Genomic DNA, 55,481 nt, shown 5'->3' on the forward strand with positions numbered 1-55,481 from the left:
CGCCGCTAACATCAGGGAGCAAGCTCCCATCTGTCCGCTCGACTTGCATGTATTAGGCACGCCGCCAGCGTTCGTCCTGAGCCAGGATCAAACTCTCCGATAAAGTAGTTTGACTGACTACGCACATTGCTGCGCGATTTATTTAAAACTTGAATTAACAGGTACGTTTTGTCTTGTTTAGTTTTCAAAGATCATCATGCTTCTTAACGAAGTAGCTTTATTACTATAACATTCAGCTTCTTTTAAGTCAACACCTTTTTTAAAAGGTTAATGAAGCTTTTATTTGTTGTCAGCTGTTCATCAGCGACGAATAATAATATAACATGGTTACTATTAAAAGGTCAATAACTAAATTAATCTGGTTTTAAAGAGACTTTTAACAGTTATATTCATTTGGCCAGGCACATAAGATGTAACACAAGAATGATGGACAAGATAAGGAGGCATCATCAGTGAATCACTTCTATGTGTGGCACATAAAACGCGTTAAACAATTGATTATTATACTTATCGCCGCATTTGCTGCAGCCAGCTTTTTTTATATTCAAAGAGCTGTGCCGCTCCCTGTGTTTTCGACTGACAGCGGACCGAAAGCCATTTATAAAGGAGAAACAGATTCAAAAGACATTGCTCTTACCTTTGATATCAGCTGGGGCGATAAAAAAGCCGAGCCTATTCTTAATACCCTGAAAGCCAACGGCATCAAAAACGCGACTTTTTTTCTTTCCGCTTCTTGGGCCGAACGCCACCCGGACACGGTGGCTCGCATTGTAAAGGACGGCCATCAAATAGGGAGTATGGGTTATGCTTATAAAAACTATGCAAATCTAGAGGATAGTGAAATAAAAAAGGACATTAATCGAGCGCAGACCGCCTTTGAAAAACTAGGAATTAAAGACATACGGCTATTAAGACCTCCTACCGGTCAGTTCAATAAAAATGTCCTATCAATCGCAAAGCAGTATAACTATACAGTCGTTCACTATAGTGTGAATTCCCATGACTGGACGAATCCAGGTGTTGAAAAAATCGTCGATAATGTAAACCGTCAAGTTTCAGGAGGAGACATTATTCTTTTACACGCCTCAGACTCCGCTAAACAAACAGAAGAAGCCCTGCCTGAGATTATCCATCATATAAGAGAAAAAGGCTTAAAAAATGTCAACGTGGGAGATCTCATAGCAAACACAGATGCTAAATCCGCCGAGGTAAAATAAATCATTTCGCTGCAAACTTCGGCAGCATCAGTAATTGAAAAGCATTACACGCCATTAACGGAAAGAGCATTAAGTAAAGCCAGTCCTCATCATTTACTCTGAGCGCAGGAAACCATTCCAATGCAGTAATCACAACCATTAAAAATAAAGATGACACAAACGTTTTCTTTGAGGACTGCTTTTGTTTTATATACGCGGTAAGCAAACCGAAGATCATTAAAAATAACGGCAGCCAAGCATAGCCAGCCATTGATTCTCCGCTATCTCCAAAAAATAAAAACCGCACGTACATTAAATCAAAAGCGACAAACAGGATCAAAAACAGCTGCAGTAAATTCCATAAAGATGAAGATCTTAATATTTCGAGAGCAAACCGGTGGACTGTTAAAAATACGAAAAAGCCCATTTGACTGATGACACTAAAAATCATGCCGACACCGATAAACCAAAATAAAACAGAGAAAATCTGGCCCGCTTCAAAATTCAGAAACAGCTCCTTATACTCCCCCCATTTTAAAGCAAAACCCACAATACTCGTGATAACCGCTCCGACAGCTAAAATAGAAAAGAAAAAACGAACTAAGCCACGGCTTTTCATTTCTTTATTCAACCCCTCAAAAATCGCAGATCGCGATATTTTGTTATGTATAATTCCAACCGGATGAATCATATTAAAAGTAAGATAAGTATGTGAAAGGAGCTTAAGCATGTCAAAAGCCAAAACGCTATTGATGGGCTGTTTTTTGATATTATCTGTAACAGCTTGCGCTCCAAAAGACCAAGCAGCGGATATGGATTATGATCAGACCAAAAAAATGGTTGTTGATATATTAAAAACAGATGATGGAAAGAAAGCAATTAAGGAATTATTAAACGATGATGCGATGAATGAAGCACTGGTGATTGATCAGGATGCCATTAAAGGAACAATAGAAAAAACACTCACCTCTAAAAAAGGTGCGGATTTTTGGAAAAACATCTTTGAAGACACTGAATTTGCGGAAAGCTTTGCTAAAACCCTTCAAACAGAGCATGAAAAAGTAATTAAAAAGCTGATGAAGGATCCGGATTATCAGAAAATGCTGATGAGTGTTATGCAGGACCCTGGAATGAATAAAAAATACAGCGAACTGGCAAAAAGCCAAGAATTCCGCAGTTATTTAGAACAAGTAATTACCGAAACACTTTCTAGTCCGCTTTACAAAAAACAGTTCGAAGATGAACTGAAAAAAGCAGCAGCTGAAACAGCTAAAGAAGGTGAGTAAAGGGGGGCCGGGATCAAAAAATCCCGGTTAGCCTTTTTTATATTTGCACTTCCATTTTTTCAACGACTTTTTTTGCAATGTCATGATATATTTCACCGATTGGATGGCTTGCGTCATAAACAGACGGAGCAAATTGGTCTTTATCCCAATCAGGCTGCTTTAACGGTATTCTGCCGAGCAAAGGCACTTTAAGCTCCTCAGCAAGTTTATCTCCGCCGCCTTTGCCAAAGACATATTCTCTTTCCCCAGTCTTTGCACTTTCATAATAAGCCATGTTCTCTATGACGCCAACGACCTCATGATCTGTTTTAATAGCCATAGATCCCGCTCTGGCCGCAACAAAGGCTGCAGTCGGATGCGGCGTTGACACGATAATTTCTTTACTGCTCGGAAGCATCGTATGTACATCAAGTGCGACGTCCCCTGTTCCAGGCGGAAGATCGAGAACGATATAGTCTACTTCTCCCCATTCTACTTCGTGGAAAAAGTTGTTGAGCATCTTGCCCAGCATCGGGCCTCTCCAGACGACAGGAGCATTTTCTTCAACGAAAAAGCCCATCGACATGACTTTTACCCCGAAGCGTTCAACAGGGAGCAGTTTGTCTCCTTCAATTGTTGGACGCACTGTAATGCCCATCATATCCGGCACACTAAAGCCATAGATATCCGCGTCAATTAAACCGACCTTTTTCCCAAGCCGAGCCAGAGAAATAGCAAGGTTCACTGACACAGTTGATTTGCCTACTCCACCTTTTCCGCTTGCTACAGCAAGGAAGACCGGCGGGTTATCCATAGTTAACAATGTTTTTTTCTCAGTTGACGGCGCCCGAAATTTCGCAACTGTTTCTTCAGGCAGCTCTTCAAATCGAAGGCCTACCGTCTCAGCGCCTGCCCCTTTTAAGACATTTACGATTTCTTGCTGAACCTGCATTTGTTCTGCTGTCCCGGTTTTTGCAAGAGCCACTTTCACACTGACATGCCGTTTTTCAGGCTTTATTTTTACTTCCTTAACGGCATCCAATTCTCCCAGAGGTCTTTGAAGAAAAGGTTCGCGCATTTCACCGACTAGTTTTCTTACTTCATCTTCTCTTATCATCGAACCTCACCCTTTTGTGTATTCGTTTACAAACAGTATTATATCATACATAAACAGCGGGTGTCTTATGCTTAGAACCATGAGAAAACCCTCCTTTACTCCGGAGGGTCACCTTTTTCTGTAAAGTATCTCAATATTCCTTTATATATGGAAGATGCCACTTTGTCCTGATATTTTGGTTTTCCCAGCATCTTAGCTTCGCCAGGATTGGATAAAAAACCGACTTCTACAAGCGCACCTGGTTTTGTGACGTTTTGCATTAAGTAAATTCCATGGATTCGCTTTGCTTTTCGGGTTGTATTCTCTAGGTTTGTTCTCAACTCATCCTGAATGTATTTTGCAATTTTCTCGTTTTCCTCGTATTTTCCGTAATAAAAGCTTTGGGCTCCGCTCCATTTTTGTGACGGGATTGCATTAAGATGAATGCTAAGGTAGAGCTCAGCCTCTGAGTTGTTAATTAATTTCACTCGCTGTCTTAAGTCTTCCCCTTTTCGCTTACTATAGCCTCTTGTCCCTTCAGGAGCTAGATCGGTGTCACTTTCTCTAGTCATCACCACTAGGGCCCCTTGTTCCTGAAGATAATCCCTGACTCTGAAGGCCACCTCCAGAGTTATATCCTTCTCTAACAGCTTGCCGCCTACTGCTCCTCCGTCCGGCCCGCCATGACCTGGATCAAGGTAAATAATTTTCCCGCTCAAAGGCAGACTCCACGGATTCCAAGAATCGCTATTGTTGAATTGATACTTGAATAGAAACAGTAATACGATAAAGCCTAGCATAAAACTGAGCCATTTAAGCTTTTTCCTCATCCCTTCCCCTCCCGCTTGTCGTTATTACATAAGTATGGGACAGGGGTGGGAAATATGATTAACGCATACGAAGCTTACATTGTTTTTCTCTTTGGACAAACCCTTCTGTCCACCAATCTTTGATGAATTTTCGCGCTGCTTCATATATTGTGTTTTTATCAAATGTTGAGTATTGCTCATGTGTCCAATGATAAAGGTATTCAAAAAACTCCATACGAAGCTCTTCTTCTTCCCTTGCAGAGCGGGCACTAACACTTTGCATAGATTCTCCATAATACCCGAAAACCCCAAAACGCCCGCCTAACAAATAGGCTTCTATCGCAAAATCAATACAGCCTTCAGTTATAACGTCCCTTTCATCCTGCAAAAATGGAAATAACGGAGTAAGACAGGCCTTTACAGACTGAATGATTTGTCTAAGTGAGAGTTCTTTAAGCAAGTTTTTTTCTAATTCAAAATCCTTTTGCCGTTTCACATCCATAAAAGACAGTACCTCTGCCATACAAATTCACTCTCCTTTTACCGGTTATTTTGAGGTTTGGGAGGTGAAACCATGCCCGAATACGGTTGGAAATTCGCCCAAATGAAGGTGTTGATAACTTGAACATCTAAAAAAAGCAGCTTTCTGCGGAGGAAGGAACGTGAGTTCGCTTGTAAGTGCAGAGGCAACACAATAATAAAAAGCAGCTCCCTCTAATAGGTCGCTGCCTTCATACTTTAATGCTTCTTGTTGCAGAATATGTATTAATGTATTGATCCAGCACAAAACCGCCTTTATCTTCATAAAAACCAGTGACGATAAAACCGGCGTCGAGCTGTCCCTTAATTTGGTCTTCTAAGGAATGCCCGAATTCCAGCGCTTCATTATTTTCAATCAGCTTTTTCACCTTATGTTTTGGAAGATCTTCTGAGTCGGCGTATGGAATGGAGTGCTTTACTTTTAAAACGCCCTGCTCTTCTAATTCAATGTCAAACAGAAAAACAACTGGATTAACAAACCCCGAGATTAAAGTGCCATTTCTTTTCAGCACGCGGTGCGCTTCTTTCCAGACCGGCAGGATATTTTCAACAAAAACATTGGCAACTGGGTGTACGATGAAATCAAATGATTCATTTTCAAATTGACTGAGATCATCCATACTTCCTTTAACGGTACGTATGGTCAAGCCGTCGCGATCAGCAACCATTCTGTCCTGCTCCAGCTGCTGTTCTGAGTTATCTAAGACTGTGACATCCGCTCCGGCTGCCGCCAAAACCGGGGCCTGCTGTCCACCTCCTGAGGCCAAACAAAGCACCTTCAAGCCTTTTACAGGAGGAAACCATTCCTTTGGCACATTTTTAATAGGGGTTAACCTGATATCCCAATTCCCTCTTTTTGCTTGTTCAATGACATGCCGTTCTACAGCAACAGTCCATTCATTGCCTGTTTCTACTTTTTGATCCCAGGCTTTGCTATTATGATCTACTAACGCATTCATGAATCGTTCTCCTTACTTTAATGTTTAGAGTATAACAAATATTTCTATATTCATACCGCTTTCCCTTTGCATATCCAGAAAAAAATTCATAAAACCGCAATAAATTCACAAAGGAGATGTGTGATTTTATGGCTAGTGAATATAATATCACTTTTTCAAATCAAATTAATGGTAGAGCACTTGATGCCGGCATTACGTTTTGCATTGCCTATGGCATTTGACACTTTTGTAAGAATACCTATGATGTAATAGGCCCTTTGTTAAACAAGGGTCTGTATTTCCAACAACGAAGGAACGTTTTGATTACAAGCAATAAATGCGTATACCATTTGCAAAGGACTTTTGGATATATAGAATTCATCGTTCGTTTACAAGCGCTCAAGATAGATCATTAAGCATTGAATTGAAAAAGTGATACATTTTGTGCTGGGAACTGTTAAAAGCATACACGATTGCGTAACCTTGCGAGAAAGACCAGCAATGAAAAAAGGGTCATTTTAATAGCCAAAAACAGATGCCTGTTTCATCACTTCTGCTTTTATTCTGAAAAGAAAATAAAAAAAAGCCCCCAACCCATAGTTGAGAGCTTTGAAACGTAAAATTAACGTTTTGAGAACTGAGGTGCACGACGAGCGCCTTTAAGACCGTATTTTTTACGTTCTTTCATACGAGCGTCACGAGTCAGAAGACCTGCACGTTTAAGTGTTGCACGGTATTCTGGATCTGCTTCAAGCAAAGCACGAGCGATACCATGACGGATTGCTCCAGCTTGACCAGATAAGCCGCCTCCATGTACGTTTACTAAAACATCATAAGTGCCAGCTGTTTCAGTCAAAGTTAATGGTTGTTTGATATCTTCGATTAGAGCTGGAGATGGGATGTGCTCGCTGATTTCACGATTATTAACGACGATACGACCTTCTCCTGGAACTAAGCGCACACGCGCTACAGAACTTTTACGACGGCCAGTACCGTAATATTGAACCTGTGCCAAATTGGTAACCTCCTTTTTAATTAACCGCGAAGTTCGTAAACTTCAGGTTTTTGTGCTTCATGTGGATGCTCAGAACCACGGTATACGTTCAATTTTTTGAACATTTGACGACCTAGAGAACCTTTTGGAAGCATGCCTTTGATAGCAAGCTCAAGCATTTTCTCAGGGTAGTTTGTACGCATTTCAAGAGCAGTTCTTGATTTTAATCCGCCTGGATGTTGAGTGTGACGGTAGTAGATTTTGTCAGTTAACTTTTTACCAGTTAACTCGATTTTTTCAGCGTTGATGATGATCACATGATCTCCAGTATCAACGTGTGGTGTGTAAGTTGGTTTGTGTTTTCCGCGAAGGATAGCTGCAACTTCTGAAGAAAGACGGCCTAAAGTCTTGCCAGCAGCATCAACAACTAACCACTTGCGTTCAATAGTACTTGCGTTAGCCATAGGTGTTGTACGCATTGAATTTCCCTCCTAAATGATCTGTCATTTTCAATAAACTTCGATTACGTTCTATTTCACAACACAATAAGTTCCGGGGCTTATCGTGGGGTTGAAATACATACCATATGATATCTTATAACTTTATGCAGACTCTGTCAAGAAAATATTATACACCTGGTTTAGTTGTCATAGTAAACGTTCCATAAATATAGCCCATGCCCCGGTGCTGTACGCCCTGCTGCTTCGCGATCCTTCGCTTCCAGCATGGATTTCACATCATCGGGAGAAATTTTTCCAATACCTGCATCCAGCAAAGTACCCGCAATAATTCTGACCATATTATATAGGAAACCGCTGCCTGTGATCCGCATTTGCAGGCCGTCATCAGTCTCAGTCCAATCGAGTTCATAAATCGTTCTCACTTTGTCCTGCACTTCCGTTTTAGCCGCACAAAAGCTTGTAAAATCATGTGTTCCTAAAAGATGCTTTGCCGCTTCTCTCATGTTCTGCACATTGAGGCGATATGAAAAATGGTAAGCGTAATGCCGTTTAAATACGTCCGGGTGTTTCTCCGTGTATACAAAGTAGCGATATTCCTTTTTAACTGCGCTAAATCGTGCATGGAACCCATCATCCGCAATTTCTGCCGTTTTGACTGCAATATCATCCGGAAGCAGTGCATTTAAAGCATACGGCCATCTCTCAGCCGGAATAGAGAGCGGTGTATCAAAATGAATCACCTGTCCAGCCGCGTGAACCCCTCTGTCCGTCCGTCCAGAGGAAACGACAGGGATTCTGTCTTTTGACTTATGCAGCACAGCCAGCGCCTTCTCAAGCTCATCCTGAACCGTCCTTTTCCCCGGCTGTACTTGGTATCCATTAAACAAATGTCCGTCATAAGAAATCGTGCATTTCAGTCTCATAAAGCACCTCTAAGCCCTTAAGAAAAATAACAGAGCAGCCAATATGAACAAGCTGACGATGACAGAAGTATCCTTTGCTGTCCATACAAGCTTTCTGTATTTAGTGCGTCCCTCTCCGCCTTGATAGCCTCTTGCCTCCATTGCAACCGCAAGCTCTTCAGCACGCTTAAACGCACTGACAAAGAGAGGGACTAGCAGCGGCACAATTGCCTTCACTCTGTCTTTAAGCGGTCCGCTTGTAAAATCAACGCCTCGCGCCATCTGAGCCTTCATAATCTTATCTGTCTCCTCCATCAAGGTTGGGATAAACCGCAAAGAGATCGACATCATAAGAGCCAGCTCGTGAACAGGAAGCTTTAATTTTTTAAATGGGTTGAGCAGCCGTTCCATACCATCGGTAATCTCAATAGGTGTTGTTGTCAGCGTTAATAGAGTGGTCATTAAAATCAGATAGACGAACCTAAGGGAAATGAAAATCCCTTGTACCAAACCGCCCTCATAGATCTTGAAAAAGCCAAGTTCAAAAATAACCGGCCCTTCATGTGTCATGAAAATATGGAGCAGGAACGTAAAAAGAATAATCCAGATGATAGGCCTTAGCCCTTTCATCAAAAAGGAAAAAGGAACCCTTGTTAAGGAAACAACGCCTGCTGTAAATAAACCAAGCAGCGCATAGGTCTGCACATTATTGGCTAGGAAAACGATACAGACAAACAAAAAGATCGTAACCAGTTTTGTTCGTGGATCAAGCCGGTGCACAAGTGAAGAACCCGGCACATACTTGCCGATAATCATGCTGTCCATCATAAGGTCTTTTCCCCCTGAAAAAGAGCACGGATTTCAGCAGCTGCATCTTCTATTGTGAGCAGAGGCTCTTTAAATCTGACACCAAGTGCGGCTTCCAGCTGCCTTTGGAATTTAATCGTTTCCGGAAGATCCAGCCCCCAGCCGGCCATCTCTTCCCCTTTTGAGAACAAGTCTCGCGGACTGCCTGATGCCTGGATAGTTCCTTTATGCATCACGATCATTTCATCAGCATAGGCAGCCGCATCCTCCATGCTGTGGGTGACAAGAATTGTCGTCAGGTTTCCCCGTTGGTGGAGCTCATAAAACATGTCCATGATCTCTTTTCGCCCTCTTGGATCCAGTCCTGCTGTCGGTTCATCAAGAACAAGCACTTCAGGATCCATTGCAAGCACCCCGGCAATTGCAACCCTGCGCATTTGCCCTCCGCTTAATTCAAAAGGTGATCTATCCAGGAGCTCTTCAGATAAACCTACAAGCTTCAGCATCTCTCTCGCTTTTTGTTCAGCGTCTTCCTTTTTTACACCAAAGTTCATCGGTCCAAATGAAATATCTTTGAGAACTGTTTCTTCGAATAATTGATGTTCGGGGAATTGGAAAACGATTCCGACTTTTTTTCGGAGGGCTTTAAGGTCTTTATTCTTTTTTCCTGCCTGTATAACAGTACTGCCTAATGAAATATGCCCCTTTGTAGGCTTCAGGAGACCATTCAGGTGCTGAAGAAAAGTGGATTTACCGGAGCCTGTATGCCCTATTACGGCCACATAGCTGCCTTCCTTAATCGATGCATTGATATCATACAGGGCAAGGCGCTCAAACGGCGTCTTTATCTGATAGCGATGCTCTACATCTTTGATTGTAATGTCCATAGCTCGTTCACCAGCCCTTCCTGAGTCAAATGATTTTCTTCCAAAGCCAGTCCATTTTCTCTTAAGAGCTGGCTGAGCTGGAATGAGAAGGGTAAATCAAGCCCGATTCGAACAAGTTCCTTATTCAATTTGAAAATTTCTTCAGGCGTACCCTCGGCATATTTCTTACCGCCATTCATGACAATGATTCTGTCAGCTTTTGCAGCCTCATTCAGATCATGTGTAATCGAGATGACAGTTGCCATACCTTGCTCTTTTAAATGTCTTACTGTTTCAAGCACTTCTTCTCGCCCGATCGGGTCAAGCATGGATGTTGCTTCATCTAAGATAATAATATCAGGACGTGCGGCAATAATCCCTGCTATCGCAACTCTCTGCTTTTGGCCTCCGGAGAGATGGTGCGGCTCTTGATCAAGAAAATCCTGCATGTTGACCTGTTTGACAGCCCAATCTACTCTCTCAATCATTTCTTCCCGCGGTACACCATTGTTTTCTAAACCAAAAGCCACATCATCGCGAACTGTCGTTCCGACAAATTGGTTATCCGGATTTTGAAAGACCATACCAATCTTCTTACGCACTTCCCACACTGACTCCTCTGTCAGTTGAATCCCAGCAACCTTTATGTCGCCTGATTCAGGAAGGATTAAACCATTCAATGCCCGGGCCAGTGTTGATTTCCCTGAACCGTTATGACCTACAATTGCAAGCCATTCACCCTCATACACCTGCAGGGAGACGCTATCTAGTGCTCGTCTTTCTGCGTCTTTCCGATATCGAAAAACGATATCCTCTACCGATATCAACTGATTTTGATTCACGGACAACCGGCCTCCTCTCAGCTCATACTCTGCTTGTCTCTCTATTGAAAAAGTTGAAGTATCTAAAAAAAGGGCATAGATCCAGTTAGAAACTGTCCCGCCCTTCTTTAGATACACAAAAATATGTGATTAAACCAATTCGATAATTGCCATTGGTGCTCCGTCACCACGGCGAGGACCAAGCTTCATAATACGTGTGTATCCACCTTGGCGCTCCTCGTAACGAGTTGCAATGTCAGAGAATAATTTTTGAAGTGCATCTTGGTTATTTTCTTCGTTAGCAACCTCGTTGCGGATGTATGCAGCAGCTTGACGGCGAGCGTGAAGATCACCGCGTTTGCCAAGCGTGATCATTTTTTCAACTACAGAGCGAAGTTCTTTCGCACGTGTTTCAGTTGTTTCGATTCTTTCATTGATGATCAAATCAGTTGTAAGATCACGAAGCATAGCCTTACGCTGTGCACTCGTACGTCCTAGTTTTCTGTATGACATATGATGTCCCCTCCTTTATTGGAATGCTTTTTCTGAATTATAAACACACGAAAATCCTAGTTCACAAGGGAAACTAGTCAATCGTCTTTGCGAAGTCCGAGTCCAAGTTCTTCTAGTTTCGCTTTCACTTCTTCAAGTGATTTGCGTCCTAGATTACGAACTTTCATCATATCTTCTTCCGTCTTGTTCGCAAGCTCTTGAACCGTGTTGATACCCGCACGCTTTAAGCAGTTGTAAGAACGAACAGAAAGATCTAGTTCTTCAATCGTCATTTCAAGAACTTTCTCTTTTTGATCTTCTTCTTTTTCAACCATGATTTCAGCATGCTGAGCTTCGTCAGTTAAACCAACGAATATATTAAGGTGTTCAGTTAAAATCTTTGAACCAAGCGCAATTGCTTCTTTTGGTCCAGTGCTTCCATCAGTCCAAACATCAAGTGTAAGTTTGTCATAGTTTGCAACCTGGCCTACACGAGTGTTCTCTACTTGATAAGATACACGAGAAACTGGCGTATAGATTGAATCGATCGGAATCACGCCGATAGGCTGATCGTCTCTTTTGTTTGCGTCGGCAGGCGTATACCCACGTCCTCTTTGAGCAGTAAGGCGAACTCGGAAACTCGCATTCTCACCAAGAGTCGCGATATGAAGATCAGGATTTAAGATCTCTACATCACTATCGTGTGTAATATCAGCTGCTGTTACAGTTCCATCACCCTGTACATCAATTTCTAGCGTCTTCTCTTCATCAGAGTAGATTTTCAATGCAAGCTTTTTAATGTTTAAGATAATCGTTGTAACATCTTCCACAACGCCTTCAATTGTCGAGAATTCGTGCAGTACACCATCTATCTGGATTGATGTTACAGCGGCACCAGGGAGTGAGGATAAGAGGATACGACGTAAGGAGTTACCCAGAGTTGTACCATATCCACGCTCAAGTGGCTCTACGACAAACTTACCAAATTTGGCATCGTCGCTGATTTCAACCGTTTCGATTTTTGGTTTTTCAATCTCGATCATTACTTAAAACCCTCCTTCAAAACGTCGAAACCTCGAATAGAATCATATGAGATTCCATCCGAAATTCCCCATTGTTTAGTCCCGTATGTGCTCAGGCAACGAGTCGGTGCATTCGTTTAATAAATAACTGTATCATAACCCATTATTGACAGGGACACAAAATCTATACAAACAAATTACACGCGGCGACGTTTTGGTGGACGGCATCCGTTATGAGGAACAGGAGTTACGTCTCTGATAGCAGTGACTTCTAATCCAGCAGCTTGAAGCGCACGGATAGCAGCTTCACGACCTGAACCAGGGCCTTTAACAGTAACCTCAAGAGTTTTAAGTCCATGTTCGATTGAACCTTTAGCAGCTGTTTCTGCAGCCATTTGCGCAGCAAAAGGAGTAGATTTACGAGAACCTCTGAATCCTAGAGCTCCGGCACTAGACCAAGAAAGAGCATTACCATGAGTGTCAGTGATCGTAACGATCGTGTTATTGAAAGTTGAACGAATATGAGCAATTCCAGACTCAATATTCTTTTTCACGCGACGTTTACGCGTGTTAGATTTACGAGCAGCAGCCATTGTTTAGGTACCTCCCTTACTTATTTTTTCTTGTTAGCTACAGTACGACGCGGACCTTTACGAGTACGCGCATTGTTTTTAGAGTTTTGTCCGCGAACAGGCAAACCTCTGCGATGGCGGATTCCGCGGTAGCTTCCGATTTCGATCAGACGCTTAATGTTAAGAGAAACTTCACGGCGAAGGTCACCTTCTACTTTCAGTTTGTCAATAACATCACGGATTTTACCAAGTTCTTCTTCAGTAAGATCACGCACACGGGTATCTTCTGAAACACCAGCCTCTTTCAAGACTTGCTGAGCCGTTGTGCGGCCAATTCCGAAGACATATGTTAAAGAAATAACAACACGTTTGTCACGTGGGATATCTACACCAGCAATACGAGCCATTCTCTGGGCACCTCCTTATAAATTATCCTTGTTTTTGTTTATGCTTTGGATTTTCACAGATCACCATTACTTTTCCTTTTCTGCGAATAACTTTACATTTTTCGCAGATTGGTTTAACTGATGGTCTCACTTTCATGTGTTTCCAACCTCCTTCAGTTTCCGGAGTGCTTATTTGTAACGGTACGTAATCCTGCCACGAGTTAAGTCATATGGAGATAATTCTACCGTAACTTTGTCTCCAGGTAAAATGCGAATGAAGTGCATGCGGATTTTACCAGATACGTGAGCCAAAACAGTGTGTCCATTCTCGAGTTCAACTTTGAACATCGCGTTTGGCAATGTTTCAACTATCGTACCTTCCACTTCAATTACATCGTCTTTCGCCATTCAAGTGTTCTCCCTTCTTCAAATCAGTAACTTGCTTTCTGACAAATTTCAAAAGAGAAAATCTCAGTTTTCTGTTTGTCACACGCCCTGTTTCGTTTATACTGTTCTGAACTTCCGGAGATACGCAATCATAAAGGGTAAAATGATTGATATTCTTTTTCTTAGGAGAATGAAATGTACGCTTTTCTCCGTCTGCTATTAGTACATGATGATCAACAATTCCACCGAAAACGGCAAGATGAATTCGTTCCTGCCAATGTTAAACCGAACCTTCTGCCCTATCAAGCCGGAAAAACATCTGCTTTCGGAATGATGTTATCATCTAGACTTTTGTCAGTATATCAAAACCCGTTTCCGTAATCGCAATTGTATGTTCAAAATGAGCACACTTTTTCCCATCTACCGTTACAACCGTCCAGTTATCAGCCAAAGTTTTCACATAGCGGCTGCCAGCGTTCACCATAGGTTCAATAGCGAGAACCATGCCAGGTTTGAGCCGTGGTCCTTTGTTGGGCGGACCGTAATGAGGGATTTGCGGGTCCTCATGCAAGTCTTGACCAACACCATGTCCGACATACTCCCTAACAACTGAAAACTGCTCATTTTCGACATACGTTTGTATTGCGTGGGAAATATTCGACAAACGTTCACCTGGTTTTGCTTCCTGCAAGCCTTTATATAAAGATTCCTCTGTCACTTCCAGAAGTTTTTTATCATCATCGCTGATGGTTCCTACCGGATATGTCCATGCAGAGTCACCATGATAACCATTTAATTTAGCACCGATATCAATACTGATGATGTCACCGTCACGCAGCACCCTGCTGCCAGGAATGCCGTGAACGAGTTCTTCATTCACTGATACGCAAATGCTCCCGCGAAACCCATTATACCCCTTAAAAGATGGGATTGCACCCTGCTTCTTAATAAAACGTTCGGCAATTTGATCCAATTCTTTTGTCGAGATTCCTGGTTTAATGTGCTTTTTTAACTCTTCATGAGTCAAAGCCACGATTCGCCCTGCTTCCCGCATGATACCAAGTTCACGAGGGGTTTTACAGATAATCATTTTTTTAATCCTCCAAGAAGATCCTTCACATCTGCATAAACATCTTGAATGTCCTGCTGGCCATTCACGTTTACAAGATAACCTTTCTCAGAATAGAAATCGAGTAAAGGCTGAGTCTGCTTCATGTTTACCTCAAGCCGTTTAGAGACTGTTTCCTCATTATCATCTGCCCGTTGATAGAGTTCGCCTCCGTCTTTATCACAAACACCCGGCGTTTTCGGCGGATTAAATACTAAATGATAGGTTGTGCCGCAAACACTGCAAATTCTGCGTCCAGTCAGACGTTCCATTAAAGAATCTTTATCAACTTTAATGTTAATGACATAATCAATCGGCTTGCCATATTCTTCAAGAATTTCTTCAAGAGCTTCGGCTTGAGCGACTGTTCGCGGAAATCCGTCCAGAAGAAAACCTCTTTCACAATCATCTTTGCCAAGTCTTTCTTTGACAATTCCAATTGTGACTTCGTCAGGTACGAGCTCTCCCTTATCAATATAAGATTTTGCTTCGAGTCCGAGTGATGTTTCCTCTTTCATAGCAGCACGGAACATATCTCCTGTTGAGATGTGAGGTATTCCATAATCCTCAACAATTCGTTCGCCCTGTGTACCTTTACCGGCACCAGGAAGCCCCATTAAGACTAAGTTCATTCGGATTTCCCCCGTCCTCTCTTAATTAAGAGGGAATGGATAAATCCATTTCCTCTAGTTTTTCATAAATCCACGGTAGTTTCGTTTCACCAACTGGCTTTCTAGTTGTTTCATTGTCTCCAAGGCTACCCCGACAACAATTAACAAAGATGTTCCGCCAATTTGTGCACTTTGAGGCAATCCAGCGAATTGAATGAAAAAGATAGGAAGAATGGAAATCACGGCTAAGAATAAAGCACCCACAAACGTAAGTCGATACAAAATGCTCGTAATTCTATCTTGAGTCATTTTCCCTGGACGAACCCCCGGGATATAGCCACCCTGTTTTTTAAGGTTATCAGCCATTTGTTCAGGATTAACCTGGACAAAAGCATAAAAGTACGTAAAGGCAATAATTAACGCAACATATATAGTCATACCCACCGGATGTGTATTGTCAAAGTTGGCTTGAATCCACTTTGTCACATCGTTTGTTCCAAAGAATGACGCGATCGTACGCGGCGTTATTAAAAACGCAACCGCAAAGATTACAGGAATAACCCCGGCAGGATTCACTTTCAATGGAAGGTGTGTAGACTGACCTCCGCCAGCAGGTGAACGACCTGTGCCTTTAGCATATTGAATCGCAATTTTCCGTACGGCTTGCTGAATGAAAATAACTCCAACAATAACTGCTAAAATCGCAATCACAAGAAGAGCGACTTTCACAATATGAATAAACAGCTGATCGTCGCTGCCGACAAATTGAGTCTCATATATTTGTCCAACCGTTTTCGGAATACTAGATACAATCCCCGCGAAGATAATGATCGATATTCCGTTGCCTACTCCATGAGATGTGATTTGTTCCCCAAGCCACATTAAAAAGGCAGTTCCGCCAGTGAGTACTAAAGCGATGATCAGATATGTGGATACGCCGGATTTTTCAATTAGCAATCCGTTAGCTAAATTGTTAAATCCGTATGACATACCCAGCGCTTGGATAAATCCAAGGACAATCGTAAAGTATCTTGTGAACTGAGCCAATTTACGGCGGCCAACTTCACCTTGCTTAGACCACTCTGTAAACTTCGGCACAACATCCATCTGAAGCAGCTGGATGATGATTGAAGCTGTGATATAAGGAGTAATCCCCATTGCGAAAATAGAGAATTGGTAAAGCGCACCGCCGCCAAATGTATTAAGAAGATCAAATACACCCATTTGAGACTGTGCCTGTAACACATCAGCGTTAACATACGGCACAGGAATAAACGCACCTATGCGAAAGACGATAAGCATGAGTAAAGTGAATATGATTTTATTCCGGATATCACTCACACGCATAAAGTTGGAGATTGTTTTAAACAAGTTAGATCACCTCAGCTGTACCGCCAGCAGCTTCAACAGCTTCTTTCGCAGAAGCAGAGAATTTATTGGCTTTTACAGTTAATTTTTTCTCTAATTTACCGTTGCCAAGAATCTTTACTCCTGCATTAAGTTTGCTTATAACACCAGTCTCAAGAAGAAGTTCAGGAGTGACTTCCGTTCCTTCTGCAAAACCGTTCAATTTGTCTAGGTTGACTACAGCGTATTCCTTACGGTTAATGTTAGTAAAACCGCGTTTAGGAAGACGTTGGAATAAAGGCATTTGTCCCCCCTCGAACCCTGGGCGTACACCGCCGCCAGAACGAGCGTTTTGACCTTTGTGACCTTTACCAGCTGTTTTACCGTTGCCAGAACCAATACCACGACCTACGCGATTACGCGTTTTGCGTGAACCTTCTGAAGGTTTTAATTCATGAAGTTTCATTAGGACACCTCCTTATCCGATCAATTATTTTTATTGTTCTTTAACAGAAACTAAATGAGATACTTTATTAATCATACCACGAATCGCAGCGTTGTCTTCATGAACAACAGTTTGGTTTGTTTTCTTTAAACCAAGTGTTCTCACAGTAACGCGTTGATCTTCCGGGCGACCGATTACACTTCGTTTGAGGGTAATTTCTAATTTAGCCATTAATATTCCCTCCTTATCCTAACAGTTCTTCTACAGATTTTCCACGAAGCTTCGCAACCTCTTCAGCACGCTTAAGTTCACTTAAGCCTTGAAGTGTTGCACGAATCATGTTGATCGGTGTGTTAGAACCTAGAGACTTAGAAAGGATGTCAGCTACGCCAGCAAGCTCAAGTACCGCACGTACAGGGCCTCCAGCGATAACTCCAGTACCTTCAGAAGCAGGTTTTAACAAGATGTTACCTGCACCGAAACGTCCGATGATTTCATGTGGAATTGTAGTTCCAACCATTGGTACTTCAATTAAATTCTTTTTCGCATCTTCAACAGCTTTGCGGATTGCTTCTGGTACTTCTTGCGCTTTACCAGTACCGAATCCTACGTGTCCGTTTTTGTCACCGACAACGACTAGAGCTGCGAAGCGGAAACGACGACCACCTTTAACAACTTTCGCTACGCGGTTAACCGTAACTAAGCGTTCTTCTAACTCTAATTTGCTTGGGTCAATACGACGCATAATCATGTGTCCCTCCTTCTTTTATTAAAATTTAAGTCCAGCTTCACGAGCGGCATCAGCCAAAGCTTTTACACGTCCATGGTATAAGTATCCGCCACGGTCAAATACTACGTCAGAAATGCCTTTTTCAGCAGCGCGTTTTGCAACTAATTCTCCAACTTTAGCAGCAGCTGAAGTATCTCCAGTGCTTTCAACGTTCAAGTCTTTATCGAGAGTAGATGCACTAGCAAGTGTTACACCATTTACATCATCGATGATTTGAGCGTAAATGTGCTTGTTTGAACGGAAAACGTTCAGACGCGGTCTTTCAGCAGTACCAGAAAGTTTAGCGCGAACACGAGCGTGTCTTTTAAGACGAGCAGCATTTTTGCTAGTTTTCGTAATCATCTAGGTCACTCCTTTCTTCACTTTAAGCGATCTTACTTAGCAGATTTACCTTCTTTACGGCGAACAACTTCACCTTCGTAGCGGATTCCTTTACCTTTGTAAGGCTCTGGAGAACGGACAGCGCGAATGTTAGCAGCAATAGCTCCTACGCGTTCTTTGTCTGTACCTTTAACGACTACTTTCGTTTGAGAAGGAACTTCGATATCGATGCCTTCCTCAGGGACGATCTCAACAGGGTGAGAGTATCCAACGTTTAAAACAAGTTTATTTCCGGATTTAGACGCACGGTAACCGACACCGACTAATTCCAAACCTCTTTCAAATCCTTTAGATACGCCCTCCACCATGTTGCCAAGCAGACTGCGAGTTGTACCATGCAGGGCACGGTGCTCTTTTTGATCAGAAGGACGAGCGACTGTAAGCACATTGTCCTCTATTTTAATCTCCATATCAGGGTGAAACGTACGAGTTAATTCTCCTTTTGGTCCTTTCACAGCTACAGTATTGTTATCATTTAACGTTACTGTAACATCAGAAGGAATCTCAAGTAGCTTCTTACCTACACGAGACATACCAAACACCTCCATTCATGTTAAACTTTTTTACCAAACGTATGCTAATACTTCTCCACCAGCTTGTTTTGCACGGGCTTCTTTGTCCGTTAAAACGCCATGTGATGTAGAAAGAATTGCGATTCCAAGACCGTTAAGTACACGAGGTACTTCATTAGATTTAGCATAAACACGCAAACCAGGTTTGCTGATTCTTTTAAGACCAGTGATTACGCGCTCGTTGTTTTGTCCGTATTTCAAGAAAACGCGGATGATACCTTGTTTGCTGTCTTCTACGAACTCAACGTCACGAATGAAACCTTCACGCTTTAAAATTTCAGCAATTTCTCTTTTCAATTTAGAAGCAGGAATTTCAAGCTTCTCATGACGTACCATGTTTGCATTACGAATACGAGTCAGCATATCTGCAATTGGATCTGTCATAACCATTATATAATTACCTCCTTCCCTTTCTTGGGGATTACCAGCTGGCTTTTTTCACGCCAGGAATTTGTCCTTTATATGCAAGCTCACGGAAACAAATACGGCAAAGTTTAAATTTACGAATGACTGAATGCGGACGTCCGCAGCGTTCACAGCGAGTGTACTCTTGTACTTTAAACTTTGGTGTACGTTGTTGTTTCGCAATCATTGACTTCTTAGCCACGATTTCGCCTCCCTTTCATTGATTATTTCTGGAACGGCATACCTACTTGAGTTAATAGCTCACGAGCCTCTTCATCAGAATTAGCAGTCGTTACAATAACGATGTCCATTCCGCGAACCTTTGTTACTTTATCGTAGTCAATTTCAGGGAAGATTAACTGTTCTTTAATACCAAGTGTGTAGTTACCGCGACCGTCGAAAGATTTTTTAGAAACCCCACGGAAGTCACGCACACGCGGTAAAGATACAGAAATAAGTTTATCAAGGAAATCATACATGCGCTCTCCGCGAAGAGTTACTTTCGCACCGATAGGCATTCCTTCACGAAGACGGAATCCAGCAATTGATTTCTTCGCACGAGTAACGACAGGTTTTTGACCTGCGATAAACGTTAATTCTTCAACAGCACTGTCGATTGCTTTTGCGTTTTGAACAGCATCACCAACACCCATGTTGATTACGATTTTTTCAATTTTAGGCACTTGCATAACTGAGTCATAGCTGAACTTAGTCATTAAAGCAGGTGCAATTTCTTTATTGTACTTTTCTTTAAGGCGGTTCATGAGATAGACCTCCCTTCCTTTAATACTATTTATCTAGAACTTGCCCAGATTTTTTTGCCACACGAACTTTTTTGCCATCTTCCACTTTGTATCCTACGCGAGTCACTTCACCTGTTTTAGGATCGAGCGGCATAACGTTTGATACATGAATTGGCGCCTCTTGATTAGAAATACCGCCTTGAGGGTTAGCTTGAGTTGGTTTAGAGTGTTTCTTTACCATGTTAACACCTTCAACTAAAACGCGGTCCTTTTTAGGGAAAGCAGCAAGGATTGTTCCTTGTTTACCTTTATCTTTACCAGAGATAACCATAACTTTATCGCCTTTTTTTACATGCATCCTGATCGCACCTCCTTGAGTAAGGCATTTATTTCATTAGATAACTTCTGGAGCTAGAGAAACAATTTTCATAAAGTTGTTTTCACGCAATTCACGAGCAACTGGTCCGAAGATACGAGTTCCACGCGGGCTCTTGTCGTCACGGATGATAACACATGCATTCTCATCGAAGCTGATGTATGAACCGTCACTTCTGCGCGCTCCACTTTTAGTGCGAACGATAACAGCTTTTACGACTTCACCTTTTTTGACAACGCCTCCTGGTGTTGCTTGTTTAACCGTGCAAACAATTACATCACCAATATTAGCTGTTTTACGACCAGAACCACCAAGAACTTTAATAGTAAGTACTTCACGTGCGCCAGAGTTGTCAGCTACTTTTAAACGAGTCTCTTGTTGAATCATTTTTTGTTACCTCCCTTCGGAAAGAAGAATTCCGAACTTTATTAGATAATAACAGCTTCTTCGACAACTTCAACTAGACGGAAACGTTTAGTTGCAGACAATGGACGAGTTTCCATGATCTTTACGATGTCACCGATTTTCGCTTGATTATTTTCATCATGTGCTTTGAATTTCTTTGAGTATTTTACGCGTTTACCGTAAAGTGAATGTTTCTTGTATGTTTCAACAACAACAGTGATGGTTTTATCCATTTTGTCAGAAACAACACGGCCTTGGTAAACTTTGCGTTGGTTACGTTCGCTCATGCTCACGACCTCCCCTCAGTGATTATTTATTAGCAGCAATTTCTCTTTCACGAATCACAGTTTTCATGCGCGCGATAGCTTTGCGCACTTCACGAATGCGAGCAGTATTTTCAAGTTGTCCTGTCGCTAATTGAAAGCGAAGATTGAAAAGTTCTTCTTTAAGAGACTTTACTTTTTGTTCAATTTCAGCAGTGGTAAGGTCACGAATTTCATTAGCTTTCATTTGATTCACCACCAATTTCTTCACGTTTTACGAACTTCGTTTTAATTGGCAATTTGTGAGATGCAAGACGAAGCGCTTCACGAGCAACCTCTTCAGACACACCAGAAATTTCAAATAAAACTTTGCCCGGTTTTACAACAGCTACCCAACCTTCTGGAGCCCCTTTACCGGATCCCATACGTACCTCTAGTGGTTTAGCAGTGTAAGGTTTAGAAGGGAAAATTTTGATCCAAACTTTACCGCCACGTTTCATGTAACGAGTCATCGCAATACGGGCAGCTTCGATTTGACGGTTAGTGATCCAAGAAGCTTCTAGAGCTTGGATACCGAACTCACCGAAATGTACTTCAGTACCGCCTTTCGCACGGCCACGCATTTTTCCGCGATGCTCTCTGCGATATTTAACGCGTTTAGGTAATAACATATTATTTTCCTCCTTCCTCAGTTTTCTTCTTAGTAGGAAGAACCTCTCCACGATAGATCCAGACTTTCACACCAAGCTTACCATAAGTAGTGTCAGCTTCAGATGTTGCATAGTCAATGTCCGCACGTAATGTGTGCAATGGAACAGTTCCTTCACTGTAGTATTCAGAACGAGCGATATCTGCACCGCCAAGACGACCAGAAACCATTGTTTTCACACCTTGTGCTCCAGCACGCATTGTGCGTTGGATTTGTTGCTTCTGCGCACGGCGGAAAGAAACACGGTTTTCTAATTGACGAGCGATGTTGTCAGCAACTAGCTGTGCATCAAGATCTGCTCTTTTGATTTCAAGAATGTTAATGTGTACACGCTTGCCAGTTAGGCTGTTAAGGGCTTTACGAAGTGCTTCAACTTCAGAACCGCCTTTACCGATAACCATACCAGGCTTAGCTGTGTGGATCGTAATGTTAACACGATTTGCTGCGCGTTCGATTTCAACTTTAGAAACAGAAGCGTCAGAAAGTCGTTTGCTAATGTATTCACGAATTCTTAAATCTTCGTGCAGGAAGTCAGCGTAATCTTTACCAGCGTACCACTTAGATTCCCAATCACGAATGACTCCGATACGAAGACCGACTGGATTTACCTTTTGACCCACTACTTATCCCTCCTTCTTTTCTGATACAACGATTGTAATGTGGCTCGTACGTTTGTTGATTTGGCTCGCACGTCCCATAGCACGTGGGCGGAATCTTTTTAACGTAGGGCCTTCGTCAACGAATGCTTGAGTAATAACCAGGCTATTAGCATCCATTTCGTAGTTATGCTCAGCATTTGCAATAGCGGATTTTAATACTTTCTCGATAATTGGAGAAGCAGCTCTCGGTGTTAGGTTCAAGATTGACACTGCTTCACCTACTTGCTTGCCTCGAATCAGGTCCATTACTAGACGTGCTTTACGAGGAGCAATACGGACTGTTCTTGCAACAGCTTTAGCTTGCATTTAAAAGCCTCCTCTCTTAGCGTCTTGTTTTTTTGTCATCACTAGCATGACCTTTGTACGTACGAGTTGGAGCGAATTCACCCAACTTGTGCCCTACCATATCTTCAGAGATGAATACAGGCACGTGTTTACGTCCGTCATAGACTGCGATTGTGTGACCAATAAACTGTGGGAAAATAGTAGAACGACGAGACCAAGTTTTAACGACTTGTTTCTTGTCAGTTTCATTTAATTTCTCGATTTTTGTCATCAAGTGTCCATCGACAAATGGTCCTTTTTTCAAGCTGCGAGCCATTTTGGAACCTCCCTTCGTGATTGCACTACGGTCCGATATGAACCGTAGACAACCCCGTTATTTATTTTTACGACGACGTACGATAAATTTATCAGATTTGTTCTTTTTCTTACGTGTCTTGAATCCAAGAGTTGGTTTGCCCCATGGAGACATTGGTGATTTACGTCCGATTGGCGCACGTCCTTCACCACCACCGTGTGGGTGATCGTTAGGGTTCATTACAGAACCACGAACTGTTGGACGGATGCCTTTCCAGCGAGAACGTCCAGCTTTACCAATGTTGATAAGTTCATGCTGTTCGTTACCTACTTGACCGATAGAAGCACGGCAAGCAGAAAGAATCATGCGAACTTCTCCAGAGTTAAGACGTACAAGAACGTATTTGCCTTCTTTACCAAGAACCTGAGCAGATGTACCAGCTGAACGTACAAGCTGTCCGCCTTTACCAGGTTTTAATTCAATGTTATGCACAACTGTACCAACAGGGATGTTGATAAGTGGTAGTGCATTACCTACTTTGATGTCAGCTTCTGGACCTGACATGATTTCAGTACCCACTTGAATTCCTTTAGGAGCAAGAATGTAACGTTTTTCTCCGTCTGCATAGTTGACTAGAGCGATGTTAGCTGAACGGTTTGGATCGTATTCAACTGTAGCAACGCGTCCAGGTATACCATCTTTATCGCGTTTAAAATCGATAACACGGTATTGGCGTTTATGTCCGCCACCTTGGTGACGTACAGTCAATTTACCTTGGTTGTTACGTCCGCCTTTTTTGTGAAGGGGAGCAAGCAAGGATTTTTCCGGCTTGTCAGTCGTGATCTCAGCAAAATCTGAAGTTGTCATGCCACGACGTCCATTAGAGGTCGGTTTATACTTTTTAATCGCCATTTTGAATTTCCCTCCTTCTTTTTACAGATAATTAAGCTTCAAAAATTTCGATTTCTTTGCTGTCTGCAGTAAGTTTCACGATCGCTTTTCTGCGACGGCTAGTCATACCAGTGTAGCGTCCGACACGTTTTGATTTACCTTTGTAGTTCATGATGTTGACTTTGTCAACTTTCACACCAAAGATGCTTTCAACCGCGTCTTTCACTTCTGTTTTGTTAGCTCTTACATCAACTTCAAAAGTATATTTCTTTTCAGCCATTAAATCAGCCGAACGTTCAGTAATGACGGGGCGCTTTAGAACATCACGAGGATCTTTCATTATGCAAGCACCTCCTCTACTTTTTCAACCGCTGCTTTTGTAATCAGAAGCTTCTCGTGGTTGACAACGTCTAAAACGTTGATTCCGTTCGCTTCAACTACAGTAACTCCAGGAATGTTGCGAGCAGATAAAGCTACTGCTTCGTTAGCATCCGCAGTTACGATTAAAGCTTTTTTCTCAACAGATAACCCTTTAAGGATAGCTGCCATTTCTTTTGTTTTAGCCGTATCAAGAGTAAGATCTTCAAGAACGATGATGTTGTTGTCGTTCACTTTAGAAGACAATACTGATTTGATTGCCAAGCGGCGAACTTTTTTAGGTAATTTATAAGAATAGCTGCGTGGTGTTGGGCCGAATACGACACCACCTCCGCGCCATTGCGGTGAACGGATAGAACCTTGACGGGCACGTCCAGTACCTTTTTGACGCCATGGTTTACGACCTCCGCCGCGTACTTCAGAACGATTTTTTACTTTATGAGATCCTTGACGTAAGGAAGCTCTTTGCATAAGAATAGCGTCGAATACAACACTTTCATTTGGCTCAATTCCAAATACAGAAGCGTTTAATTCGATGTCACCAGCAGTAGAACCGTTTTGGTTGTATAATGCTACTTTTGGCATGATCAATTTCCTCCTTTCCTAAGAGAGTTATTTAGATTTAACAGCACTTTTAACAGTGATTAAAGATTTTTTCGGACCAGGTACGTTACCTTTGATCAAAAGAAGATTGCGTTCTGCATCAACTTTTACGACTTCAAGGTTTTGAACAGTGATTTGCTCTCCGCCCATACGTCCAGGTAATAATTTACCTTTGAATACACGGTTAGGATCTACAGGTCCCATTGAACCAGGACGACGGTGGTAGCGTGAACCGTGAGACATAGGTCCGCGAGATTGTCCGTGGCGCTTGATTGCACCTTGGAAACCTTTACCTTTAGATACTCCTGTTACATCTACAATTTCTCCAGCAGAGAAAATTTCAACCTTGACTTCCTGACCAACTTCATACGCATCCATTTCCACTCCGCGTAATTCTTTTACGAAGCGCTTAGGAGCAGTTTCCGCTTTTGCAACGTGTCCTTTTTCAGGTTTGTTAGAAAGCTTTTCACGCTTGTCGTCAAAACCAAGCTGGATTGCTTCGTAGCCATCGTTTTCAGCTGATTTCTTTTGAAGAACAACGTTCGGAGCAGCCTCAATAACAGTTACCGGAATAAGATCACCATTTTCAGCGAATACTTGCGTCATACCAATTTTTCTTCCTAAGATTCCTTTGGTCATTCGTCACACCTCCTATTAAGATCATTCTATATTTTAGAATTAAAGTTTAATTTCAATATCGACACCAGATGGTAAGTCTAATCGCATGAGTGCATCAACAGTTTGTGGTGTTGGGTTCACAATGTCGATTAAACGTTTATGTGTACGCATTTCAAATTGCTCACGAGAATCTTTGTATTTGTGCACCGCACGCAGGATTGTGTAAACTGATTTTTCAGTTGGCAACGGAATCGGACCAGATACGCTGGCACCAGAACGTTTTGCCGTTTCAACAATCTTCTCTGCAGATTGATCAAGGATTCTATGATCATATGCTTTCAAACGAATACGAATTTTTTGTTTTGCCATTATTTTCCCTCCTTTTCGCCTACTTCACGTTAGACAGTTCTCCGTGAGAAAAACCTGAACACCTTGCCATGGCAAAGCGGCCGGGTGTGTCAGCAACCTCTCACTTCATCGCAGTCAAAGACCAACATACACCATTATACAGAAAATAGACGTATGTTGCAAGACTTATTTAGAATATGCATGATTTGCACACTTTTAGTATTATACATGTGTTTTTCTTATTTATCAAGAAGCGAGTGAATAAGGGAATTTTCTTCTATTATAAGTGGTACACTGCGTGTTTACTCAGAGTATTGGCAAATAATGAAGGCTCCTCGATATGCGGCGTGTGGGCGGAGTTTTTAAAGTAATGCCAGTGCTTTTCAGGAGCTTTAACAAATCGATAATACTGTTTCGATATTTCAGCAGGAACGATCAAATCATGACTGCCTGAAATGAAGAAACACGGTACTTTAATAGAAGAAACTGATTTGAAAGCATCAAAACGATGTAAATCATCAGATAAATTCTTCGCACTGAAACGATGTCCTCTGATGAATCGAGAGATGTTTTTTATTCCATACTCATTGCCAGCAAGCAATTGACACAATACTGTAAGAATGTGTCGGCGATGATGAGTGAATCCTCCCCTGCTCAATTCAATGCAGACTCGAAAGATGAAATGATGAATCTTCTTGTTCCAAGGTGGCGGGCCAAGTAAACCTAAAGTTAATGATAGAAAGCGATTTGTCTTGCATACAGAATGATAGGCCATTTTTTCTTCCAGCTGAGTATTAGTGACCTGACTGATTCCATAGTAAGCGTGAAAAAGATCCGGCCTCTCTTGCAGTACATGAAGAGCCAGCAGCGATCCCCAGGAGTGTCCTGCAAGGTACACTTTTGTTTTTGAAAAATGATCTAAGAGCCATTCAGTAACTTGAATCGTGTCTTTAATGATTTGACTGATTGTCATTGAACTTTGTGGAATTTGTTTAGTATAGGAAAGACCTGAACCCCTTTGATCCCAATTTACAACTGTAAAGTGCTGTTCCAGTTCCCTTTGAAAGTTCCTGATAAATCCGATTTGGGATGCTCCGGGTCCACCATGTAAAAAAAGCAGCAATGGGTTCGATATATCATTTCCATTGATCATGAGCATTTGCTTCGTATTATCGATTCTCAGTTCTTTCATGAAAGAAATTGATGTGTTTTCACTCATAACCCATAGCTCCTCAAATAGGATAAACCTTTATAATAAAACAAAAAAACGAGACCCAAAGGGCCTCGTTTTCCATATACTATTACTCAGTTATTGTAGAAACAACGCCTGAACCAACAGTACGTCCGCCTTCACGAATAGAGAAACGAGTTCCTTCTTCGATAGCGATTGTAGAGATAAGCTCAACGTTCATTTCAGTGTTATCTCCAGGCATAACCATTTCTACGCCTTCTGGAAGATGGATGATACCAGTTACGTCAGTTGTACGGAAGTAGAACTGAGGACGGTAGTTAGAGAAGAATGGAGTGTGACGTCCACCCTCTTCTTTAGAAAGAACGTAAACTTCAGCTTTGAATTTGCTGTGTGGAGTGATTGTACCTGGTTTAGCAAGTACTTGACCACGTTGGATATCTTCACGAGCTACACCGCGAAGAAGGGCTCCAATGTTGTCTCCAGCTTCAGCGTAATCAAGAAGCTTACGGAACATTTCAACACCAGTAACAGTTGTTTTGCTGTTTTCTTCTTGAAGACCGATGATTTCAACTTCGTCACCGACTTTAACTTGTCCGCGTTCTACACGTCCAGTAGCAACTGTTCCACGACCAGTGATTGAGAATACGTCCTCAACTGGCATCATGAATGGTTTTTCAGTGTCACGTTCTGGAGTTGGGATGTACTCATCAACTGCATCCATAAGTTCGAAGATTTTAGCTTCGTACTCAGCATCTCCTTCAAGAGCTTTAAGAGCAGAACCTTTGATAACTGGTACATCATCACCAGGGAAGTCATATTCGCTAAGAAGATCGCGAACTTCCATTTCAACTAGTTCAAGAAGCTCTTCGTCGTCTACCATGTCGCATTTGTTTAAGAATACAACGATGTATGGTACACCAACGTTTTTAGAAAGAAGGATGTGCTCACGAGTTTGTGGCATTGGGCCATCAGCAGCAGATACTACTAGGATAGCTCCGTCCATTTGCGCAGCACCAGTGATCATGTTTTTAACATAGTCAGCGTGTCCTGGGCAGTCAACGTGTGCATAGTGACGAGTTTCAGTTTCATACTCAACGTGTGCAGTAGAGATTGTGATACCGCGCTCACGTTCTTCTGGTGCACCATCAATTTGATCGTACGCCATAGCTGTACCTTTACCAGATTTCTTATGAAGTACTGTTGTGATAGCAGCAGTTAAAGTTGTTTTACCATGGTCAACGTGTCCAATTGTACCGATATTGGCATGTGATTTGGAACGGTCGAATTTTTCTTTAGCCATTCTAAAATCCTCCTTAAGAGCTTTTAATTAGTAATGTATAGAGTGATAGGAAGTGAAAGAAAGCTTTCACTTCCTCATCTTACAATAGTAGTTATACTTGAGTTAAGAGGCAAAATCAATTATTCGCCTTTATTTTTTTTGATAATTTCTTCAGCAATGCTCTTCGGCACTTCTTCGTAGTGATCCATGTGCATAGTGAATGTACCGCGACCTTGCGTGTTAGAACGAAGGGCAGTAGCGTAACCGAACATTTCAGCAAGAGGAACCATCGCACGAACAACTTGCGCGTTACCGCGAGCTTCCATACCTTCTACGCGTCCGCGACGAGAAGTAACATCACCCATGATGTCTCCCATGTATTCTTCAGGAATAACCACTTCTACTTTCATGATTGGTTCAAGAAGAACTGGGTTACATTTGCTGACTGCATTTTTCAATGCCATAGAAGCAGCAACTTTAAACGCCATTTCGTTTGAGTCAACATCATGGTAAGATCCATCAAAAAGTTTTGCTTTAATGTCGATAAGCGGGAATCCAGCTAATACACCATTTTCAAGTGAATCTTCTAGACCTGCTTGAACAGCTGGGATGTATTCACGAGGAACAACCCCACCGACAATCGCATTTTCGAATTCAAAGCCAGCGCCTTCTTCGTTTGGTTCGAATTCAATCCAAACGTGACCGAACTGACCGCGTCCACCAGACTGACGTACGAATTTACCTTCAACTTTTGCACCGGAACGGAATGTTTCACGGTACGCAACTTGAGGAGCACCAACGTTAGCTTCTACTTTGAATTCACGCTTCATACGATCAACAATGATATCAAGGTGAAGCTCACCCATACCAGAGATGATTGTCTGACCAGTTTCCGGGTTTGTTTGAGTACGGAAAGTTGGATCCTCTTCAGCAAGTTTTGCTAAAGCGATACCCATTTTATCTTGGTCAGCTTTTGATTTAGGCTCAATTGCAACGTCGATAACTGGTTCTGGGAATTCCATTGATTCAAGGATAACTAGATCCTTTTCGTCACATAGAGTATCTCCAGTAGAAGTATCTTTTAGACCTACAGCAGCTGCGATATCTCCTGCATATACAGTAGAGATTTCTTCACGGCTGTTGGCGTGCATTTGAAGGATACGTCCAACACGCTCACGTTTGCCTTTAGTTGAGTTTTTCACGTATGAACCAGAATCAAGTGTTCCAGAGTACACACGGAAGAACGTCAGCTTACCAACGTAAGGGTCAGTCATAACTTTGAATGCTAGTGCAGAGAATGGCTCTTCATCAGAAGAATGACGCTCAATCTCTTCATTTGTATCAGGACGTATACCTTTGATTGCAGCAACGTCTGTTGGTGCAGGAAGGTAGTCAAGAACAGCATCAAGTACTAATTGAACACCTTTGTTTTTGAAGGCAGAACCAACAAGAACAGGGTAGAATTCAACATTTAATGTACCTTTACGGATACCTGCTTTTAACTCGTCAATAGTGATTTCTTCACCCTCAAGGTATTTGTCCATAAGCTCTTCATCAAGCTCACATACAGCTTCAATGAGGCTGTTGCGAAGCTCTTCAGCTTGCTCTTTGTACTCTTCAGGGATTTCTTTCGCGTCAGAACGAGTTCCAAGGTCATCTTCGTAGAAATACGCAACGTTTTCTACTAGATCAATGATACCTTCGAAGTTGTCTTCAGCACCGATCGGCAATTGAATTGCATGAGCGTTAGCTTGAAGACGATCTCTTAAAGTTCCTACAGAGTAAAGGAAGTCTGCACCGATTTTGTCCATTTTGTTAACGAAAACGATACGCGGTACTCCGTAAGTTGTTGCTTGACGCCAAACAGTTTCTGTTTGAGGCTCAACGCCAGACTGTGCGTCAAGTACAGCAACAGCACCATCAAGTACACGAAGAGAACGTTCAACTTCAACTGTGAAGTCTACGTGTCCTGGAGTATCGATGATGTTTACGCGGTATCCTTTCCACTGTGCAGTTGTCGCAGCGGAAGTGATTGTGATACCACGCTCTTGTTCCTGCTCCATCCAGTCCATTTGTGAAGCTCCTTCATGAGTTTCACCAATTTTGTGGATACGACCAGTATAGAACAAGATACGTTCTGTAGTAGTCGTTTTACCGGCATCAATGTGAGCCATGATCCCGATATTACGAGTTTTGTCTAAGGAGAACTCTCTTGCCATTGGGTAATTTCTCCTTCCTTATTGGGAAATTGTGTTTTTTAGTATATAAATCCTACCAACGATAGTGAGCAAATGCTTTGTTTGCTTCAGCCATCTTATGAGTATCTTCACGTTTCTTAACAGCAGCACCAGTGTTGTTAGCTGCGTCAAGGATTTCGTTAGCTAAACGCTCTTCCATCGTTTTTTCTCCGCGAAGACGAGCGTAGTTAACTAACCAGCGAAGTCCAAGAGTAGTACGACGTTCAGGACGAACTTCTACAGGAACTTGGTAGTTCGCACCACCTACACGGCGTGCTTTTACTTCAAGTACAGGCATGATGTTTTTCAATGCTTGTTCGAAAACCTCCATTGCATCATTGCCAGTACGTTCTTTAATGATATCGAATGACTTGTATAGGATTGTTTGAGACTTACCTTTTTTACCGTCGATCATCATTTTGTTGATTAGACGAGATACAAGCTTAGAGTTGTAAATCGGATCAGGTAAAACGTCTCTTTTTGCTACAGGACCTTTACGTGGCATCTGAATATCCTCCCTTCTCAAATTATACGTTTATTCGTTTATTATTTTGCTTTAGGACGTTTCGTACCGTATTTAGAACGGCCTTGCGCACGGTTTTCAACTCCAGCAGTGTCAAGCGCACCACGAACGATGTGGTAACGTACCCCTGGTAAGTCTTTTACACGTCCGCCGCGGATAAGTACAACACTGTGCTCTTGCAGGTTGTGACCGATACCAGGAATGTAGGCAGTAACCTCAATTCCGTTAGTTAAACGAACACGAGCATATTTACGAAGTGCTGAGTTCGGTTTTTTCGGTGTCATTGTACCAACACGAGTACATACCCCGCGTTTTTGTGGAGAAGATACATTAGTGTGCTCTTTTTTAAAGCTGTTGTATCCTTTGTTAAGTGCAGGAGACTTTGAGTTTTCTACTTTACTCACGCGTCCTTTGCGAATTAGCTGATTAATTGTAGGCATGTTTTGTTCCTCCCTTCATTACGTTTTATAACCCACATACCCAGGTGGTTCATCAATAGGCAAAAAACAATGTCTTTACACAAGAATAAATCTCACGCAAAAACAAAAAGTACGTTATAACATAATGGCAACAGCTGCTGCTCCTACTTCAATTCCGCAGGCTTTGCCGAGCTTTTTCATGGATTCAACCATTGAGACAGCAATCCCTTGATCTTTCGCTAGTGTAATTACACTTGACGTAAGAATAGGATCTGCGTCTATTGCAACGACTACTTCCTTTACTGAACCTCGTTTTAGAGCTTTCACTGTTTGCTTCGTACCAATAATAATTGATTTGGCCTGTGATACTTTATCATAAGACATAAACATATCCTCCAAAGTAACAGGTTTATTCGAGCACCTTGGTTATATTATCATTCTAGGAGACGAATGTCAACAAGGTATGACATTTTTTAGTTTCTATCTTCTCATAGAGTGATTTTTTTATTTAAATATGACTGCTGAAAGACTGTTTTGCAGTCTCTCAGCAGCATAATATCAGTTATTCAACCGGAACCATGTCCTCAGTCGATTGAACATTTGAAACGGGTTTTGCTTTTCGGTATTTCATCATTCCAGTACCAGCCGGAACAAGCTTACCGATGATAACATTCTCTTTCAGGCCGAGAAGTTCATCACGCTTACCTTTGATCGCTGCGTCTGTAAGGACACGTGTTGTCTCCTGGAAGGAAGCAGCAGATAAGAATGAATCCGTTTCAAGAGAAGCTTTGGTAATACCGAGTAAGACAGGACGGCCTGTAGCAGGACGTTTGCCTTCCAGCAATACCTTTTTGTTCGCTTCAGTAAATTGGTGAATATCAAGTAATGAGCCAGGAAGCACATCAGTATCACCGGCATCAATCACACGTACTTTACGAAGCATTTGGCGAACCATTACTTCTACGTGTTTATCGCCGATTTCAACACCCTGCATACGGTAAACCTTTTGAACCTCATGAAGAAGATACTCTTGAACAGTAGTCAGGTCAGTCACTTTAAGAAGTTCTTTCGGATCGATTGAACCTTCTGTCAGCACTTGGCCGCGAGTAATTTTATCTCCTTCCGCTACTTTTAAGCGGGAGTTATATGGTGCCGTATAAGAGCGTGTTTCAACTGCGCCTTGAACCACAATTTCCTGCTGTTTGTCGCGAACTTCATTGATTTCAACGACTGTACCGTCGATTTCGGTAATTGTTGCCTGACCTTTTGGATTACGCGCTTCGAAAAGCTCTTGGATACGCGGAAGACCTTGTGTGATATCGTCTCCTGCAACCCCGCCTGTATGGAATGTACGCATTGTTAACTGTGTACCAGGCTCACCGATTGATTGGGCAGCGATGATGCCGACTGCTTCACCGACTTCTACATCGGTACCAGTCGCAAGGTTTCGGCCATAGCATCGTTTACATACACCATGAGGCGTATTACATGTGAAGGCAGAACGGATCCACACTTCTTCAATGCCGGCTTCTACAATTTCAATCGCTTTATCCTCATCAATCAGTTCGTTTTCGTTTACAAGCACTTCACCTGTTTCAGGATGTTTCACTTGTTTTCTTGCAAAACGGCCGATTAAGCGTTCTTCTAAGCGCTCAATGATTTCAGTGCCTTCTCTAAGCGGTTGAGCAAGGATGCCTCGGTCAGTTCCACAATCAGTTTCACGGATGATAACATCCTGTGCAACGTCAACAAGACGGCGTGTAAGGTAACCTGAGTCAGCAGTTTTAAGGGCGGTATCGGCAAGACCTTTACGCGCACCGTGAGTGGAGATAAAGTACTCCAATACTGTCAGACCTTCACGGAAACTAGATTTGATTGGCAACTCAATGATACGTCCAGCCGGGTTGGCCATCAGGCCGCGCATTCCGGCAAGCTGAGTAAAGTTAGACGCGTTACCACGGGCACCAGAGTCACTCATCATGTAGATCGGGTTGAGCTCATCAAGTGAATTCATCAGTTTGCCTTGGATAACATCTTTTGCAGAACTCCAGATAGAGATGACTCTCTCATAGCGTTCTTCTTCAGTGATCAGACCACGGCGGAACTGCTTCATAACGTTATCAACTTTGCCTTGTGCTTCTTCAAGAATTTCTTGTTTATCATCGAGAACGACGATGTCAGAAACCCCAACTGTAATACCAGCTTTTGTTGAATATCTGAAACCTAGGTTTTTCATGCGGTCTAGCATTTTAGACGTTTCCGTAATGTGGAATCGTTTAAAGATTTCCGCGATGATTTTACCCAGAATACCTTTTTTAAACGGTGCATTGATTGGCTGCTGTGCGATGGCAGCTTTTACATCGGCACCTTTTTCTAAGAAGAAACGGTCAGGTGTTTTCTCTTCAATGTTGCTCTTCGTTGGTTCATTCATGTAAGGGAATGATTCTGGAAGAATTTCATTGAAGACCAGTTTACCGACAGTTGTAATTAACAATTTTGAGCGCTGCTCTTCGGTAAATGTCACGTTCTTAAGGGAGTTCGCTGCAACAGCCACTCTCGTATGAAGATGAACATATCCGTTTTGATAAGCAAGAAGCGCTTCATCCGTATTCTTGAAGACCATACCTTCACCGACAGCACCGGCACGCTCTAGAGTCAGGTAATAGTTACCCAGTACCATATCCTGAGACGGTGTTACAACCGGTTTACCATCTTTAGGGTTCAAGATGTTTTGAGCGGCAAGCATCAAGATGCGTGCTTCAGCTTGAGCTTCTGCAGATAATGGTACGTGAACCGCCATTTGGTCACCGTCAAAGTCAGCGTTATAAGCTGTACATACGAGCGGGTGAAGACGGATTGCGCGTCCTTCAACAAGTGTTGGTTCAAACGCTTGGATACCTAATCTGTGAAGCGTAGGGGCACGGTTCAGAAGTACCGGATGCTCCTTGATAACTGATTCTAGTACATCCCATACTTCAGGCTGTACGCGCTCAATTTTACGTTTCGCACTCTTAATGTTGTGAGCAAGACCCTTTTCAACAAGCTCTTTCATAACGAAAGGTTTGAAAAGTTCGAGCGCCATTTCCTTCGGTAATCCGCATTGGTACATTTTCAAATGAGGACCAACGACGATTACAGAACGTCCGGAGTAATCGACACGTTTACCAAGAAGGTTTTGACGGAAACGTCCTTGCTTCCCTTTCAGCATATGAGAAAGAGATTTTAATGGTCTGTTACCAGGACCTGTTACAGGGCGTCCGCGACGGCCGTTGTCAATTAAAGCATCGACAGCCTCTTGAAGCATACGCTTTTCGTTTTGAACGATAATGCTAGGCGCACCAAGGTCTAAAAGGCGTTTCAAACGATTGTTACGGTTGATGACACGACGATAAAGGTCGTTCAAATCAGAAGTCGCAAAACGTCCGCCATCAAGCTGAACCATCGGTCTGAGCTCAGGAGGAATAACAGGAAGCACATCTAGGATCATCCAAGAAGGCTTGTTTCCTGAGTTACGGAAGGCTTCTAACACTTCAAGGCGTTTGATCGCACGAGTACGACGCTGTCCTTGAGATGTTTTCAGCTCTTCTTTTAACATATCAACTTCTTTTACAAGATCGATATCTTGAAGAAGTTTATGAATCGCTTCAGCACCCATAGATGCTTGGAACTTATTGCCGTACTTATCAAGATACGCACGGTATTCCTTTTCAGATAGAAGCTGTTTCTTTTCAAGCGGTGTATTTGCCGGATCAGTTACAACATAAGAAGCAAAGTAAATAACTTCTTCCAATGCACGAGGCGACATATCCAACACAAGACCCATACGGCTTGGAATACCTTTGAAATACCAAATGTGGGAAACTGGGGCAGCCAGTTCAATGTGCCCCATTCTCTCACGACGGACTTTAGCCCGTGTTACTTCAACTCCGCAGCGGTCACAAACTACGCCTTTATAACGAACTCGCTTGTACTTCCCGCAATGACATTCCCAGTCCTTAGTCGGTCCGAAAATGCGTTCGCAGAATAGACCGTCCTTTTCAGGTTTTAACGTACGATAGTTTATCGTTTCAGGCTTTTTCACTTCACCAAAAGACCATGAACGGATTTTATCCGGTGAAGCAAGACCGATGTTCATATACTCAAAATTGTTCACATCTAGCAAGGGGCCTACCTCCCTTTTTATCTTCGGATTAACCGATGTCACTTGCCTTTATAACTAGAGATTATTCTTTTGTTACTACATCGCGTTCAACGTCTGCAGATGCTGTTTCTTCCGGCTCTTCATCACCTGATAACGCCAGGCCGTCAGCTTGTTTTGCATCTTCTTCGTCTTCTAAATCTCTCATTTCTATTTCTTCTTCATCGCTAGAAAGGATTTTCACATCCATACCTAAACTTTGAAGTTCTTTAATTAATACTTTGAATGATTCCGGAACACCAGGTTCAGGAACGTTGTCGCCTTTAACGATGGCTTCGTATGTTTTCACACGTCCAACCACGTCATCAGACTTAACAGTCAGAATCTCTTGAAGAGTGTACGCTGCACCGTAAGCTTCAAGTGCCCAAACCTCCATCTCACCAAAACGCTGTCCGCCAAATTGAGCTTTACCGCCAAGAGGCTGCTGCGTAACAAGTGAGTAAGGACCTGTAGAGCGTGCATGAAGTTTATCGTCAACCATGTGAGCCAGTTTAATCATGTACATGATACCAACAGATACACGGTTATCAAACGGCTCTCCGGTACGTCCGTCGTAAAGAACAGTTTTAGCGTCACGAGACATTCCGGCTTCTTCAAGTGTTTCCCAAACATCCTCTTCACGCGCTCCGTCAAATACCGGTGACGCAATGTGGATGCCGAGGTAACGAGCGGCCATACCCATGTGAAGCTCTAATACCTGCCCGATGTTCATACGTGATGGTACGCCCAGCGGGTTAAGCATGATATCAATTGGTGTGCCGTCAGGAAGATAAGGCATATCTTCTTCAGGAAGAATCTTAGAGATAACACCTTTGTTACCGTGACGACCGGCCATTTTATCCCCTTCAGAAATTTTACGTTTCTGAACGATATATACGCGCACTAACTGGTTTACACCTGGAGGAAGTTCGTCTCCGTCCTCACGGTTGAAGACTTTAACATCGTGAATAATTCCACCGCCGCCGTGAGGCACACGAAGAGAAGTATCACGAACCTCGCGGGCTTTTTCACCAAAGATGGCGTGAAGAAGGCGCTCTTCTGCAGTAAGTTCTGTTACACCCTTAGGCGTTACTTTACCAACAAGAAGATCTCCGTCTTTTACTTCTGCCCCGATACGGATAATTCCACGGTCATCAAGATTGCGAAGTGCATCTTCACCGACGTTTGGAATATCGCGAGTGATTTCTTCAGGCCCAAGTTTTGTATCACGTGCTTCTGATTCATATTCTTCAATGTGAATAGATGTATAAACATCATCTTTCACAAGGCGTTCACTCATGATGATGGCATCCTCATAGTTGTAGCCATCCCATGTCATAAAGCCGACCATTACGTTACGGCCAAGTGCAAGTTCACCAAGCTCCATAGAAGGACCGTCAGCAAGGATTTCTCCTTTTACCACTTCATCGCCGACACTTACGATCGGACGCTGGTTGTAGCAAGTACCTTGGTTAGAGCGGACAAATTTCAGCAAGCTGTATTTATCCAGATTTCCTTTTACTTTTTGGCCGTCTACATCTTCATAACGGCGAACCCAAACGTTTTTCGCTTCTACACGTTCAACGATACCAGGGTGTTTACAAATAACAGCGGCACCAGAGTCTTTACCTGATACGTATTCCATACCAGTTCCTACAAATGGCGCTTCCGGCTGCATCAAAGGCACAGCCTGACGCTGCATGTTCGCTCCCATTAGGGCACGGTTCGAGTCATCGTTTTCTAGGAACGGGATACATGCTGTCGCAGCAGAAACTACCTGCTTAGGCGATACATCCATGTAATCAACACGGTTTCTAGGAACAACGGTGTTCTCTCCGCGGAAACGGGCTACAATGCTGTCGTCAACAAACGCACCTTCGTCATCGAGTCGTGCATTTGCCTGAGCGACAACGTAGTTATCTTCTTCATCAGCAGTTAAGTAATCGATTCTTGGCGTCACTTTTCCTGTTTCAGGATCAACGCGGCGATATGGCGTTTCAATAAAGCCAAAACGGTTTACTTTTGCATATGATGATAGTGAGTTGATCAAACCGATGTTCGGCCCCTCAGGCGTTTCAATCGGACACATACGGCCATAGTGGGAGTAGTGAACGTCACGCACTTCCATTCCGGCACGCTCACGTGTCAATCCGCCCGGTCCAAGAGCCGACAGACGGCGCTTATGTGTTAATTCAGCAAGCGGGTTCGTCTGGTCCATGAATTGAGAAAGCTGAGAGCTTCCAAAGAACTCTTTAATGGACGCAATAACAGGACGAATATTAATCAGCTGCTGAGGTGTAATTGTATTCGTATCTTGAATTGACATTCTCTCACGAACCACACGCTCCATACGGCTTAAACCGATACGGAATTGGTTCTGGAGAAGTTCACCTACAGAACGTAAACGGCGGTTTCCAAGATGGTCAATATCATCTGTGTCGCCTACTCCGTGCAGCAAGTTGAAGAAGTAGCTAATAGAAGAAATAATATCAGCAGGTGTAATGTTTTTAATCTCTTCTTCAACGTAAGCATTGCCGATGACATTAATAACCTGTTCTCCTTCTTGATCAGTAGGAGCAAAGATTTTAATGGATTGAAGCGTTACTTCGTCCTCAACAACACCGCCGTTCGGATACAGCTTTCTGAAGCCGATTCCGTTTTCTAAGTATGGCAGTACTTTATCAAGTGTTCTTCTATCAAGAATCTGACCTTTTTCAGCCAGGATTTCTCCTGTATCAGGATCAACAAGCGTTTCAGCAAGTCTCTGATTAAAGAGGCGATTTTTAATATGAAGCTTTTTATTAATTTTATAGCGTCCTACATTGGCAAGATCGTATCGTTTCGGATCAAAGAAACGAGAATCAAGCAAGCTCTTCGCATTTTCCACTGTAGGCGGCTCTCCAGGACGGAGGCGCTCGTAGATTTCAAGCAGCGCTTTATCGCTGTTTTCTGTGTTATCTTTATCAAGCGTATTTCGCAGGTATTCGTTTTCCCCTACGAGATCAAGAATCTCTTGATCGGAGCCGAAGCCGAGAGCACGCAAAAGAACCGTAACCGGCAACTTACGTGTGCGATCAATGCGTACATAAACAACATCTTTCGCATCAGTTTCGTATTCTAACCATGCGCCACGGTTTGGAATGACAGTTGCGGTAAAACCTTTTTTACCGTTTTTGTCTACTTTACCACTGAAATATACACTTGGAGACCGAACAAGCTGGGAAACGATAACGCGTTCCGCACCGTTTATGATAAAAGTACCTGTATCTGTCATAATAGGGAAATCACCCATGAAGACATCTTGGTCTTTTACCTCTCCAGTTTCTTTGTTAATTAAACGAACTTTCACTCTTAGCGGAGCTGAGTAAGTCACATCACGTTCTTTTGATTCCTCTACTGGATATTTAGGCTCCCCTAAACTGTAATCAATGAACTCAAGAGAGAGGTTACCAGTGAAATCCTCAATTGGCGATATGTCTTGAAACATCTCTCTAAGACCCTCATCAAGAAACCACTGATAAGAAGAGGTTTGAATTTCAATGAGATTTGGTAATTCTAACACTTCGCTAATGCGAGCATAGCTTCTGCGCTGGCGGTGTCGTCCATACTGAACTAGTTGACCTGTCAACTGATTCACCCCTCAAATCATGCGTATTATATGTGTAATAAGCATCTCTTTCAAAGAAAGAAAACACTTTTACAAGACAAAAGAAAAAAGGGTTTCTAATTAAGAAAACCACATCCAAAAACAAATACCGATTTTATTAGCATTTCCATACTTGTATAATTTATACATAGATATTGACATTTCATCATATCAATCTAAATATATACATTGGCATTTTATAATATTAACATAGCCAAAATACCGAGTCAAACTTTTTTTGCTTTTATGATATAATAGCCTTTCTTTTTTTGAACGACAGAAACTTCTTCGAACAGTTCCTCAAGCTTTTCAATGGCAGAAGGCGCACCTTGTTTTTTCTGTATGACGATCCACAATTCACCTGAAGCTTTTAAGTGTTCAGCGCTTTTCTCAAAGATAGCATGGACAACTTTTTTTCCGGCTCGGATTGGGGGATTTGTAAGAATAGAAGCAAATGTTTGCGCAGAGTCAACGTTTGAAAACAAATCGCTTTGGTAAATCTCAACGTTTGTTATCCCGTTTCGTTCTGCATTTTCATTTGATAACTCTACGGCTCTTTCATTAACATCAATCATGTGGATGGTCCGGTCTTTAAAGTCACTAGCCAGCGATAATCCAATCGGGCCATAGCCGCAGCCTACATCTAAAAAGCTGCCCTCAACTTCAGGCTCTTCAAAAGATTCGACCAGCAGGCGTGAGCCAAAATCGACTTCTTTTTTAGAAAAAACACCGCTGTCGCTGGTAAACGTAAACTCCTTGTTTCGAAGCCTAAAAGACCATGTTTGTTTGTTGCTTTTTACTGAAGGTTTTTCTGAATAATAGTGCTCACTCATTATTAGAACCTCCTTTTTTTCATTACTTAAAGAATGGCAAAGAAAAAGCCCGCCTCATAAAAGCGAGCTTCCCCTACAGGCAAGTGAAGATTACTTAACTTCTACAGAAGCGCCAACTTCTTCAAGTTTAGCTTTAAGCTCTTCAGCTTCTTCTTTAGCAATACCTTCTTTAAGAGGTTTTGGAGTGTTGTCAACAAGTTCTTTAGCTTCTTTCAAGCCAAGACCAGTGATTTCACGTACAACTTTGATAACTTTGATTTTTTGTGAACCTGCACCAGCAAGGATAAGGTCGAATTCGCTTTGCTCTTCAGCAGCTCCGCCAGCAGCAGCTCCGCCAGCTACAGCTACAGGAGCAGCAGCAGTTACGCCAAATTCTTCTTCGATTGCTTTTACTAGGTCGTTCAATTCAAGTACAGTTGCTTCTTTAACGGAAGCAATGATTTCTTCGATATTTAAAGCCATTTGTAATTCCTCCATTTTGTTTTGATTTTAAAAACTGATTAGATTAAGCGCCTTGTTCTTCCTTTTGATCTGCCACAGCTTTTGCAGCAAGAGCAAGGTTACGAACTGGAGCTTGAAGTACGCTAAGCAACATAGAAAGCAAGCCTTCGCGTGATGGAAGTTCAGCAAGAGCTTTCACTTCTTCAACAGTAGAAACTTTACCTTCGATAACGCCAGCTTTGATTTCAAGAGCTTCATGCTGTTTAGCAAACTCGTTAATAACTTTAGCTGGAGCGACAACATCCTCAGTACTGAATGCAATTGCATTCGGTCCAGTTAAGACATCATTCAAACCATCAAGTTCAGCTTGTTCAACCGCACGGCGAGTCATTGTGTTTTTGTAAACTTTGAACTCAACGTTAGCTTCACGAAGCTGTTTACGAAGTTCTGTTACTTCAGAAACGTTAAGTCCGCGGTAATCAACGATGATCGTTGATTTGCTTTCTTTTAATTTAGAAGTAATTTCTTCAACAACAACTTTTTTTGTTTCAATTGCGCTGCTCATGGTTACACCTCCTGTAGATTCTTGTGTAACACTTATACCGTCAGGTGATCACGACTGAGAAACGGATTCCATATAAAAAGCCTCCATGAGACATGGAGGCTGTATATACAAGCATACGTAACGTAATAGCTGTGATAATATACACCTCGGTAGGATATTAAGCTGTTAAGCCCCTACTGTCTACGGTATAAATGATATATTATATTTTACAACATTTTGAATCATATCAGAATGTTGATGTCATGTCAAATATTATTTTACGTTGAAAGTTGAAGCGTCTACTTTGACACCAGGTCCCATAGTAGAAGTTACAGCAACGTTTTTCACGTAAACACCTTTTGCTGCAGCAGGTTTCGCTTTCAGGATTGTATCATACATTGTTGTGAAGTTCTCAACAAGTTTTTCATCCTCGAAAGAAACTTTACCGATAGGAACATGGATGTTTCCAGCTTTATCTACGCGGTATTCAACTTTACCAGCTTTGATTTCGCCGATTGCTTTTTCAACTTCGAAAGTAACTGTACCAGTTTTAGGGTTTGGCATTAAACCTTTTGGTCCAAGCACACGACCGATTTTACCAACTTCACCCATCATGTCAGGTGTAGCTACGATTACATCGAAATCGAACCAGCCTTGTTGAATTTTGTTGATGTAGTCAGTATCTCCAACGTAATCTGCACCAGCAGCTTCAGCTTCTTTCGCTTTTTCGCCTTTTGCGAAAACGAGAACGCGCTGAGTTTTACCAGTTCCGTTTGGAAGCACAACTGCTCCGCGGATTTGCTGGTCGTTTTTACGAGGGTCAACCCCTAGACGGAATGCAACTTCAACTGTAGCGTCGAATTTAGCTGTGTTTGTTTTTTTAACGAGAGCTACTGCTTCAGAAACATCGTAAGCTTTCGCACGATCTACAAGCTTAGCAGCTTCTGCGTACTTTTTACCTTTTTTAGCCATTTTAAAATTTCCTCCTTATGTGGTTATAGCGGAATAACCTCCCACGAATAAGGGTTGCGAACTTGTGAAAACTCGCAACCCGACAAGAAACAAATTAATCCTCGATTACAATACCCATACTGCGTGCAGTACCTTCAACCATGCGCATTGCCGCTTCAACGTCTGCTGCGTTTAAGTCAGGCATTTTCGTTTCAGCGATTTCGCGTACTTTATCGCGCTTAACGGTTGCCACTTTATTACGGTTTGGTTCACCAGAACCAGACTCAATTCCAGCTGCTTTTTTAAGCAATACTGCAGCAGGTGGAGTTTTTGTAATAAATGTAAATGAACGGTCTTCGTAAACCGAAATTTCAACAGGAATGATTAAACCAGCTTGGTCAGCTGTACGAGCGTTAAACTCCTTACAGAATCCCATGATATTAACACCGGCTTGACCTAGTGCAGGTCCAACTGGCGGCGCTGGGTTAGCTTTTCCAGCAGGAATTTGCAATTTTACAACTTTTACTACTTTTTTAGCCACGAGACACACCTCCTTAAGTCCGTGATGTGGTAATAGGGTAAACCCTCCCACTCAAGGTTTCATTCTTTATATGAATGATGAAATATCAAGCTAGCTGCCTTGGATAAGTCCAAGACGTACCTTTGCTATATTATCATTTATATATAGCAATTTCAAGTTTTTTCACATTACAATTTGTCGATCTGGGTAAATTCCAGCTCAACCGGCGTTTCACGGCCGAACATATTAACGAAAACTTTAACCTTGCTTTTATCGTAGTCAATCTCTTCAATTGATCCAGTAAAGTTGGCAAAAGGTCCGTCTATCACTTTCACTGTCTCTTTTAATTCAAAGTCAATGTCAGTTTTGCGTTCGTCCATACCCATTCTCTTCAGAATGGTTTCTGCTTCGCCAGGAAGAAGCGCCGTCGGTTTTGAACCAGAGCCGGCGGAACCTACGAATCCAGTAACACCAGGTGTGTTGCGGACAACATACCAAGAATCATCCGTCATGACGATTTCAACAAGGACATAACCAGGGAATACTTTCTTTTTGACGACTTTTTTCTTGCCGTTTTTGATATCTGTCTCTTCTTCTTCAGGTACGACTACACGAAAAATCTTATCCTGCATCCCCATTGATTCAACACGTTTTTCCAAGTTGGCTTTTACTTTGTTCTCATAACCAGAGTACGTGTGAACAACATACCAATTCTTTTCCATTCTCTTCAGGACTGTCCAGTCCTTCCCTCCCCGCATTTGGTTTTAGTGTACTACCATAACGCTTCATGCAAAAAATAGGCGGTAAGCCTATGATAACTTTCATTTTTAACCCACAATAAAAAACCCGCTGAACGGGTTTTGGCAAGTGATATTATGATCTATTATAGCACGTATTGCTGATCATTATTCAACTATTAAACGAATTAATTGAGAAATTCCTGTGTCAAGGAGGGCAAAAAAGATAATAAAAAAGATAACTGTTGAAATAACCGTGATGGTATAGCGAGTTAACTCTTTTCCTTTAGGCCAGCTTACCTTTTTCATTTCTTTCCCAACATCTTTAAAGAATCTCATAATACGCATGTAAAAGACCTCCACAATTTAAAAGCGCAAACACTATTTTGTTTCAAGATGAGATGTATGTGAATTGCAAGTACTGCAGTATTTCTTTACTTCTAATCGCTCAGCCGCTGATGCAGAGCTCTTCATTGTCGTATAATTACGGTTTCCGCATGTCTTGCATGCTAACGTAATCTTTTTTCTCATGTCATTACACCTTTTTCTAAATAGACATTAGTTCTTATCTTAAGTAACATATCATAGTCGGAAAAATACTGTCAATATACCATAAATACCTATTACAAACTGATCTCACGAATTTCCAGGTACTTCTCCAGCTTGCGTTTCACTCGCTGAAGAGCGTTATCGATCGATTTCACATGGCGGTTCAGCTCATCTGAAATCTCTTGATAGCTTCTTCCGTCTAGATATAATACAAGTACTTTTCTCTCTAAATCACTTAAAAGTTCTCCCATTTTCATTTCTATATCATCAAATTCTTCCTGATTGATAATCATTTCTTCTGGGTTTAATGTTTTCGCTCCCGAAATAACATCAAGCAGCGTTCGGTCTGATTCTTCATCAAAAATCGGTTTATCTAATGAGACGTAGGAATTCAAAGGAATGTGTTTCTGGCGAGTAGCTGTCTTTATTGCGGTAATAATTTGGCGGGTAATACATAATTCTGCGAAAGCTTTGAAAGAGGTAAGCTTGTCCTCTTTGAAGTCACGAATAGACTTATAGAGGCCTATCATTCCTTCCTGAACAATATCTTCTCTGTCCGCACCTATTAAAAAATAGGATCTTGCTTTTGCACGAACAAAGTTTCGGTACTTCGTAATCAAGTAATCTAACGCATCACTGTCCCCAACATGAACCTTTTCAATGACCTGCTCGTCCTCCAACTGGCAAAACTGCTCTTTGTTGAATTTTCCCTTGTTGTTCTGTAGATTCACTCCGATCCCCCCGGCGCACGTAGATAGAAATATTATACATTATTGGACAAAAAAGCGTCAACTTAATCTAAGTCGCCCCTCCGCCATTTTTCAAACGTTTTCAAAACCTCTTCCGATAAAGCAATTTTACCCGCTGGCTTTTCGGAAGTGATCTTTCTTACCCGCCTTTCGATTCGCCTTTCGATTGCTTCTACCTCTCTCAAGAGCTCACGGGCTGATTTTCGCAATGCCCCCTGTCCGAAAATCGCCCACTGCTCAGTGTAGTCAGAGGTCGCAACATGAATTTGAGTCGAAATGTTATTCAGAGCCTGTGCCAGCTTTTCTATCCGCTCATCCGCAGTCTCATTCTCTTTTGTGAAAATCACTTCAACTCTGTGATTGGTCTGTTTTTTCTCAAGCCCCTTTACAAGATGTGCGTCAAATACGACAATAACCCTGTTTCCTGTATACGATTGATATTCAGCCATTTTCTGAATCAGTACGTCTCTCGCCTCTTCAAAACTGTTCGCTTTTAAATCCTTCAGCTGCGGCCAGGCTCCAATCATGTTGTATCCGTCTACTAACAGGATATCCATTAATCATTATTCTCCCAGAGGATTTCGTTTCCGGTAGACTTCATACATCAAAAGCCCCGCCGCTACAGATGCATTGAGTGAAGTAACTTTACCGGCCATCGGGAGTTTAATAAGAAAATCACATTTTTCTTTAATCAGGCGTCCCATTCCTTTTCCTTCACTTCCGATGACGAGAGCCAAAGGCATGCCGCCGTCCATTGTGCGGTAATCCTCCCGCGCGGATGCATCCGTCCCGACAACCCAGATTCCCCGCTCTTTCATCTCCTCTAGTGTTCGCGCCAAATTAGTGACCTTTGCCACTGGAATATGCTCAATTGCGCCTGTTGAAGCCTTCGCCACCGTAGTTGTCAGACCGACAGCTCTGCGTTTTGGAATCACAATGCCATGGGCGCCGACTGCATCGGCTGTTCTCATAATTGAACCGAGATTATGAGGGTCCTCAAGCTCGTCTAGAATGAGAAAGAAAGGCTGTTCATTTCTTTCCTCTGCCGCTTTATATAAGTCGTCCAGTTCCGCGTACTCATATGCTGCGACCTGTGCCACTACGCCTTGATGCTGCCCTGTAACCATTTGGTCGAGTTTTTTTCTGGGGACGTATTGAATGGTGATGCCCTGCTTTTTCGCAAGCTCAATCACCTGCTGTGCTTGTCCTTTTACGGTGTTTTCCGCCATCCACAGCTTATACAGCTTACGATCTGATTTTAACGTCTCGATCACTGCATTTTTTCCTATGACGTAATCATGTTGCTCACTCATTTGTTTTCCTCCCTGACCGTCCCGAATTGTATAGCTTCAGCAACAAGCTGATTCAGTCTTTCTTCTTTTTTCTCAAGAAAAAGATAGCCCAGCAGTGCTTCAAATGCTGTACTATAGCGGTACGTCTGAACATCTGTATTTTTAGGTATCGTTCCCGACTTGGCATTTCTGCCTCTTTTCAGCACCGCTTCCTCTTCTTCCGTGAAAAATGATTGATTCCGCAGAAAGAAAAGGATCTCAGCCTGTGACTTTGCCGATACGATCCGACTTGATTTTTTGTGAAGATCATTTGGTTTGGTAAATCCCTGCTTAAGCAGGTGATGCCTCACATAAACTTCAAAAATGGCATCACCTATATAAGCAAGCGCAAGACCGTTAAGCTGCTTTGAATCTTTTATCGTTTCAAAATCAAGCATCCGTTATTCTCCCCGTTTCCAGCGAGTGCCTTGAGCCGTATCTTCAAGAATGATATTCATGCTTTTCAGCTGGTCGCGGATCTGGTCTGACAGAGCAAAATCACGATTGCGGCGCGCTTCATTTCTTTTTTCAATCAAATCTTCAATCTCTTGATCCAGAAGCTCCTGCTCACCCAGTGAGAAACCGAGGACAGAAACAATTCGGTCAAACATGTCAATAAACGCTGTAATCACATGATCTGCCGTATGATCTTCCTGAAGATAATAGTTCGCATTTTTCGCCAAATCGAACAAAACAGAAATGGCATTCGCTGTATTAAAATCATCATCCATTGCTTCTTCAAATGCTGTTCGATGTTCTTCAATCTTTGCAAGCCATTTATCATCATCTTCTGTTAAATTCGTGCTGCTGTTTAAACGGTGCTGAAGGTTGCTGTACGCTGTTTTCAACCGGTTAAACGCGCTCTTTGTGTTCTCCAGAAGCTCTTCTGAATAGTTGATTGGGTGGCGATAGTGAACAGACAGCATAAAGAATCTGAGCAGCTGCGGATCATGCTGTTTAATAATGTCATGCACAAGCACAAAGTTGCCGAGTGATTTTGACATTTTTTCATTATCGATATTGATATAGCCATTATGAAGCCAGTATTTCGCAAATGTTTTGCCAGTCAGCGCTTCAGATTGTGCAATTTCATTTTCATGGTGAGGGAAGGTTAAATCCTGGCCGCCTGCATGGATATCAATCTGATCACCTAAGTACTTTTTCACCATCGCAGAGCACTCAATGTGCCAGCCCGGACGTCCTTTCCCCCAAGGGCTATCCCAGGAGATTTCTCCTTCTTTAGCCGCTTTCCACAGAGCGAAATCAAGAGCATCTTCTTTTTTCTCGCCAACTCGGATGCGTGCGCCAGATCTCAATTCATCAATCGATTGCTGCGAAAGCTTTCCGTATCCCTCGAATGCTCTTGTTTTGAAATACACATCTCCTTCAGATTCATAAGCATAGCCCTTTTTCACCAGCTGATCTATGAAATCAATAATCGCGTCCATGTTTTCCATGACGCGCGGATGAAGGTCTGCTTTTCTGCAGCCAAGAGCGCCCACATCTTCAAAGTATGCCTTAATAAAACGCTCAGAAATGGTTGGAACATCTTCACCGAGTTCATTTGCCGCTTTAATTAATTTATCATCTACATCTGTGAAGTTAGAGACATACTGGACATCGTAGCCTTTATACTCCAAATAGTTTCGTATCGTGTCATAAACGATGGCCGGACGGGCATTCCCTATATGAATATAATTGTAAACCGTCGGTCCGCACACGTACATTTTCACTTTCCCCTCTTCAAGAGGAACGAATGTTTCCTTCTGTCTGGTCAATGTATTATAAAGAGTGATTGTCATTTTTGATTAATCCTTTCTTTTCTGTCTTCAAGTTCCGCCTTCAGCTCTAAAATCTGCAGTTCCAAAGACTTAAACCGGTCAGCAACAGGATCGGGTAAATCCTGATGGTTTAAATCCCGTTTGATTTTCTTGCCGTTTTGCACGACAACCCTTCCCGGGATGCCGACAACTGTCGAGTAGTCCGGAACATCGTGCAGCACAACTGAACCTGCCCCTATTTTAGAGCCTTCACCGACAGTTATTGAACCGAGCACTTTAGCACCTGTCGCAATCAATGCGTCATCTTTAATTGTCGGATGCCTTTTTCCTCTTTCTTTCCCCGTTCCTCCAAGGGTAACCCCCTGAAAAACGGTTACGTTATTGCCGATTTCACATGTCTCCCCAATGACAACCCCCATCCCATGGTCTATGAAAAATTTTCTTCCGATCGTAGCCCCTGGGTGGATTTCAATTCCTGTAAAAAATCGGCTCACCTGAGATATAAGGCGTGCAAGGAAATAAAATTTTCGTTTATATAAAGCATGTGCAATCCGATGCGCCCATATAGCATGTAAACCGGAATAAGTTAAAATCACTTCAAAATAACTTCGTGCTGCAGGATCTTGATCGAACACCGTATCAATGTCTTCTTTGAACATTTTAAAAAACACATGCTTCCCCCCATTCTACACGCTATCATCTATCTATTTCCTCTAGACACCAATAAAAAAAGCGCCTCTGCATGTAAACATGACAGAGACGCTTTAACCGCGCGGTTCCACTCTGTTTGAAAAGCAGACTCCTGCTCTCCCAACTTCAGCCTGTAACGGCGGCGGCCGCCTTTGAATACTGATTTCGAAAAACGTTCTTCAAAGGTCTTAAGGGCGCACTTCTAAAACCCGACTCCTGGATCTCTCTCAGCCAATGAAGATCCTTTCTGTATTGGTCTAAAGCTTTATACTCTTCCCTGTCAACAATCATCTATTTAGATATTTTTCAACCGCTGAATTGCAGATTCTTTTCCGATCAGTTCAATTGATTGCGGAAGCTCAGGACCGTGAGTTTGACCTGTTACAGCAACACGGATCGGCATAAACAGCTTTTTCCCTTTATGACCTGTTTCTTTCTGCACTGCTTTGATAGAAGCTTTGATCTGGTCCGGAGTGAACTCCTCTAGCTCTTCAAGCTTCGCAGCGAATGTGCTAAGCACTTCAGGCACCTGCTCTTCTTCTAGAACAGCTTTTGCTTCTTGATTATACTCGATCTCATCCGTAAAGAACAAATCAGTCAGCTCAACAATTTCTGCACCGTAGCTCAATTGCTCATGGTATAGAGAAATCAGTTTACGAACCCATTCTTGTTCTTCAGGAGAAAGCTCATTGCCAACTTTGCCGGCTTTTTGAAGATGCGGAAGCGTAAGCTCAACAACCTGATCAAGATCCAATTTTTTCACATATTGGTTGTTGACCCATTTTAGCTTATGCATATCAAACAGAGCTGGTGATTTAGATAACCGGTTTACATCAAAAATGTCAATAAACTCTTCTTTTGTGAAAAGCTCTTCCTCTCCTACCGGCGACCAGCCCAGCAGGCCAATAAAGTTAAACAGTGCTTCCGGCAAGTAGCCAAGCTCTTTATATTGCTCAATGAATTGGATAATGGATTCATCACGTTTGCTGAGCTTTTTACGGCTTTCATTTACAATCAGCGTCATGTGGCCGAACTGAGGAATATCCCATCCAAATGCTTGATAGATCATGATCTGTTTTGGTGTATTCGAGATATGATCCTCACCGCGCAGCACGTGCGTCATTTTCATTAGATAGTCATCCACAGCTACTGCAAAGTTATAAGTCGGCGTGCCGTCTTTTTTCACAATAACAAAGTCGCCGATGCCATCAGATTCGAAAGAAATTTCACCTTTTACAATATCAATGAACGCAATGATTTTTCCTTCAGGGACGCGGAAACGAATACTCGGCTTTCTGCCCTCTGCAAGGAATTTTTCCTGTTCTTCCTGAGTCAGATCTCTGTGCTTTCCGGAATAACGCGGCATCTCTCCGCGGGCAATCTGCTCTTCACGTTCTTTTTCAAGTTCTTCTTCCGTACAGAAACATTTATAAGCAAGCCCTTTTTCAAGCAGCTCTTCATAGTAAACCTTATAGATATCATTACGCTCGGACTGACGGTATGGGCCGTAATCTCCGCCGACATCCACACTCTCATCCCAGTCGATGCCAAGCCATTTTAAATAGTTAAGCTGGCTTTGTTCTCCGCCCTCAATGTTGCGTTTTTTATCCGTGTCCTCAACACGAATAATAAACTTACCGCCTTGGTTGCGGGCAAATAAATAATTAAAAAGCGCCGTTCTGGCATTTCCAATATGCAAATGTCCTGTTGGACTCGGTGCATAACGAACGCGTACTTCGTTTCCCATTTCAAATACTTCCTTTCATCTCATGTATGGCCTCAGGCTAAATGTATGCATCTATTCTACCACCAAATAGACCGGGCATCAAAACAAGTTAGCCTTTTTGTATCAGCACTGTCGCTTGAGCCGCTATTCCTTCCGCTCTTCCTGTAAATCCAAGCTTTTCGGTCGTGGTCGCTTTTACATTCACTTGGGAAACCTCTGCCTCAAGCCCTTCGGCGATTCTTTTTCTCATGTCTTCTATGTACGGCGCCATCTTTGGCTTCTGTGCAATGATCGTGCAATCAATATTTCCGAGTACATATCCTTTCTGTTTCACAATCCCCCAGACATGCTGAAGTAATTGAAACGAATCAGCATCCTTGAACTCAGGATCTGTATCAGGAAAGTGCTTGCCGATGTCACCCTCCCCGACAGCTCCGAGGCATGCGTCAGCAACGGTATGCAATAATACATCCGCGTCAGAATGTCCGAGCAATCCTTTTTCATACGGAATTTCAACTCCGCCGATAATGAGAGGCCGGCCCTCTACTAATTGGTGCACATCAAAACCTTGTCCGATTCTAAACATGTTTATTCCCACTTTCTGCTTCCATGATAGCTTCAGCTGACGTTAAATCATCAGGAGTGGTCAGCTTAATATTTGTATAGTTACCTTCTACAACACGGACCGAACCGCCCTCAAGCTGTTCGACGAGACTGGCGTCATCCGTTCCTAAAAATCCTGTGCGCTCTGCCTCAGCGTGAGCCTCCATCAATAAAGAAAGACGAAAAGCTTGTGGCGTTTGGACAGCCCACAAGCTTGAACGTTCAATCGTCTCACTGACTTCTAAACCTTGAACGCGTTTAATCGTATCTTTTACCGGAACAGCCAGGATGGCCGCTCCTGCCTGCTCCGCTTCAACGATCAGTTCGTCAATCTGTTCATGCTTTATAAAAGGACGAGCGCCGTCGTGAACGAGCACAATCTTTTCTTGTTTAATGGCTTTGAGCCCTTTATAAACACTGTGCTGGCGTTCATCTCCGCCTGCTACAAGCTCGATAGCGGTTTGAAACGGATATTGGCTCAGCAATTGCTGAAAGTCTTCACGTTCGCGCTCGTTAATCACCAAGATGATTCTGTCGCACGGACGATGGCTGTCAAACACCCGTAAAGTGTGAATGATAACCGGATCTCCTTTCAGCTCGATAAACAGTTTATTTCTCCCTGCCTTCATCCGTTTCCCCTGTCCGGCCGCAGGAATAACCACATCATAATTCATTGTTCTTTCTCCCTTTACAGCGCCTTCTCCAACAGCTTAGGCTTGGCAAAAATCATTCGTCCCGCTGCTGTCTGCAGCACGCTTGTGACGAGAACATCAATGTGTTTGCCGATATAATTCCGTCCTTCTTCAACGACAATCATAGTGCCGTCATCCAAGTAAGCGACTCCCTGATTATGCTCTTTGCCGTCTTTAATGACCTGAACATTCATTTCCTCACCCGGAAGCACAACGGGCTTGACCGCGTTGGCAAGGTCATTAATGTTCAACACTGCTACCTTCTGAAGCTCGCATACTTTATTTAAATTAAAATCATTCGTCACAACGACCCCGGATGTCAGTTTAGCGAGTTTGACAAGCTTGCTGTCAACCTCCTGAATATCTTCAAAGTCACCTTCATAAATTTCTACTTTAATATCTAATTCTTTTTGAATGCGGTTCAGGATATCAAGACCGCGGCGCCCTCTGTTGCGTTTTAACACATCTGAGGAGTCAGCGATATGCTGCAATTCCTCAAGGACAAACTGCGGAATCACGATGATTCCCTCTAAAAAACCAGTCTGACAAATATCTGCAATTCTCCCATCAATAATAACACTTGTGTCCAGGATTTTCAGCTTTTTGTCTTGGACCTCGTGCTCTTCATCGGCTGCTCCTTTTTTCTTTTGCATTCTGGCGGAAATGGAGAATAGGCTGATCAGTTCATCCTTTTTCTTAAAGCCCACCTGAAAGCCAAGATAACCGAGAAAGAAAGCTAAAAACACAGGGATGATTGTGCTGAGTATGCGGTAAGGTATATTGTCTAAAGGAATAACGTTTACGATAAGATAAGCAATTATAAGTCCAAATACTAAGCCAAGACTTCCAAATAACAAATCTGGAACCGGCGCTTTTAATAATGAATCCTCTATCCACTTCACCCAGTTCACAACGTAATCTGTACCCCATATACTGATGAGAAAAAAGATAATTGCACCTATTGCCGCAGACGTATATGCGTTTGTTATTAAAGGTATGTCCTGTAAACTTAACAGTACAAACAATTCAGGTATTAAAAATATACCAACAACGCCGCCGAAAATAATGAAGAACGCCTGAACTATTCGTTTTAACATACCCCCACCTCCTTTAAAGAAAATTGTTATATTTCATAAGATTTTATGCAACCTACGAATATCAGAATAAACAAAAACCAACAATAATATACCCGTAATGATATGGTTTTAACCGAAAATCATAGCTGTCTGTCTAAATAATGCTTCTCTTGAAGACGTTTTAAGCCCTTTTTGATTTTTTGGGCTCGTACTTCACCGATACCCTCTACTTCATCTAATTCTTCTGCACTTGCCTCAATAATTCTCGGCAGGACGCCAAATGCTTCCACCACATTTTCCACAATTGGCATCGGAAGGCGCGGTATCTTATTTAGCAGCCTGTATCCTCTAGGCAGAACATAGTCATCAAGATTTGTAGAAGCCGGGTAACCAAGAAGCTTATAAACAATGGAATCATCAAGCAAATCGTAGCTGGACATATCCTGCAGCTCTTTTAAAAGGACAAACGGATCTTTAATTTTTTCCTTCACGTAATCCTTAATAAATAAAGCAGCCTCTTCTTCCATATCAGTAATCAGTTCGATGACCTGCAGCTTAATCAAATGACCTTCTGTTCCCAGCTCCCTGATATACATGTTGATTTCATTTTTGATCCGCAGCACCATTTCATAACGGTGCATCACAGACAGAACATCGCTGAATGTAACGAGTTCCTCAAACTCTAATGCGTTTAGTGCATTAATCGTTTTGTCCAGAATTGTTTTATATTTTTCTAGAGTTTGAATGGCTTGGTTCGCTTTTGTTAAAATAAATCCTATGTCTTTTAGTGTATACTTCATACTTTCCTGATATAACGTTATGACATTTCTTCTCTCAGAAATTGCGATAACGAGACAGCCGGTTTGCTTAGCTACTCTTTCGGCGGTGCGGTGCCGCATTCCTGTTTCTGACGAAGAAATTGTGGCTTCAGGCATCAATTGTGTATTGGCATATAGGATCTTTTGACCAGAATCACTTAAGATAATCGCACCATCCATTTTAGCCAGTTCATATAAATGCGCCGGAGAAAAAGCAGTGTTAATGTGGAAACCGCCATCCACCACTTCTTTTACTTTATCATTATATCCAACAACAATCAGACCGCCTGTATTTGCTCTCAGCACATTTTCTATCCCCGCTCTGAGCGGTGTTCCAGGAGCAACAAACTGCAAAATAGAAGACAGATCTAACTCATGTTTCGCCCCTTTTTTCTCTTTTTCCATCTATTATCCTCCTAATGAAGTACGAAGTGCCTCTGAAACATTTGCTACTCCGATGACCTCAATCCCTTTTGGTTTCGTCCATCCATCCAGATTTGCCGCAGGTATGATCATGCGTTTAAAACCAAGCTTTGCCGCTTCTTTTACACGCTGTTCAATTCTTGATACCCGGCGGACTTCTCCGGTTAATCCCACTTCTCCTATAAAGCAATCTGCAGGATTTGGAGGTGTATCTCTAAAGCTCGATGCGATACTTACCGCTATAGCAAGATCAATCGCAGGTTCATCTAGTTTGACGCCGCCCGCTACCTTCAAATATGCATCCTGATTTTGCAGCAGCAGCCCTACTCTTTTTTCTAATACAGCCATTAACAGTGACACCCTGTTATGATCTATCCCTGTTGCCATGCGCCGCGGATTGCCAAAGCTCGTTGGCGAGATGAGTGCCTGAATTTCAACAAGAATAGGCCTTGTACCTTCCATAGAAGCCGTTATGCTCGACCCCGAAGATCCCGCCGAACGCTCTTCTAAGAAGATCTCTGAAGGATTCAGTACCTCAGTGAGCCCTTCTTCCCGCATTTCAAAAATACCCATTTCGTTTGTAGAACCAAAGCGGTTTTTTACAGCCCGTAAGATTCGGAAAGTATGGTGACGTTCTCCTTCAAAGTATAAAACAGTGTCAACCATATGCTCCAGCAGTCTCGGCCCCGCGATGGACCCTTCTTTCGTTACGTGACCTACAATAAATATCGGAATACCTTTTGTTTTTGCAATTTTCATCAGCGCGGCTGTACATTCTCTTACCTGTGATACACTGCCGGGAGCCGATGTAATATCACTTTGATAAACCGTTTGAATAGAGTCGACAACGACAAACGCTGGATTCATCTCTTCTATAGCAGACGAAATATACTCCATATCGGTTTCGGATAAAACATGCAGTGAGGGATTATTTATGCCCAGACGGTCTGCTCTTAATTTCGTTTGTTTTACCGATTCTTCTCCTGAAATGTATAGAACATGACGCGTTGAACCAGATAGCTGAGCGGATACTTGCAGTAGTAAGGTCGATTTCCCGATACCGGGGTCCCCGCCAATTAAAACAAGTGACCCCTTTACCACTCCGCCGCCGAGCACTCTGTTAAACTCGCCGAGCTGTGTTTTCACCCGAGGTTCTTCTGATGTTTCGATTGATGTTATGGGGGAAGGTTTCTGTACGGTTTGAACAGAATGAGAAAAAGCCGCTCTCCGATTGGCCGGTGCTTTTTTAATCATTTCTTCCACCATTGTATTCCAAGCACCGCAGCCCGGACATTTCCCCATCCATTTTGGAGACTCGTAGCCGCAGGATTGGCAGATGAATTTGGATTTTGTTTTAGCCATAAATAGTGTAAGACCTCTCCCTTGTTCTATTTCTTGATACGAAATTGAGGCATACACTTACATGCTGTATGCCTCATTTTCGTCTTCTATATTAATTCGTTTTAGCAGTCGTTTTTACGACAAATTCGCCATCTTCTACATCAAGAACGATATGGTGCCCTTTATGAATGTTACCTCTGAGCAACTCTTCAGATAAACGATCCTCCACATGTTTTTGAATGGCTCTTCTGAGCGGGCGGGCACCGTATTCAAGGTCTACGCCCTCTTCCGCGACTTTTGCTTTCGCAGCTTCCGTCAATTCAATAGAAAGATCCTGTTCTTTAAGTCGTTTCGTTAATTGATCAGACATCAATGACACGATTTCAGCCAGATGTTTTTTCTCGAGTGAATGGAAGA

The 55,481-nt window shown here is 42.4% G+C and carries 71 protein-coding genes, 1 rRNA gene, 2 pseudogenes and 2 other annotated features (1 of these 76 running past the window's edge); of the genes and pseudogenes, 2 read left to right on the top strand and 72 right to left on the bottom strand.

The annotated features are described in order from the left end of the window. Window positions 1–103 (bottom strand): 16S ribosomal RNA (locus LJF29_RS19655); the annotation flags it as partial. A 349-nt stretch (window positions 104–452) separates the two neighbouring features. On the opposite strand from LJF29_RS19655, the gene pdaB reads away from it, so the two are divergent. Then, entirely contained in the window at window positions 453–1,217 is a 765-nt protein-coding gene (pdaB, locus tag LJF29_RS19660; RefSeq protein WP_229150196.1) for a polysaccharide deacetylase family sporulation protein PdaB, read from the top strand. Window position 1,218: 1 nt separating this feature from the next. Here the strand turns inward: pdaB and kbaA are convergent, their stop codons facing one another. Further along, window positions 1,219–1,815: a KinB-signaling pathway activation protein gene (gene kbaA, locus LJF29_RS19665; protein ID WP_229150197.1), complete on the bottom strand. Its 597-nt coding sequence runs from the start codon at window positions 1,813–1,815 to the stop codon at window positions 1,219–1,221. 109 nt (window positions 1,816–1,924) lie between these two features. On the opposite strand from kbaA, the gene gerD reads away from it, so the two are divergent. Continuing rightward, the gene (gene gerD / locus LJF29_RS19670; RefSeq protein WP_010332792.1) at window positions 1,925–2,482 is read left to right on the top strand and encodes a spore germination lipoprotein GerD; all 558 of its coding nucleotides are present in this window, start codon (window positions 1,925–1,927) and stop codon (window positions 2,480–2,482) included. 37 nt (window positions 2,483–2,519) lie between these two features. Here gerD and salA read toward each other — a convergent pair whose 3' ends face one another. The 70 genes and pseudogenes from salA to clpC form a co-directional block, all read right to left on the bottom strand. Then, window positions 2,520–3,578: an iron-sulfur carrier protein/transcriptional regulator SalA gene (salA, locus tag LJF29_RS19675; protein WP_010332791.1), complete on the bottom strand. Its 1,059-nt coding sequence runs from the start codon at window positions 3,576–3,578 to the stop codon at window positions 2,520–2,522. Between the two features lie 95 nt (window positions 3,579–3,673). After that, window positions 3,674–4,387: an N-acetylmuramoyl-L-alanine amidase CwlD gene (gene cwlD / locus LJF29_RS19680; protein ID WP_168746786.1), complete on the bottom strand. Its 714-nt coding sequence runs from the start codon at window positions 4,385–4,387 to the stop codon at window positions 3,674–3,676. Window positions 4,388–4,445: 58 nt separating this feature from the next. Then, window positions 4,446–4,889, bottom strand: coding sequence for a YbaK family protein (locus LJF29_RS19685; RefSeq protein ID WP_229150198.1), 444 nt, complete (start codon window positions 4,887–4,889; stop codon window positions 4,446–4,448). A gap of 208 nt (window positions 4,890–5,097) precedes the next feature. Next, window positions 5,098–5,865 (bottom strand): class I SAM-dependent methyltransferase, encoded by a 768-nt coding sequence (locus LJF29_RS19690; protein WP_168746784.1) that lies wholly within the window; start codon window positions 5,863–5,865, stop codon window positions 5,098–5,100. 601 nt (window positions 5,866–6,466) lie between these two features. Then, entirely contained in the window at window positions 6,467–6,859 is a 393-nt protein-coding gene (rpsI, locus tag LJF29_RS19695) for a 30S ribosomal protein S9 (RefSeq protein ID WP_003225846.1), read from the bottom strand. Window positions 6,860–6,879: 20 nt separating this feature from the next. Continuing rightward, window positions 6,880–7,317 (bottom strand): 50S ribosomal protein L13, encoded by a 438-nt coding sequence (rplM, locus tag LJF29_RS19700; RefSeq protein WP_003241966.1) that lies wholly within the window; start codon window positions 7,315–7,317, stop codon window positions 6,880–6,882. A gap of 161 nt (window positions 7,318–7,478) precedes the next feature. Beyond that, window positions 7,479–8,222 carry a tRNA pseudouridine(38-40) synthase TruA gene (truA, locus tag LJF29_RS19705; RefSeq protein ID WP_229150199.1) on the bottom strand — a complete coding sequence of 248 codons (744 nt, stop codon included), beginning with the start codon at window positions 8,220–8,222 and terminating at the stop codon, window positions 7,479–7,481. Between the two features lie 9 nt (window positions 8,223–8,231). Further along, on the bottom strand, window positions 8,232–9,029 hold the full coding sequence (locus LJF29_RS19710; RefSeq protein ID WP_168746782.1) for an energy-coupling factor transporter transmembrane component T family protein: 798 nt from the start codon (window positions 9,027–9,029) through the stop codon (window positions 8,232–8,234). Then, window positions 9,026–9,895, bottom strand: coding sequence for an energy-coupling factor ABC transporter ATP-binding protein (locus LJF29_RS19715; protein WP_229150200.1), 870 nt, complete (start codon window positions 9,893–9,895; stop codon window positions 9,026–9,028). Before LJF29_RS19715 ends, LJF29_RS19710 begins: the two co-directional genes overlap by 4 nt. Next, window positions 9,871–10,716 carry an energy-coupling factor ABC transporter ATP-binding protein gene (locus tag LJF29_RS19720; RefSeq protein ID WP_010332784.1) on the bottom strand — a complete coding sequence of 282 codons (846 nt, stop codon included), beginning with the start codon at window positions 10,714–10,716 and terminating at the stop codon, window positions 9,871–9,873. The genes LJF29_RS19715 and LJF29_RS19720 overlap by 25 nt, the downstream gene beginning before the upstream one ends. 129 nt (window positions 10,717–10,845) lie before the next feature. Then, window positions 10,846–11,208 (bottom strand): 50S ribosomal protein L17, encoded by a 363-nt coding sequence (rplQ, locus tag LJF29_RS19725; RefSeq protein WP_003225836.1) that lies wholly within the window; start codon window positions 11,206–11,208, stop codon window positions 10,846–10,848. Window positions 11,209–11,285: 77 nt separating this feature from the next. Continuing rightward, entirely contained in the window at window positions 11,286–12,230 is a 945-nt protein-coding gene (locus tag LJF29_RS19730; RefSeq protein WP_010332783.1) for a DNA-directed RNA polymerase subunit alpha, read from the bottom strand. 176 nt (window positions 12,231–12,406) lie between these two features. Beyond that, entirely contained in the window at window positions 12,407–12,802 is a 396-nt protein-coding gene (rpsK, locus tag LJF29_RS19735) for a 30S ribosomal protein S11 (protein ID WP_010332782.1), read from the bottom strand. Window positions 12,803–12,822: 20 nt separating this feature from the next. Further along, window positions 12,823–13,188, bottom strand: coding sequence for a 30S ribosomal protein S13 (gene rpsM / locus LJF29_RS19740; RefSeq protein WP_003156545.1), 366 nt, complete (start codon window positions 13,186–13,188; stop codon window positions 12,823–12,825). Window positions 13,189–13,210: 22 nt separating this feature from the next. Next, window positions 13,211–13,324 (bottom strand): 50S ribosomal protein L36, encoded by a 114-nt coding sequence (gene rpmJ / locus LJF29_RS19745; protein ID WP_003156543.1) that lies wholly within the window; start codon window positions 13,322–13,324, stop codon window positions 13,211–13,213. A 32-nt stretch (window positions 13,325–13,356) separates the two neighbouring features. Beyond that, window positions 13,357–13,575, bottom strand: coding sequence for a translation initiation factor IF-1 (gene infA, locus LJF29_RS19750; RefSeq protein ID WP_003156508.1), 219 nt, complete (start codon window positions 13,573–13,575; stop codon window positions 13,357–13,359). Further along, window positions 13,553–13,833: pseudogene (locus LJF29_RS19755) on the bottom strand (RNA-binding protein). Before LJF29_RS19755 ends, infA begins: the two are co-directional and overlap by 23 nt. Before the next feature lie 64 nt (window positions 13,834–13,897). Next, a complete protein-coding gene (gene map / locus LJF29_RS19760) occupies window positions 13,898–14,644 on the bottom strand; it encodes a type I methionyl aminopeptidase (RefSeq protein WP_010332781.1) in 747 nt (248 codons plus the stop codon). Next, complete coding sequence (locus tag LJF29_RS19765; protein ID WP_010332780.1) at window positions 14,641–15,294, bottom strand: adenylate kinase; 654 nt, start codon at window positions 15,292–15,294, stop codon at window positions 14,641–14,643. Before LJF29_RS19765 ends, map begins: the two co-directional genes overlap by 4 nt. A gap of 54 nt (window positions 15,295–15,348) precedes the next feature. Beyond that, entirely contained in the window at window positions 15,349–16,644 is a 1,296-nt protein-coding gene (secY, locus tag LJF29_RS19770) for a preprotein translocase subunit SecY (RefSeq protein WP_010332779.1), read from the bottom strand. A gap of 1 nt (window position 16,645) precedes the next feature. Continuing rightward, window positions 16,646–17,086, bottom strand: coding sequence for a 50S ribosomal protein L15 (gene rplO, locus LJF29_RS19775; protein WP_003225819.1), 441 nt, complete (start codon window positions 17,084–17,086; stop codon window positions 16,646–16,648). 30 nt (window positions 17,087–17,116) lie between these two features. Next, the gene (rpmD, locus tag LJF29_RS19780) at window positions 17,117–17,296 is read right to left on the bottom strand and encodes a 50S ribosomal protein L30 (RefSeq protein ID WP_003156497.1); all 180 of its coding nucleotides are present in this window, start codon (window positions 17,294–17,296) and stop codon (window positions 17,117–17,119) included. A 13-nt stretch (window positions 17,297–17,309) separates the two neighbouring features. Further along, entirely contained in the window at window positions 17,310–17,810 is a 501-nt protein-coding gene (gene rpsE / locus LJF29_RS19785) for a 30S ribosomal protein S5 (RefSeq protein WP_003156493.1), read from the bottom strand. A 24-nt stretch (window positions 17,811–17,834) separates the two neighbouring features. Continuing rightward, window positions 17,835–18,197, bottom strand: a complete 363-nt coding sequence (gene rplR, locus LJF29_RS19790) for a 50S ribosomal protein L18 (RefSeq protein WP_010332778.1) — start codon at window positions 18,195–18,197, stop codon at window positions 17,835–17,837. 32 nt (window positions 18,198–18,229) lie between these two features. Then, the gene (gene rplF, locus LJF29_RS19795; protein WP_010332777.1) at window positions 18,230–18,769 is read right to left on the bottom strand and encodes a 50S ribosomal protein L6; all 540 of its coding nucleotides are present in this window, start codon (window positions 18,767–18,769) and stop codon (window positions 18,230–18,232) included. A gap of 30 nt (window positions 18,770–18,799) precedes the next feature. Further along, window positions 18,800–19,198: a 30S ribosomal protein S8 gene (gene rpsH, locus LJF29_RS19800; RefSeq protein WP_010332776.1), complete on the bottom strand. Its 399-nt coding sequence runs from the start codon at window positions 19,196–19,198 to the stop codon at window positions 18,800–18,802. Between the two features lie 31 nt (window positions 19,199–19,229). Then, window positions 19,230–19,415: a 30S ribosomal protein S14 gene (gene rpsN, locus LJF29_RS19805; RefSeq protein WP_003156488.1), complete on the bottom strand. Its 186-nt coding sequence runs from the start codon at window positions 19,413–19,415 to the stop codon at window positions 19,230–19,232. 22 nt (window positions 19,416–19,437) lie between these two features. Then, window positions 19,438–19,977, bottom strand: a complete 540-nt coding sequence (gene rplE, locus LJF29_RS19810; protein ID WP_010332775.1) for a 50S ribosomal protein L5 — start codon at window positions 19,975–19,977, stop codon at window positions 19,438–19,440. A 25-nt stretch (window positions 19,978–20,002) separates the two neighbouring features. Further along, window positions 20,003–20,314 (bottom strand): 50S ribosomal protein L24, encoded by a 312-nt coding sequence (gene rplX / locus LJF29_RS19815; protein WP_003156486.1) that lies wholly within the window; start codon window positions 20,312–20,314, stop codon window positions 20,003–20,005. Window positions 20,315–20,350: 36 nt separating this feature from the next. Beyond that, entirely contained in the window at window positions 20,351–20,719 is a 369-nt protein-coding gene (rplN, locus tag LJF29_RS19820; RefSeq protein ID WP_003225805.1) for a 50S ribosomal protein L14, read from the bottom strand. A gap of 41 nt (window positions 20,720–20,760) precedes the next feature. After that, entirely contained in the window at window positions 20,761–21,024 is a 264-nt protein-coding gene (rpsQ, locus tag LJF29_RS19825; RefSeq protein WP_003178345.1) for a 30S ribosomal protein S17, read from the bottom strand. A 22-nt stretch (window positions 21,025–21,046) separates the two neighbouring features. Continuing rightward, window positions 21,047–21,247, bottom strand: a complete 201-nt coding sequence (gene rpmC, locus LJF29_RS19830) for a 50S ribosomal protein L29 (RefSeq protein ID WP_003156482.1) — start codon at window positions 21,245–21,247, stop codon at window positions 21,047–21,049. Further along, entirely contained in the window at window positions 21,237–21,671 is a 435-nt protein-coding gene (rplP, locus tag LJF29_RS19835; protein WP_003225801.1) for a 50S ribosomal protein L16, read from the bottom strand. Before rplP ends, rpmC begins: the two co-directional genes overlap by 11 nt. A 1-nt stretch (window position 21,672) precedes the next feature. Beyond that, the gene (gene rpsC, locus LJF29_RS19840; RefSeq protein WP_010332773.1) at window positions 21,673–22,329 is read right to left on the bottom strand and encodes a 30S ribosomal protein S3; all 657 of its coding nucleotides are present in this window, start codon (window positions 22,327–22,329) and stop codon (window positions 21,673–21,675) included. A 3-nt stretch (window positions 22,330–22,332) separates the two neighbouring features. Further along, window positions 22,333–22,674: a 50S ribosomal protein L22 gene (gene rplV / locus LJF29_RS19845; RefSeq protein ID WP_010332772.1), complete on the bottom strand. Its 342-nt coding sequence runs from the start codon at window positions 22,672–22,674 to the stop codon at window positions 22,333–22,335. Window positions 22,675–22,690: 16 nt separating this feature from the next. Beyond that, window positions 22,691–22,969, bottom strand: a complete 279-nt coding sequence (rpsS, locus tag LJF29_RS19850) for a 30S ribosomal protein S19 (protein ID WP_003156472.1) — start codon at window positions 22,967–22,969, stop codon at window positions 22,691–22,693. A 57-nt stretch (window positions 22,970–23,026) separates the two neighbouring features. Further along, the gene (rplB, locus tag LJF29_RS19855; protein ID WP_010332771.1) at window positions 23,027–23,860 is read right to left on the bottom strand and encodes a 50S ribosomal protein L2; all 834 of its coding nucleotides are present in this window, start codon (window positions 23,858–23,860) and stop codon (window positions 23,027–23,029) included. A 31-nt stretch (window positions 23,861–23,891) separates the two neighbouring features. After that, window positions 23,892–24,179, bottom strand: coding sequence for a 50S ribosomal protein L23 (gene rplW, locus LJF29_RS19860; protein ID WP_003225793.1), 288 nt, complete (start codon window positions 24,177–24,179; stop codon window positions 23,892–23,894). Next, on the bottom strand, window positions 24,179–24,802 hold the full coding sequence (gene rplD / locus LJF29_RS19865) for a 50S ribosomal protein L4 (protein ID WP_003242004.1): 624 nt from the start codon (window positions 24,800–24,802) through the stop codon (window positions 24,179–24,181). The genes rplW and rplD overlap by 1 nt, the downstream gene beginning before the upstream one ends. A 27-nt stretch (window positions 24,803–24,829) precedes the next feature. Continuing rightward, on the bottom strand, window positions 24,830–25,459 hold the full coding sequence (gene rplC / locus LJF29_RS19870; protein ID WP_168746777.1) for a 50S ribosomal protein L3: 630 nt from the start codon (window positions 25,457–25,459) through the stop codon (window positions 24,830–24,832). Between the two features lie 39 nt (window positions 25,460–25,498). Further along, on the bottom strand, window positions 25,499–25,807 hold the full coding sequence (gene rpsJ, locus LJF29_RS19875) for a 30S ribosomal protein S10 (protein WP_003156464.1): 309 nt from the start codon (window positions 25,805–25,807) through the stop codon (window positions 25,499–25,501). A gap of 259 nt (window positions 25,808–26,066) precedes the next feature. Further along, on the bottom strand, window positions 26,067–27,005 hold the full coding sequence (locus LJF29_RS19880; RefSeq protein WP_229150201.1) for an alpha/beta fold hydrolase: 939 nt from the start codon (window positions 27,003–27,005) through the stop codon (window positions 26,067–26,069). A gap of 82 nt (window positions 27,006–27,087) precedes the next feature. Next, window positions 27,088–28,278, bottom strand: coding sequence for an elongation factor Tu (tuf, locus tag LJF29_RS19885; protein ID WP_010332768.1), 1,191 nt, complete (start codon window positions 28,276–28,278; stop codon window positions 27,088–27,090). 119 nt (window positions 28,279–28,397) lie between these two features. Further along, a complete protein-coding gene (gene fusA / locus LJF29_RS19890) occupies window positions 28,398–30,476 on the bottom strand; it encodes an elongation factor G (protein ID WP_010332767.1) in 2,079 nt (692 codons plus the stop codon). Between the two features lie 52 nt (window positions 30,477–30,528). After that, window positions 30,529–30,999, bottom strand: coding sequence for a 30S ribosomal protein S7 (gene rpsG / locus LJF29_RS19895; RefSeq protein WP_003225784.1), 471 nt, complete (start codon window positions 30,997–30,999; stop codon window positions 30,529–30,531). Window positions 31,000–31,040: 41 nt separating this feature from the next. Continuing rightward, window positions 31,041–31,457, bottom strand: a complete 417-nt coding sequence (gene rpsL, locus LJF29_RS19900) for a 30S ribosomal protein S12 (RefSeq protein ID WP_003156445.1) — start codon at window positions 31,455–31,457, stop codon at window positions 31,041–31,043. A 114-nt stretch (window positions 31,458–31,571) separates the two neighbouring features. Next, the gene (locus LJF29_RS19905) at window positions 31,572–31,820 is read right to left on the bottom strand and encodes a 50S ribosomal protein L7ae-like protein (protein ID WP_010332766.1); all 249 of its coding nucleotides are present in this window, start codon (window positions 31,818–31,820) and stop codon (window positions 31,572–31,574) included. A gap of 178 nt (window positions 31,821–31,998) precedes the next feature. After that, entirely contained in the window at window positions 31,999–35,598 is a 3,600-nt protein-coding gene (rpoC, locus tag LJF29_RS19910; RefSeq protein ID WP_229150202.1) for a DNA-directed RNA polymerase subunit beta', read from the bottom strand. Window positions 35,599–35,659: 61 nt separating this feature from the next. Next, entirely contained in the window at window positions 35,660–39,241 is a 3,582-nt protein-coding gene (gene rpoB / locus LJF29_RS19915) for a DNA-directed RNA polymerase subunit beta (RefSeq protein ID WP_229150203.1), read from the bottom strand. Window positions 39,242–39,486: 245 nt separating this feature from the next. After that, window positions 39,487–40,092 (bottom strand): class I SAM-dependent methyltransferase, encoded by a 606-nt coding sequence (locus tag LJF29_RS19920; protein WP_106021663.1) that lies wholly within the window; start codon window positions 40,090–40,092, stop codon window positions 39,487–39,489. A gap of 90 nt (window positions 40,093–40,182) precedes the next feature. Then, window positions 40,183–40,554: a 50S ribosomal protein L7/L12 gene (gene rplL / locus LJF29_RS19925; RefSeq protein WP_003156436.1), complete on the bottom strand. Its 372-nt coding sequence runs from the start codon at window positions 40,552–40,554 to the stop codon at window positions 40,183–40,185. 43 nt (window positions 40,555–40,597) lie between these two features. Next, window positions 40,598–41,098, bottom strand: a complete 501-nt coding sequence (gene rplJ, locus LJF29_RS19930) for a 50S ribosomal protein L10 (protein WP_010332762.1) — start codon at window positions 41,096–41,098, stop codon at window positions 40,598–40,600. A 64-nt stretch (window positions 41,099–41,162) separates the two neighbouring features. Beyond that, window positions 41,163–41,302 (bottom strand) — a sequence feature (ribosomal protein L10 leader region). Window positions 41,303–41,350: 48 nt separating this feature from the next. Continuing rightward, the gene (gene rplA / locus LJF29_RS19935) at window positions 41,351–42,049 is read right to left on the bottom strand and encodes a 50S ribosomal protein L1 (RefSeq protein ID WP_003225765.1); all 699 of its coding nucleotides are present in this window, start codon (window positions 42,047–42,049) and stop codon (window positions 41,351–41,353) included. A gap of 94 nt (window positions 42,050–42,143) precedes the next feature. After that, window positions 42,144–42,569: a 50S ribosomal protein L11 gene (gene rplK / locus LJF29_RS19940; protein ID WP_003156430.1), complete on the bottom strand. Its 426-nt coding sequence runs from the start codon at window positions 42,567–42,569 to the stop codon at window positions 42,144–42,146. 167 nt (window positions 42,570–42,736) lie between these two features. Beyond that, window positions 42,737–43,270, bottom strand: coding sequence for a transcription termination/antitermination protein NusG (nusG, locus tag LJF29_RS19945; protein ID WP_010332761.1), 534 nt, complete (start codon window positions 43,268–43,270; stop codon window positions 42,737–42,739). Between the two features lie 183 nt (window positions 43,271–43,453). Next, on the bottom strand, window positions 43,454–43,633 hold the full coding sequence (gene secE, locus LJF29_RS19950; RefSeq protein WP_010327716.1) for a preprotein translocase subunit SecE: 180 nt from the start codon (window positions 43,631–43,633) through the stop codon (window positions 43,454–43,456). 33 nt (window positions 43,634–43,666) lie between these two features. Beyond that, window positions 43,667–43,816, bottom strand: coding sequence for a 50S ribosomal protein L33 (gene rpmG / locus LJF29_RS19955; RefSeq protein WP_044153430.1), 150 nt, complete (start codon window positions 43,814–43,816; stop codon window positions 43,667–43,669). A gap of 92 nt (window positions 43,817–43,908) precedes the next feature. Continuing rightward, window positions 43,909–44,565, bottom strand: a complete 657-nt coding sequence (gene sigH, locus LJF29_RS19960; RefSeq protein ID WP_003225758.1) for an RNA polymerase sporulation sigma factor SigH — start codon at window positions 44,563–44,565, stop codon at window positions 43,909–43,911. A 62-nt stretch (window positions 44,566–44,627) separates the two neighbouring features. Further along, window positions 44,628–45,140, bottom strand: coding sequence for a ribosome-dependent mRNA decay endonuclease Rae1/YacP (gene rae1, locus LJF29_RS19965; RefSeq protein WP_010332760.1), 513 nt, complete (start codon window positions 45,138–45,140; stop codon window positions 44,628–44,630). A 6-nt stretch (window positions 45,141–45,146) separates the two neighbouring features. Continuing rightward, window positions 45,147–45,896, bottom strand: a complete 750-nt coding sequence (gene rlmB, locus LJF29_RS19970; RefSeq protein ID WP_010332759.1) for a 23S rRNA (guanosine(2251)-2'-O)-methyltransferase RlmB — start codon at window positions 45,894–45,896, stop codon at window positions 45,147–45,149. Beyond that, a pseudogene (locus tag LJF29_RS19975) lies at window positions 45,889–46,312 on the bottom strand (mini-ribonuclease 3). The gene rlmB and the pseudogene LJF29_RS19975 overlap by 8 nt, the downstream one beginning before the upstream one ends. A gap of 3 nt (window positions 46,313–46,315) precedes the next feature. After that, on the bottom strand, window positions 46,316–47,716 hold the full coding sequence (cysS, locus tag LJF29_RS19980; RefSeq protein ID WP_229150204.1) for a cysteine--tRNA ligase: 1,401 nt from the start codon (window positions 47,714–47,716) through the stop codon (window positions 46,316–46,318). Beyond that, the gene (cysE, locus tag LJF29_RS19985; RefSeq protein WP_229150205.1) at window positions 47,713–48,366 is read right to left on the bottom strand and encodes a serine O-acetyltransferase; all 654 of its coding nucleotides are present in this window, start codon (window positions 48,364–48,366) and stop codon (window positions 47,713–47,715) included. The genes cysS and cysE overlap by 4 nt, the downstream gene beginning before the upstream one ends. 81 nt (window positions 48,367–48,447) lie before the next feature. Continuing rightward, window positions 48,448–48,678 (bottom strand) — a binding site (T-box leader). Window positions 48,679–48,680: 2 nt separating this feature from the next. Beyond that, window positions 48,681–50,132 (bottom strand): glutamate--tRNA ligase, encoded by a 1,452-nt coding sequence (gene gltX / locus LJF29_RS19990; protein ID WP_229150206.1) that lies wholly within the window; start codon window positions 50,130–50,132, stop codon window positions 48,681–48,683. Window positions 50,133–50,220: 88 nt separating this feature from the next. Beyond that, window positions 50,221–50,697 carry a 2-C-methyl-D-erythritol 2,4-cyclodiphosphate synthase gene (ispF, locus tag LJF29_RS19995; RefSeq protein ID WP_010332754.1) on the bottom strand — a complete coding sequence of 159 codons (477 nt, stop codon included), beginning with the start codon at window positions 50,695–50,697 and terminating at the stop codon, window positions 50,221–50,223. Then, the gene (gene ispD, locus LJF29_RS20000) at window positions 50,690–51,388 is read right to left on the bottom strand and encodes a 2-C-methyl-D-erythritol 4-phosphate cytidylyltransferase (RefSeq protein ID WP_229150207.1); all 699 of its coding nucleotides are present in this window, start codon (window positions 51,386–51,388) and stop codon (window positions 50,690–50,692) included. Before ispD ends, ispF begins: the two co-directional genes overlap by 8 nt. 14 nt (window positions 51,389–51,402) lie before the next feature. Next, window positions 51,403–52,503, bottom strand: coding sequence for a PIN/TRAM domain-containing protein (locus LJF29_RS20005; protein ID WP_168746772.1), 1,101 nt, complete (start codon window positions 52,501–52,503; stop codon window positions 51,403–51,405). Window positions 52,504–52,622: 119 nt separating this feature from the next. Further along, window positions 52,623–53,705: a DNA integrity scanning diadenylate cyclase DisA gene (gene disA / locus LJF29_RS20010; RefSeq protein ID WP_003242042.1), complete on the bottom strand. Its 1,083-nt coding sequence runs from the start codon at window positions 53,703–53,705 to the stop codon at window positions 52,623–52,625. A gap of 3 nt (window positions 53,706–53,708) precedes the next feature. Then, entirely contained in the window at window positions 53,709–55,085 is a 1,377-nt protein-coding gene (gene radA, locus LJF29_RS20015) for a DNA repair protein RadA (protein WP_229150208.1), read from the bottom strand. A 91-nt stretch (window positions 55,086–55,176) separates the two neighbouring features. Next, on the bottom strand, window positions 55,177–55,481 hold the 3' portion of the coding sequence (gene clpC / locus LJF29_RS20020) for an ATP-dependent protease ATP-binding subunit ClpC (protein WP_010332750.1). It continues 2,128 nt past the right edge of the window; only the last 305 of its 2,433 coding nucleotides appear in the window; its start codon lies beyond the right edge, outside the window; its stop codon occupies window positions 55,177–55,179.

Origin of the sequence: Bacillus sp. LBG-1-113 (genome assembly GCF_020708615.1) — a bacterium.
GTDB classification, from domain to species: Bacteria; Bacillota; Bacilli; order Bacillales; family Bacillaceae; genus Bacillus; species Bacillus mojavensis.

Bases quoted from the DNA above. Each gene is read 5' to 3' on its own strand.
- kbaA (WP_229150197.1), bottom strand. From the start codon at position 1,815: ATGAAAAGCCGTGGCTTAGTTCGTTTTTTCTTTTCTATTTTAGCTGTC.
- gerD (WP_010332792.1), top strand. From the start codon at position 1,925: ATGTCAAAAGCCAAAACGCTATTGATGGGCTGTTTTTTGATATTATCT.
- salA (WP_010332791.1), bottom strand. From the start codon at position 3,578: ATGATAAGAGAAGATGAAGTAAGAAAACTAGTCGGTGAAATGCGCGAA.
- cwlD (WP_168746786.1), bottom strand. From the start codon at position 4,387: ATGAGGAAAAAGCTTAAATGGCTCAGTTTTATGCTAGGCTTTATCGTA.
- LJF29_RS19685 (WP_229150198.1), bottom strand. From the start codon at position 4,889: ATGGCAGAGGTACTGTCTTTTATGGATGTGAAACGGCAAAAGGATTTT.
- LJF29_RS19690 (WP_168746784.1), bottom strand. From the start codon at position 5,865: ATGAATGCGTTAGTAGATCATAATAGCAAAGCCTGGGATCAAAAAGTA.
- rplM (WP_003241966.1), bottom strand. From the start codon at position 7,317: ATGCGTACAACACCTATGGCTAACGCAAGTACTATTGAACGCAAGTGG.
- truA (WP_229150199.1), bottom strand. From the start codon at position 8,222: ATGAGACTGAAATGCACGATTTCTTATGACGGACATTTGTTTAATGGA.
- LJF29_RS19710 (WP_168746782.1), bottom strand. From the start codon at position 9,029: ATGATGGACAGCATGATTATCGGCAAGTATGTGCCGGGTTCTTCACTT.
- LJF29_RS19715 (WP_229150200.1), bottom strand. From the start codon at position 9,895: ATGGACATTACAATCAAAGATGTAGAGCATCGCTATCAGATAAAGACG.
- rplQ (WP_003225836.1), bottom strand. From the start codon at position 11,208: ATGTCATACAGAAAACTAGGACGTACGAGTGCACAGCGTAAGGCTATG.
- LJF29_RS19730 (WP_010332783.1), bottom strand. From the start codon at position 12,230: ATGATCGAGATTGAAAAACCAAAAATCGAAACGGTTGAAATCAGCGAC.
- rpsK (WP_010332782.1), bottom strand. From the start codon at position 12,802: ATGGCTGCTGCTCGTAAATCTAACACGCGTAAACGTCGCGTGAAAAAG.
- rpsM (WP_003156545.1), bottom strand. From the start codon at position 13,188: ATGGCTCGTATTGCTGGTGTAGATATCCCACGTGACAAACGTGTTGTT.
- rpmJ (WP_003156543.1), bottom strand. From the start codon at position 13,324: ATGAAAGTGAGACCATCAGTTAAACCAATCTGCGAAAAATGTAAAGTT.
- infA (WP_003156508.1), bottom strand. From the start codon at position 13,575: ATGGCGAAAGACGATGTAATTGAAGTGGAAGGTACGATAGTTGAAACA.
- map (WP_010332781.1), bottom strand. From the start codon at position 14,644: ATGATTATCTGTAAAACCCCTCGTGAACTTGGTATCATGCGGGAAGCA.
- LJF29_RS19765 (WP_010332780.1), bottom strand. From the start codon at position 15,294: ATGAACTTAGTCTTAATGGGGCTTCCTGGTGCCGGTAAAGGTACACAG.
- rplO (WP_003225819.1), bottom strand. From the start codon at position 17,086: ATGAAACTTCATGAATTAAAACCTTCAGAAGGTTCACGCAAAACGCGT.
- rpmD (WP_003156497.1), bottom strand. From the start codon at position 17,296: ATGGCTAAATTAGAAATTACCCTCAAACGAAGTGTAATCGGTCGCCCG.
- rpsE (WP_003156493.1), bottom strand. From the start codon at position 17,810: ATGCGTCGTATTGACCCAAGCAAATTAGAGTTAGAAGAACGCTTAGTT.
- rplR (WP_010332778.1), bottom strand. From the start codon at position 18,197: ATGATTACGAAAACTAGCAAAAATGCTGCTCGTCTTAAAAGACACGCT.
- rplF (WP_010332777.1), bottom strand. From the start codon at position 18,769: ATGTCTCGTGTAGGTAAGAAGCTACTTGAGATTCCTTCTGATGTTACA.
- rpsH (WP_010332776.1), bottom strand. From the start codon at position 19,198: ATGGTTATGACAGATCCAATTGCAGATATGCTGACTCGTATTCGTAAT.
- rplE (WP_010332775.1), bottom strand. From the start codon at position 19,977: ATGAACCGCCTTAAAGAAAAGTACAATAAAGAAATTGCACCTGCTTTA.
- rplX (WP_003156486.1), bottom strand. From the start codon at position 20,314: ATGCATGTAAAAAAAGGCGATAAAGTTATGGTTATCTCTGGTAAAGAT.
- rplN (WP_003225805.1), bottom strand. From the start codon at position 20,719: ATGATTCAACAAGAGACTCGTTTAAAAGTAGCTGACAACTCTGGCGCA.
- rpsQ (WP_003178345.1), bottom strand. From the start codon at position 21,024: ATGAGCGAACGTAACCAACGCAAAGTTTACCAAGGCCGTGTTGTTTCT.
- rpmC (WP_003156482.1), bottom strand. From the start codon at position 21,247: ATGAAAGCTAATGAAATTCGTGACCTTACCACTGCTGAAATTGAACAA.
- rplP (WP_003225801.1), bottom strand. From the start codon at position 21,671: ATGTTATTACCTAAACGCGTTAAATATCGCAGAGAGCATCGCGGAAAA.
- rplV (WP_010332772.1), bottom strand. From the start codon at position 22,674: ATGCAAGCTAAAGCTGTTGCAAGAACAGTCCGTATTGCTCCTCGTAAA.
- rpsS (WP_003156472.1), bottom strand. From the start codon at position 22,969: ATGGCTCGCAGCTTGAAAAAAGGACCATTTGTCGATGGACACTTGATG.
- rplB (WP_010332771.1), bottom strand. From the start codon at position 23,860: ATGGCGATTAAAAAGTATAAACCGACCTCTAATGGACGTCGTGGCATG.
- rplW (WP_003225793.1), bottom strand. From the start codon at position 24,179: ATGAAAGATCCTCGTGATGTTCTAAAGCGCCCCGTCATTACTGAACGT.
- rplD (WP_003242004.1), bottom strand. From the start codon at position 24,802: ATGCCAAAAGTAGCATTATACAACCAAAACGGTTCTACTGCTGGTGAC.
- rplC (WP_168746777.1), bottom strand. From the start codon at position 25,459: ATGACCAAAGGAATCTTAGGAAGAAAAATTGGTATGACGCAAGTATTC.
- rpsJ (WP_003156464.1), bottom strand. From the start codon at position 25,807: ATGGCAAAACAAAAAATTCGTATTCGTTTGAAAGCATATGATCATAGA.
- LJF29_RS19880 (WP_229150201.1), bottom strand. From the start codon at position 27,005: ATGAGTGAAAACACATCAATTTCTTTCATGAAAGAACTGAGAATCGAT.
- tuf (WP_010332768.1), bottom strand. From the start codon at position 28,278: ATGGCTAAAGAAAAATTCGACCGTTCCAAATCACATGCCAATATCGGT.
- fusA (WP_010332767.1), bottom strand. From the start codon at position 30,476: ATGGCAAGAGAGTTCTCCTTAGACAAAACTCGTAATATCGGGATCATG.
- rpsG (WP_003225784.1), bottom strand. From the start codon at position 30,999: ATGCCACGTAAAGGTCCTGTAGCAAAAAGAGACGTTTTACCTGATCCG.
- rpsL (WP_003156445.1), bottom strand. From the start codon at position 31,457: ATGCCTACAATTAATCAGCTAATTCGCAAAGGACGCGTGAGTAAAGTA.
- LJF29_RS19905 (WP_010332766.1), bottom strand. From the start codon at position 31,820: ATGTCTTATGATAAAGTATCACAGGCCAAATCAATTATTATTGGTACG.
- LJF29_RS19920 (WP_106021663.1), bottom strand. From the start codon at position 40,092: ATGAGTGAGCACTATTATTCAGAAAAACCTTCAGTAAAAAGCAACAAA.
- rplL (WP_003156436.1), bottom strand. From the start codon at position 40,554: ATGGCTTTAAATATCGAAGAAATCATTGCTTCCGTTAAAGAAGCAACT.
- rplJ (WP_010332762.1), bottom strand. From the start codon at position 41,098: ATGAGCAGCGCAATTGAAACAAAAAAAGTTGTTGTTGAAGAAATTACT.
- rplA (WP_003225765.1), bottom strand. From the start codon at position 42,049: ATGGCTAAAAAAGGTAAAAAGTACGCAGAAGCTGCTAAGCTTGTAGAT.
- nusG (WP_010332761.1), bottom strand. From the start codon at position 43,270: ATGGAAAAGAATTGGTATGTTGTTCACACGTACTCTGGTTATGAGAAC.
- secE (WP_010327716.1), bottom strand. From the start codon at position 43,633: ATGCGTATTATGAGATTCTTTAAAGATGTTGGGAAAGAAATGAAAAAG.
- rpmG (WP_044153430.1), bottom strand. From the start codon at position 43,816: ATGAGAAAAAAGATTACGTTAGCATGCAAGACATGCGGAAACCGTAAT.
- rae1 (WP_010332760.1), bottom strand. From the start codon at position 45,140: ATGGATATCCTGTTAGTAGACGGATACAACATGATTGGAGCCTGGCCG.
- rlmB (WP_010332759.1), bottom strand. From the start codon at position 45,896: ATGAGTGAGCAACATGATTACGTCATAGGAAAAAATGCAGTGATCGAG.
- cysS (WP_229150204.1), bottom strand. From the start codon at position 47,716: ATGACAATCACTCTTTATAATACATTGACCAGACAGAAGGAAACATTC.
- gltX (WP_229150206.1), bottom strand. From the start codon at position 50,132: ATGGGAAACGAAGTACGCGTTCGTTATGCACCGAGTCCAACAGGACAT.
- ispF (WP_010332754.1), bottom strand. From the start codon at position 50,697: ATGTTTAGAATCGGACAAGGTTTTGATGTGCACCAATTAGTAGAGGGC.
- ispD (WP_229150207.1), bottom strand. From the start codon at position 51,388: ATGAATTATGATGTGGTTATTCCTGCGGCCGGACAGGGGAAACGGATG.
- LJF29_RS20005 (WP_168746772.1), bottom strand. From the start codon at position 52,503: ATGTTAAAACGAATAGTTCAGGCGTTCTTCATTATTTTCGGCGGCGTT.
- disA (WP_003242042.1), bottom strand. From the start codon at position 53,705: ATGGAAAAAGAGAAAAAAGGGGCGAAACATGAGTTAGATCTGTCTTCT.
- radA (WP_229150208.1), bottom strand. From the start codon at position 55,085: ATGGCTAAAACAAAATCCAAATTCATCTGCCAATCCTGCGGCTACGAG.